This is a genomic window from Leptolyngbya sp. CCNP1308 (genome assembly GCF_034932455.1).
Taxonomy (GTDB): Bacteria; Cyanobacteriota; Cyanobacteriia; order Phormidesmidales; family Phormidesmidaceae; genus Nodosilinea.
This window is the reverse complement of record NZ_JAYGIH010000108.1, coordinates 1-57,671: the sequence shown is the minus strand read 5'-3', so window position 1 is coordinate 57,671 and position 57,671 is coordinate 1. Positions and strand designations below refer to the sequence as shown.

The following is a 57,671-nucleotide window of genomic DNA, read 5'->3' as shown; positions in this document are numbered from 1 at the left end:
ACCGCACAGGTAGAGTCGCGATGGGCTACCAGAGCAACCCGGTGGCCCCGCTGCCGCAGGCCCTCGATTAATAGGTCGATGATGCGTTCAATGCCCCCATAGAGGGTGGGCGGTACGGGGAGTTCGGGGTCAGCGGTGAGGAGGATGTTCATGGGTTTGAGGGAATGAAGTGAAGGGGTGAAGGGGTATCGACATCGGAGCAACTTCCCTATGGAGAGGGTGAAGAACAAAGGCAAACCGTAGGGTGCTGTTAGGCCTAAGATCAATCGGGCCGATGACAGGCTCGCTTCAGCTAGGCCGTAACGCACCGCTGGCGTATCCCATGTCTGAGGCATCTCACGATTCGGCCAACGGCCTTGATCGCAGGGCTGAACTCGTTCTGATCTGTGGACGCCAGAATGGGCCGCAGTCAACGCTGTCTCAGCAGCAGCCAGCAGCGTTTTCGCTTCTAGCTCCCAGCTAAAGCACGACTGGGCTGCATGGCGGGCGGCTGCTTTCGCCGCCTGAAGGTGGGCTGGGTGGCAGGCTAGATCTTCAATGGCGGCGGCCAGGGCTTGTCCGTTTCCTGCTGCCACCAGATGCCCGATCGCCGGGGTCTGCCGAAATACTTCGCGCTGCCCGGCGGTGTCGGTGGCAATCACCGCCAGCCCGGCCTGGAGGTACTGAAACAGCTTGTTGGTCACCGTCAGGTTACGGCTGGGGGGGCGGTCTGCTCTAGGGCTAGACCAACGTCGTTTTCGGCGATACGGGCGGGCAGCTCGCCATTGGGCACGGTGGGATGAATGTGGACGTGGTTGGCCCATCCCAGCGGAATCTGGTGGGCTAGCCAAGCCTGGTTCGCAGGCGCGCAGGTGCCGCGCAGGTGCACATCCACCGGCTGAGTCAGATAGGGCAGCGCCTCAAACAGCAGCTCTAGCCCCCGCCCTGGCCCAATGGTTTGAGAAAACCAGTGCAGTCGCAGGTTGCGATGGGCACGGGCCTGGGGTTGCTCAGTCTTCGTTTGCGGGAAAACGTTGTACACCACTGTCGGCTGGGTGACGCGGTAGTGGGCAGCGATCGCCTCGGCCATGGCCTGGGAGGGGACTAACCGGTAGGAGCATCCCCGCAGCAAAGCCGCTTCTAGCTCAGCAATCCAGGCGGTCGGGCGAGCCTGACGGGCCGAGGGCAACAGGTCTTGGGAAAACCAGTCTTCAAAATCGACGCCGACTGAGTAGCCCTGCCGCATCAGCCGTTGCCCCACCCACAGCCCTGCCTCAGAATGGACGATGGTGAGATCGGCATTAATGGTCTGAGCCAGTCGCAGCAGCCGGCGGCCTCCGTAGCCCAGCAGAGCTGGCGTTTTGATCTTTAGCCGCCGGTAGAGCCGTCGAGCCACTGTCGCCTGGAGGCGCACCCCGATGCGATCGCGCTGCCCTGGACGAAAATCTAACGCCGGGTAAAAGGTCCAGGCTTTCTCGGCCAGGAGTACATTGTCCCGCTCGGCCAGCTCGGCATCAAACCAGACCCCCGCCACCATCACCTCGTGGCCAGCGGCGGCCAGGGTATCGGCCTCTTTTTGGGGCCGGGGCGCGGTGCAGAGGTGACCGCCAATCAAAATCAAGATTCTTGCCATTGGGGGCGCTCCTCCTCAAGGGACAACCCGGCGGCGCGATCGCCCTCCGGCAGCACTCGCCCCAGAGCTAGGCGGCGATAGCCCCACTGGTGCAGAAATAGCTGGACATGGTGGGCTCGCCGCCATCCCACCAGCCGGGCCATCAGCTGAAAGAGTGGCCCTCCCATGGGCTTTTCGGTCGCCCCCCCCAGCCGGTGCACCTGCTTGGCGGCCAGGTTACGCAGCGAGGGCACGGCGGGAAAGACTTCGTAGATAAAGCGCTGCATCAGGTTGGCGCAGACTTGGCGGGTACGATCGCTGTCTTCAGCCGCTAACAAGTGCTGGCTTTGCAGTGCCAAGGCCCGATACTGAGAGGCCCAGGCCGCTACAGTTTTGCGCCCGCTGAGGCTGTTGCGGTTGCCCGAGCGGTAGTAGCTGCGGGCCGCCGAGCAAAAGCGGATGCCCTGGCTCGCCAAGATGACACGGGCGAAGTATTCCCCATCGTCGTTCAGCGAGAGGGATGACTGCCAGGGGCCAGCAGCTTGAATCAGCGATCGCGGCACTAGCCAGGCGGCAGGCGGCATCATCCAGTGGCCCGACCAGGCGCACACCAGCCAGTCTACCGGGGCCAGATTCCGCCAGAGGGGCTCGGGGGTAAAGTTGGCTTCTTGGGGATGGCGGTGAAATCTGCCCCAGGCTCCAGAAATTAGGCAGTCGGGATGCTGCTCTAGCAGCGCCATCTGCTGCTCGATCTTGTTAGGGGCCAGCACATCGTCAGCATCGAGAAACTGAATCACCTCCCCCTGGGCCAGATCCAGCGCCAGGTTGCGGGTGGCGGCGGCACCCTGGTTGCGCTGGGCAATAATGCGCAGCTGGGGATGGTCGAACTGGCTGGCGACGATCAGGCTATCGTCGGTGGAGCCGTCGTCAATCAAAATCACTTCAGTGTTGGGCCAGGTCTGGCCCAGAGCCGACTCCAGCGTTTCTGCTAGCCAGGGGGCGGCATTGTGACAGGGAATCAGAATTGAAACAAGGGGTTTCATACCTATGCAACCCAGGGAAAGGGTGAACTGTATTTACTGTGGTTTCCCTGGGTTAGTGAACAGGTATGCGAACGCTGATGCCAATGTATAAGATCGGGCGATCAGGGTCAGGGTAGAGTTGCCCTAGAGCTTGCAGACACGACTTAGAAGGTTAGCTAGCTATTTTCAGAACGAAAGAATAGGGGTTTGAGCCGATGGACTGGGCGCTGAAACCCACATTCCGTCGATTAACTTTCCAAGTCGTGTTTGTTACCCAGAAGCATTTGCCTGGGGATACGGGGGATGGGTGGGCACTCTGAGCAAAGGACTTAGTCGATTGAGGAGGCCGGGCAATGGATAGGATTGGTATGTGTATCGTTAAGGCGGGCTAGGCCCATGGCTACCTTCAGGCCCGCTGCTCTTACGGTTGCCATTATTCACGATCCCCTGACTATCGGGCCAGATAGCTCGGTGATGGACGCGATCGCCCTGATGAGCGGCGTTCGCACCCTTTGTCCGATTGACCGCGACCACACCTCCGAGGGTAGCCTACACCCAGAGGCTCACTCTAGCTGTGTGGTGGTGGTGGACAACGACCAGGTGGTGGGCCTCTTGACCGAGCGAGATGTAGTCCGCCTCAATGCCCAGCAGCGGCCTCTCGATCAGCTGTCGGTGGCCGAGGCCATGACCCAGCCGGTGATCACCCGCCGTCCATCTGACCTCACCGATCTGATTAGCACGATCGAGCTGCTGCAACGGCACCACCTTCGCCACCTGCCGCTCGTAGACGAGCAAGATCGCCTGGCGGGTCTGGTCACCCACGAGAGTCTACAGCAAGCCTTTAGCCCACTAGAGTACTGCACCCTGACGAAGGTGCTAGAGAAAAAGGTGACGCGCCTGGAGACAGAGCGTGTGGCCCTGCTAGAAAACCGGGCGGCGGAGCTGGAGCGGCAGGTGGCAGAGCGCACCCAAATAGTTCAGGTACAGGCGGAGCGCGATCGCCTGATGGCTGGATTAGCCTCACAAATCTTGGCCTCCCTAGATGTCCAGGTGATTTTAGACACCACAGTGCACCAGGTGCGGCAAATTTTGGGCTGCGATCACGTCAGCATCTGGCGATTTGAGCCCGAGTGGGCCGCCGTGGTGGTGGCGGAGTCTACCGATGCCGACCGCTCTTTTATTGGCGAGCGCATTGCCGACACCTGCTTTCTGAAAAACCAAGCAGAGGCCTATCGCCAGGGGCGCATTCGGGTGGTGCCCGATATTTACGCCACCGAAATGGCTGATTGCCACCGTGACATGCTGACTCGGCTCCAGATCCGGGCCAAAATTTTGATGCCCCTGCTCTGTGGAGACGAGCTATGGGGCCTGCTGAATGTGACCGAAGCACAGCCCCGCGACTGGCAACCAGCGGAAATTGACTTTGTGCGATCGCTCTCTATGCAGTTGGCGATCGCCCTCAATCAAGCCTCCACCCATGAACAGTTGCAGTCCGAATTGCACGAGCGTCAGCAAGCAGAGCGGCAACTGCGCCAGAGTACAGAACGGTTGCAGGAAGCCCAGCGCATTGCTCATATCGGCAACTGGGAACTGGATCTCCAGCACAACACCCTCTACTGGTCAGAGGAAGTATTTCGCCTCTACGAGATCGATCCGCAACAATTTGGGGCCTCCTACGAAGCCTTTCTGGATTTAGTCCATCCCGACGATCGCACCCTCGTTGATGATGCCTATGCAGACCATCTGCGCGATCGCCAGCCTTTCAGCTTGGTCCATCGCCTGCAAATGGCCGATGGTCGAATAAAGTATGTGCGCGAGCAGTGTGAAACCACCTGCAGTGCCGACGGCTCCTCCCTGATCTCGAGGGGTACGGTGCAGGACGTTACACAGCAGCAAGAAGCCGAAATCCGGCGCGATCGCGCCGAAGACTCTCTCCGTCAGGTGATTGAGGGCACTGCCACCTTCACTGGTGAAGCCTTTTTCTCTGCTTTGGTGCGCCACATTTCTGAAGCGCTACGTACTCGGTATGTTTCGGTTTCACAAGCAACGCCAGAAGGGCTTCAACTTCTGGCATTTTTTGCTGATGGTAAACTTCGTCCCCCAGCATTTCTACCCTACGACTTAGTTCCCTGTTGTCATCAGTCACTCCAAACAGGAAGTTGTTGTCATCCTGCAGATATTCACGCGCTCTACCCTGACAATGCCCTGTTTACTGACCTACAGGTAGACAGCTATCTAGGGGTTAGGCTACAGAATGCTGCGGGTGAGCCTATTGGTAATCTCTGCATTTTCCATGATGCTCCCTTAGCTGACCCGCATTGGGCACAAACCCTGCTCTCTATTTTTGCTGCCCGGGCAGGGGCTGAACTCGAGCGACTGTTAACGGCGCAAGCCCTAGAGCAACTGAATGCCGACTTGGAAGAACGAGTTGGCAAACGTACAGAAGAACTGCAAGAATCCCAGCAGTTTCTGCAAACGGTGTTGGATACAGTACCCCTCTCGGTTTTTTGGAAAGATCGAGCCTCCACTTACCTGGGGGCAAACCGGCTCTTTCTCCAGGATGCGGGGCTTAGTTTTTCCTCGGAGTTGGTGGGCAAAACCGATTTTGAGATGCCCTGGGGGGCCACCGAGGCGGAAGCCTATCGAACCGACGATCGCATCGTTATGGAGAACGGCGAGGCGAAACTCGCCATCATCGAACCTCAGCACCAGCAGGATGGGACGACAATCTGGTTGGAAACCAACAAATTACCACTCCGTAATCTGGCGGGGGAGGTGGTGGGTGTTCTGGGAACCTATCAGGATATTACCGAACGTAAAAATGCCGAAATTGCCTTGCAGCGCCAGTTAGCCGCGATCGAAGCCGCAGTCAATGGCATTGCTATTCTTGAAAATGAGCGTTACCTGTATCTCAACTCCTCCCATGTCAAGATGTTTGGCTATGAGCAGGCAGAGGAACTGATTGGCCAAAGTTGGCGGACGTTGTATTCCCCTGAGGAGCTAAAGCGACTCGAGCGGGAAATATTTCCAGTTTTGTTAGCACAAAAATCTTGGCAAGGTGAAGTCACGGCTACTCGTAAGGATGGCACAACCTTTCCAGAGCAGTTGTCGCTGACACTCTCAGCAGATAACCTGCTAATTTGTGTCTGCCAGGATAACAGCGAAAGGGCACAGCTAGACGCTGAACGCAAACAGGCAGAAGCAGCCCTGCGGGAGAGCGAACGGCGCTATGCCATGCTGGCTCAGGCGGTACCTGTGGCCATCTTTCGCTTCGATCTCGAAGGGCACTGCACCTACGTCAACGAGCGCTGGTGCGAAATGACCGGGAAACCGATCGCGTTTGCCCTAGGCGATCGCTGGTTAGAAACCATTCATCCCGACGATCGGGAGCGTAGCCAGATTGCAACCCAGCAATGGTTGCAGGCCGGTGCGGTAATACCGTTTCAACATGAAGCCCGAATTTTGCGGGATGACGGCAGTATTGTCTGGTACTACTGTCAGATGCTGCTCGAAACCGCCACCAACGGAGAAAGGCTTGGGTACGTGGGCACCCTGACTGATATTAGCGATCGCAAGCAGTCGGAAGATGCCCTGCGAGAAAGCGAAGAAAAGTTCCGCCAACTCGCCGAAGTGGTCGATGCCGTCTTTTGGATCTTGCATCTCAATCGCACTGATCGGGTCTACGTCAGCCCCGCTTACGAGCGGATTTGGGGCCGCCCCTGCACCGAACTCTACGTCACCCCCGATGCCTGGGTTGAAATGATCCATGTTGACGACCGGGAGCAAGTGTTAGCGGCTATTCCGAAACAAATCCAGGGCACCTTCGACGAAGAATATCGGATTATTCGCCCCGATGGCACCCAGCGCTGGATTCACGATCGGGCCTTTCCCATCCGCAATGCCCAGGGCCAGATTTATCGTCTGGCCGGTATTGCTGAAGATGTTACTGAGCGCAAACGCAGTGAAGAGATTATTCGCCAACAGGCTGATCGAGAAACTGTCTTGCGGGAAATCACCCAGCGCATTCGGGAATCCCTCGACCTTCAGACCATCTTTAATACTGCCTGTGACGAAATTCGCACCTGCCTCCAGGCCGACCGGGTGGGTATTTTCAAGTTTTACCCTGACTCTGGCTACGACGATGGTGAATTTGTAGCGGAGTCGGTGGTACATGGGTTTCCCTCGGCGGTGGCCATCCGCATCCATGACCACTGCTTTGGCGAAAACTACACCAACCTCTATGCCCAAGGGCGCTACCACGCAGTAGACGACATCTACCACAATGGTCTCACGCCTTGCCATACCGACATTCTGGCCCAGTTTCAGGTGCGGGCCAATTTGGTGATGCCGTTGCTCTGCAACAACGAATTATGGGGGCTGCTGTGCATCCATCAATGCGATGCGCCCCGCCATTGGCACCAGTCTGAAATTGACCTGGGGCACCAATTGGCCAACCAGCTAGCCATTGCTATTCAGCAGGCCATTCTCTATGAGCAACTCCAGACCGAGTTGCAGGAACGCCAGCGGGCGGAGGCCACCATCACCCAGCAACTGCGGCAGCAAACGGCCCTAGAGCTAATTCTGCAGCAGATTCGGCAGTCCTTGGATCTGCCAGAAATTTTGGCGATCGCCACCCAGCAGGTGCAGGAGCTTTTGCACAGCGATCGAGTGATTGTGTTTCAGGTCTGTCACGACGGCCACAGCCACATCGTCGAAGAAGCCGTCGCCCCCGATCTGCCTCGGCTTAAAGCCCTGCATTGGGAGGATGAAACCTGGTCTCAGGACATCCTCGAACACTATTGGCAAGGGCAACCCCGAATTGTGCCCGATGTGATGGATGACGTTTGGACTAACTGTTTGGTGGACTATTCTCATGCCGGGCAAATTCAGTCCAAAATTGTCGCCCCCATTCTCCAAGAACTACGCGACACCGAAGCCCATCGCTGGGCACCTCCTGAAGGCAGCAATAAACTGTGGGGAGTGCTAGTGGTTCATGCCTGCCGTACAAACCGAGTCTGGCATCAAGACGAGGCTCAGCTGTTGCAGCAGATTGCCAACCAGCTAGCGATCGCTATTCAGCAGGCCAGTCTATTTGAACAACTGCAACAGGAATTGCAAGAGCGGCAGCAGGCCCAGGCGCAGCTAACCCTCACGAATGGGGAACTGATGCGGGCCACCCGCCTCAAGGATGAATTTTTGGCCAATATGAGCCACGAACTCCGCACCCCCCTGAACGCGATTCTGGGCATGACAGAGATGCTGCAAGAGGAGGACGTGTTTGGCCCGGTCAATGCCCCACAACTAAAGGCGCTAAAAACCGTGGAGCGCAGCGGTTCGCACCTTCTAGAGCTGATTAACGATGTTCTGGATGTGGCCAAGATTGAAGCCGGTCAGCTGGAGCTAGACTGCCACCCCACGGCGATCGCCCCTCTATGTCAATCTAGTCTCGCCTTTATTAAGCAACCCGCCCTCAAGCAAGGTCTTCGACTCGCCGTTAATCTGCCCCCTAACCTGCCAGCGATCGCCTTGGATGAGCGGCGGATGCGACAGGTGCTGATTAATCTGCTTAGCAATGCGGTGAAATTCACCCCTGAGGGGGGGCAGGTCACTCTTGATGTCAGCCTCCTACCCCCCTCCCAGATCTGCCCAGAGATGTCTTACCTACGCTTTGCGGTGATCGACACCGGCATCGGCATCACCCCTAAAAACATGCAGCGCCTGTTTCAGCCCTTTGTCCAAGTGGATAGTGCCCTCAACCGCCAGTACCAGGGCACCGGGTTGGGCCTGGCCCTGGTCAAGCGCATTGTGGAGCTCCATGGAGGGCAGGTAAGCCTCACCAGTGACGTCGGGGTGGGCAGTTGTTTTACCGTTGATCTTCCCTATGGAGCGGTGATCCCGTTGCCCCCGACTCCACCCCCGCCTTTGGCCGTCGCCTCTGAGACTGCCTCACCGACGGCGGCGATTGCTCCCGCCACCGCACCGCTAATTTTGCTGGCCGAAGACAATGAAGCCAACATTAGCACCTTGGTGAGCTATTTGCAGGCCAAGGGCTATCGGGTTGAAATTGCCTACAACGGCCAGGAAGCTATTGATCAGGCTCAGCAGCGAATCCCCGACCTGATTCTGATGGATATCCAAATGCCAAAGATGGATGGCCTGGAGGCGATCGGCCATCTGCGCCGTGTTCCCAAGCTGGCTAATGTACCCGTGATTGCCCTGACTGCTTTGGCCATGCCCGGCGATCGCGATCGCTGCATAGCGGCGGGTGCTACTGACTATTTGGCTAAGCCAGTCAGCCTGAAGCAACTGATCGAAAGAATCCACATGTTACTCACCGCTTAATCCCTAATTAGGCTACATCTCCTATGGCTGAACCGACCGCAATCAAGCCTGTGATCTTAGTCATTGACGATGAACCCAATAATTTTGACGTAGTTGAAGCCATGCTGATGGGGCAGGGCTATACCCTCCACTACGTCGCCAACGGTCAGGCCGCCCTAGATTGCCTAGACACATTGCAGCCCGACCTGCTCTTGCTCGATGTCATGACGCCCGGGATAGATGGCATAGAGGTGTGCCGGTAAATCAAAGCGCTGCCACAGTGGCGTGGGGTTGGAATCATCATGGTAACGGCCCTTAGCTCTAAGCACTGGCTGAGCTCCTGCTTAGAGCTAAGAGCCAATGACTTTATTAGCAAACCGATTAACCAGGTAGAGTTGGTGGCCCGAGTTTGCTCTATGCTGGGTAAATCCGGCCTGTCTCAAGCTGGAAATTACCGAAAGCGCCCTAATGCAAAACGCTGAAGCGGCGATCGCGGTGATGGAACAACTGCGATCGCGCCAGATTCAAATCAGCCTAGATGACTTTGGCACCGGCTATTCCTCCCTGGGCTACCTGCATCGTTTTCCCATCGACACCTTAAAAATCGATCGCTCCTTTGTGCAGCAGATTCACACCGGCAACCGCAACCACCAGGTGATCAACACCATTATTGCCCTCAGCAGTCAGCTATCGCTGCCCGTGATTGCTGAAGGCATCGAAACCTCAGAACAACTCCAGTATCTACAAGCACTGGGGTGTGAATTTGGCCAGGGCTACCTGTTTGGCAAACCTCAGCCCGCCTCAGAAATTCAGCTATAACGACCTCAGCCCTGTGCTGACCCAGAAGCAGAGCCCTCGGCGGTTCCGACCTGGGTCAAGCTGGGCAAGCTTAACGGTCAGACCTGCCCTGGATATCGCCCTATACCTGGGCCTGAGGGAGTTCTGACGGTGCCGTTTACCCCTTGAGAATATGCTGCCAGCCGTAGCGGAAGTACCCGAATTTGGAGTCGGCAACGTAGTGGTGCAATAGGGCCTGGGGTGCAATCATCTCTGGTTCTGTGGGCATGACCACATAGTCTTCAGCGGGCATTACACAGCAGTCTGATTGGGCCATGACCATGGCGATTAAGGCCTGTTCTTGGTAGTAGTGAGAGCCCACCTGCTCAATCTGGGTGCGGCACCAGTGCTCCAGTTCATCCCAGTCGAGGGCTTCGCTCTGTAGTCCGGTGATGCCAACATTGATGCGTTCTGGGATGGGCACCCCTGTCAACTCCTGCATCAGGTCGAGGGAATAGCCGTAGGCGGTTTCTACATCCACCATGTGGCAGGGGCGCTGAGGGTCTTGCAGCCAGTCCAGCAGCGCCACCGGGGGGTGAAAAAAGAGCATGTCGGAGTCGAGCACAAGTTTCCATCCGGTGGTGCCCGCATGGATATCGGTCAGTTTTCGCAGATTGGGGTATTCCTCGCGGCGCGATCGCAGGGTAGGATACCGATCCCTGGGCAGCACCACATCCAGCCGAGTCTCAATCTCAGTCGCCAGCACAAATCTCACCGTCGGGCACACCTGCCGAATTAGGGCCTGGTAGCGCGGGGCTAGGGTGCCGTCATCGACCACCACCAGCCGCAAATTGAGATCGCTCTGCTGGGCCAGCGAGTAGAAGCAAAATACCGTCTGGTACCAAAATTTGCGGCCGCTCAGGTAGTAGACCTCCAGCGGTTCCCCCTGACGGAGCGGTAGGGGAGGGAGGGTCGCCGCCGCCGACTCCATCTGCCGCTGAGCAGTGGCCAGGTCGGCTATGGTGCCCAGCCCAACGGTGTACCACCGTTGGAAAAACTGCCGGGGTTGGTGAAAAAGCTTATAAAAGGCTATCCCCAGCCCTAGATGCTTGGCCCAACGGCGAATGGAAGGTGTTGACGACGTCATGGATTTACCAAAGTTGAGGGAGGGTAGGGAGGTAGCCTGGCGGCTGTGGGACGAGCGCAGTGAGACCCTGAATCAGTCTTTAGTTGAAACTCGCTTAGGGCAGTTGGGCCTGACCCTCTAATAAGCCACAGGCTCTTTGCCAGTGGATAGCGGCGGTGGTGCTGGTCCAGGGACGCAGGTGGAGATAGCTTTTCAGCCGCCGCAGGGGCAGGGTCCAGGCGGGAATTTTGGGCCAGGGGCGCAGGCCGTGGAGATCGAGCACCTGTACCCATGAGCGACAGGCCGCCCGGTTCATCCGGCATAGGTAGTCGGGGCTGAGGCGGCCAGCGGCAATCAGGTGCAGCAGACTGAGCTGGGGAACGTAGCCAATGGCCCAACCCTGCTCCAGGATCGTCATGATCAAATCGTTGTCGCCGCCAGAGGTGAGGCTGTTGCCGGTGCGATCGAGGGCCAGCCGGCGGGGGTCGTTGGCCAGGCTGTCGCAGTAGGCCGCCATAGCGGCTCGGCGCAGCATGAGCCCTGCCCCAATCGGAGCCCAGGCCGGATACTGACGGTCTGCCGGTGCAGCGGCACTGGCCCAGGTGTGGACTTTTTCCTCATCGCCAAAGTCCTGGAGCCCGAGGGATGCCTCCATCTCCTGAAACCAGAGTGCGGGGGCCTGCTCAAACTCGGGCAGGCATTTGCCGCCGATCGCCCCGAGCTGAGGCGATCGCCCCAGCACCGCCAACCCCTGCTGGAGATAGTTATGGGCCAGCACATTGTCGTCATCCACAAAGACCAAAATCTCAGTTTGGGCCGTGTGGAAGGCTCGCAGCCGGGCCGAGGTCAGCCCCTGGCGCGATTCGACCACAATGTGGGCGCGGGGATGCCAGCTGAGGTCGAGCCAGTCGGCGACGGCAGGAGAACTGGCGTTGTCGATCACCAGCAAATCCCAGTCGGTCAGCGGCAGGGTTTGCTGCTGGAGGGCCGCGATCGCTCGGGTGAGGTAGTCGCGGCGTGGGTTGTAGGTGCAAATGGCAACGGTTAGAGAAAGAGACATAGGTTTAGGGTTTAGAAGCGTTGACAGTGGGTAAAAGGGACGTTTGGGAGGGGTAAAGATTGCTCTTGGGGGCGATCGCATCGGCGGATCGCGGCAGTTCGCCCCGCCGTTTCACCACCCGCGCGGGCACCCCCACTGCATAGGAGTAGGCCGGAATATCCTTTGCCACCACCGCCCCGGCCCCAATCACGCAGCCATCGCCAATGGTGACGCCCCCCAAAATCGTCACCCCGGCCCCAATCCACACATCCGCCCCAATGCGAGTGGGCAGCGGGATATCGGGCTGCGATCGAATGGCCGTGCCCGGATCAGGCACCGTATGGTTCGATGACACAATGCGGCTGTGCATCGCCACCAGCGTGTGCGGGCCAATGTGAACGCCGCCGTGGCCGTAGATCACTACGTAGGGGCCTAAAAACACGTGGTTCTCTAGATGAATCGAGCCGCCGTAGCTGTGCAGCACGACCCCGACCTCCACCTGGCTCGCCCGACCAATGTGCAAGTGACCCCGCTGGCCCTGGGCCAGACCCAGGCGGCAGTCTACCCCCCGGTGAATGACAGCTTTAGCCCCCACCCAGATGCCCAACTGGCGCAGCCAGAACCGTCGCCCCGCCTGCCGCAGCCGCTCCAGCCGAAACGATATCGACAATAGCAACGGCTTACGCGCCATGGCCCACCAGGCTCCACTCAGCGGGGACATGCATGGGGCCAATGATGTCTACCGACGGCATGTTAGGAATAAACCGGGGCGACATGAACTCAAAGGTGAGGGCATCCTGGCGGGAGTCGTAGTTTTGGTGCTCGTCCCCCAGCCAGACCGACAGCTTGTAGGTGCCCGAGTGCAGCGGCAGATCCTTCAGCCACATCATCGCCTCGCCCTCCGACAGCTTTTGAGAAGTAAAGCCCACGCTGTGGAGCTTGGGGTTAGAGCCAAACAGCGGAGTGCCATAGAGGTTCGACACCACGATGCCAATAATCGGCGGATCCAGCGGCCAAGTGGAGTGGAAGCGCACCCGCACCTTCAGATGTCCGGCTTGCAGGGCCGCCTGATCTAGCTCAATCTGGCGAATGTGGGGGGTATCTAGCGATTGATCCACCGTGAACACCGACTGGTCAATCTGGCTGTTGTACAGGTTGAGGGCATCCATGCAGCTGGTGTTGGCCAGCAGCCGACCCCGATCTAAGACCAGGCCGCGATTGCACAGGTTGGCCACCGCACTCATGTTGTGGCTGACAAACATCACCGTGCGCCCGGCGGAGCTGACCGACTGCATCTTGCCCAGGCACTTCTGCTGAAACTTGGCATCTCCCACCGCCAGTACTTCGTCAATCACCAAAATTTCGGGTTCCAGATGGGCCGCCACCGAAAAGGCCAGCCGCACATACATGCCCGAGGAATAGCGCTTGACGGGGGTATCTAAAAATCGCTCCACTTCGGCAAAGGCGACAATTTCGTCGAACTTGCGGCGAATTTCGGCCTTGCTCATGCCCAACACCGCCCCGTTCAAGTAAATGTTCTCCCGCCCGGTCAGCTCGGGGTGAAAGCCGGTGCCCACCTCCAGCAGGCTGGCCACCCGGCCCCGCAGGCGAATGTTGCCCGTAGTCGGCTCGGTGATGCGGCTGAGAATCTTGAGCAGGGTCGATTTGCCGGCCCCATTGCGGCCAATCACACCGATGCGATCGCCCTGCTGAATTGAAAAGTTGATGTCATCCAGTGCCCAAAATCCCTCATCCAGAGATGGGGTGGGGCGGCGTTTGCCCAGCAGCCCCCGGCGCATGCGCCGCACCTGGCGCGCCAGCGTATCTCGCAGGGATTGGTATTGCTCGGGGCTGCGGCCCAGTTTGTAGTATTTGCCGAGATTTTCGACGGTAATGATGGGATGAGTCATGGGGGGAGTAGGGGAGATGGGGAAGGTGGGGGGGAGGGGAGGAAGGGAGATAGGGTAAACCGTAGGGGCGCAAGGCTTGCGCCTGCGGGGAATTAGGGTGAGTGGATGAATAGGCGAAAGTGGAAGGAGCTGTAGCGTGGGTTAGGCCCTTCCTAAACCAGCGAGAAAGCGATATCCCTGGCATAGGCGGTAACCCACCGGAAAAGATTTAGCGATATGAGCGGCTAAATCACATCGGCAAAGGTGCGTTCGTAGGCGCGAAAATAGTGAATGCCGTACCAGAGCATCACCAGCACCAGGCCGACCGAAATGGCGAACCCCGGCAGGTACAGCTGGGTATCGCCGCCTAAAATGGCCCAGCGGAAGCCATCGATTACCCCCACCATAGGGTTGAGGGAGTAGAGCCAGCGCCACTGGTCGGGCACCACCGCGCTGCTAAAGCCGACCGGCGAAATGTAGAGGCCAAACTGCAAAATAAAGGGCACCACGTAGCGAAAATCGCGGTATTTCACGTTGAGGGTGGCCAGCAGCAGCCCGGTTCCCATGGCGGCGGCGAAAGCAATGGCGATAAAGAATGGCAGGGTGATCAGCCGCCAGCTGGGCACAAAGTGGTAGGCCACCATCAGCCCCAGCAAAATAAAGCCTGAGATAAAGAAGTCCACCAGGCTGACAATGACGGCGCTGGTGGGCACCACCAGCCGGGGGAAGTACACCTTAGAAATCAGGTTGGCGTTGGCGATCAGGCTGTTGCTGGATTCTGACAGGGCGTTGGCGAAAAACTGCCAGGGCAGCATGCCCGCAAAGACCAAAATTGGGTAGGGCACGCCGGCGGCGGGCAGCTGGGCAATGCGGCCAAACACCACGGTAAACACCACCATGGTCAAAAAAGGACGAATTAAGGCCCAGACAACGCCGATCGCCGTCTGCTTGTAGCGCACCAAAATGTCGCGCCAGGCCAGAAAGTAAAACAGCTCTCGGTAGCGCCAGACATCTTGCCAGTATTGGCGCTGGGAGCGTCCGGCGGTGATCAGAAGTTCGGGGGAGGGGTGACCCATAGAAATAGCCGCGAGAGGAATCTATTCACACTGTGGAAGGGAAAGGATTGCGATCGCGTTTGCGCTATTGTCTACCTTCAAAAACCATCACAGCCTCCGCCAAAACGCCTACGCAAATCCACGGAAATCCAACAATTCGAGCTGATTTAGAGGCGCCCTTTTGAAGAGAGAAGTAGGCCCAATCTAAGTGCCCTTTTCAAGAGCTTTTCTTTTTTAGGGATTAAATTCAGCCCAGGTCTTATGGCCGATCTCCAGAACGATTGATGTATCCATCAGGGGTGCCGCAGCGATGCTCAAGAATCCATCCTTTGCTCAACGGTGTTTGCGGCAGGTCGCGCTGCCCCTGTGCTCACCCCTACTGGCCCTGGGGAGTGGGCTGCTGACCCCTGGGTTGGCCAACACCATGGGTGAGGTAATCCCAGGCTCCCAGCCCCTGTTCCCCAGTGTCTCTCAGCCGGGGCGACCCGCGCCCCCAGGCCCGCAGGTGTATCCCCTCGACGGCTACCGGCTGACGGTGGGCGACATTGTCTACGTCACTGTCGCCAATGTGCCCGACTACAGCGGTACGTTTCAAGTGCTGCCCGACGGCTCGCTGAACCTGCCGGTGCTGGGCCGAGTAGAAGCCTGGGGGCAGACCCTGCCAGAGGTGGAGCAAGCGATCGCTCAGGCCTATGCCGCCGCCGAGATCTTGGTGGAACCGCGCATTACCGTCAGCCTGTCGCAGCTCAGCCCCCTGCGGGTGGTGGTAATTGGCGAGGTCACTCGCCCCGGCGTCTATGCCCTGGCGCCAGAACAGGGCCGGCTGCCCACGGTGGCGATCGCCCTTGATGCCGCTGGCGGCATTACCCAGCGTACCGATCTGCGATCCATTGAGGTGCGTCGGGTGAGCGCCGACAACCAGCGCGAAGAAACCCTCACCGTCAGCCTGTGGGATTTGCTCACCCAGGGCGATCGCAACCAGGATATTGCCCTGCGGGATGGCGACACCATTGTCGTCCCCCAGGCCGACCCCAGCATTCCCAACGCCCGCGCCCTGGCCAGCTCTACGTTTTCGACCGGGGCCATTCAGGTGAACATCGTGGGCGAAATCGCCCAGCCGGGGGTGATGGAAGTGCCTCCCGATACCTCTGTCTCCGAAGCGCTGCTGCTGGCGGGTAGCTTTACGCGGCGATCGCGCCGGGTGGATGTGCAGCTGCTGCGGCTCAACCTCGATGGCACCGTCACCCAGCGATCGCTGCCGGTGGACTTCGCCAGCGCCATCAACGACGAGACCAACCCCCTGCTGCAAGACCGAGACGTGATTTTGGTGGGCAGAAACTGGTCGGCCGCCCTCGGCGACTCCATTGGCACGGTGCTACAACCCCTGTCCGGCGCGTCTTCACTGCTCAACCTGTTTCTACCCTTCCTCTTACTTAGATAATTTAGCCCTTGGGTGGCATTGCATCTACCATGACCCGCGACCTCGATATTACTTCTCCCGAATCACCCAACTTGCCGTCGCCGCCCGTGATCACCGGTGACCCAGGCTCTACCGTAGGAATCGTTCTGGGCGTTGTGCGCCGCAAGCTCTGGCTGATGCTGGCCTTGGGGCTGGCCGCTGCCGCCGTATCTGTGGTCAAAAATGCCCAGGTGGTGCCGGTGTACCAGAGCAGCTTTCGCCTACTGGTGGAGCCGGTGCGCGAGCAAAAAAACCTCTCCCGCCTCACCGACGATGCGCCCCAGGGGGGCAACCCGCAGGAGCTCGACTACACCACCCAGATCGAAGTGCTGCTCAGCCCCGAAACTCTGTCTCCCATTCTGGAACAGGCAACCGATCGCTACCCCGAGGTCAGCTACGACTCGGTGATTAACCAGCTAGCCGTAAACCGCCTGGGCGAAACCAAAATTTTGGAGGTGAGATACACCCACACCAACCCCGAACAGGTAAAAGCGCTGCTAGACGTCGTGGCCCAGGGCTACCTGGAATACAGCCTGGAGTCGCAGCGATCGCAGCTGTTGCAGGGTCTGGCCTTTGTCGACGAGCGGCTGCCCCGCATCCAAGAGCGGGTGAATGTTTTGCAGCAGAATATTCAAACCCTGCAACAGAGCTATCAGTTCCTCAAACCCGACGACTTTGCCCTGGGACTGTTCGACCAAACGGCCCAGATCACCCAGACCCGCCGAGAAATACAGGACGAATTTATCGCCCAAGAATCGCAGTACAACGCCCTTCTCGAGCAGGCGGGAGCCTCTGCGGCCCTGCGGCAGTCTGATGCTTACGAAACCCTGCGCCAGGAGTACCAAGTTCTACGCCAGCAGCTAGCGGTAGAGTCGGCCCGATTTGGCCCCAACAGTCCTACCATTCAACTCATTCAGCGCCAGCAGGAAAATCTCGCTCCTCTGCTGTTTGAGGAAGCCGAGCGGGTCGTCCAAGACCAAATTGCCCAGGTGATGACCAGCATGGAGACTCTGGCCGCCCGCGACCAGGAACTGGCGGCTACAGAAGCCGCATTGCAGCAGCAAATTCGCGCCGTGCCCGGCGTGGCCCGCAGCTACCAAGAGCTCCAGCGGGAGCTAGACCTGGCTGCTAACAGCCTGATCCGATTCCAAGAGACCAAAGAGGTCTTGCAGATTCAGGCCTCGCAAAACGAAATTCCCTGGGAATTGATCACCCCTCCTACAGAGGCCCGCCGCAAACCGGGCACCAGCCCCGTCAAGGCCATGGTGACGGGTTTCATCATGGGGGCCATCCTGGGGCTGGCTCTCGGCTATCTGCTCGAAAAACTGGCCAACACCTACTACACCCTCGACGACCTCAAAAAGCGAGTACCCTTGCCGATTCTGGGCGCGATTCCCCTTTACCCAGAGCTTGTAGATGCCGCGCCAGAAGCCCATGTGGTCGATCTGCGATCGCCTCCTCTGGCGACCACCGTAGCGGCCGATGCCGATGCTCTCAAAGCCCAGCTTAAGACCTTAATTAGCCCTAAACTGAACAACTGGCAGAACTACGTTCAAATGGAAAATGGGGGCGGCCCGAACCCAGGATTGGCCGGGAACTCCGACCAGACTCGCCCATCCGCCCCACCCGCGACCACCGCTGCCGCCGATCACTGGCTAATGGAATACGACAGCTACGGGTTTTTAGAAGCCTTTAGATCGCTCCATGCCAACCTGGAAACCTTTGGGCTGCGATCGCTGGTGGTCACCTCAGCCCTGCCTAGCGAAGGCGCGACCACAGTGGCGGTACACCTGGTGCAGGCGGCGGCGGCCATGGGGCGCAAAGTCTTACTGGTCGATGGGCAGTTTCGCCGAGGGGGCACCCGCCTCAGCTCGCTGCTCGGCATCACAGTAGAGCCTGGACTGAGCGACTACATCAACGAACAGGCCACCCTCAACAACATTACCCAGCGGCTTTCCTGGGAATCGAACCTATTTGCCATCAGCTCTGGTACCGAGGCTATGGACCCGACTAGGCTGCTGTCGTCTTCCCGAATGAAAGAGCTGATGACGCGGTTGGAGAAAAACTTTGACCTGGTGGTCTATACAATGCCGCCTCTGATGGGCCTGGCAGATGTGAGCCTGGTGGCGGCTAAGACCGACGGGGTGCTGCTGGTCACGTCGCTGGGTCGCCGCCACATTGTCAACGCCCTCGATCGCACCCTGGAACGAATGCAGGTAGCCCGCGTGCCGATGATAGGGCTCGTAGTCAACCAGGTGAAAAACTACGCCGTAGACTTCTATGCCCGCTCGGCCTAGAAGTCTGCCAAATCAAAGGTGACAGGTTAGAGGGGTTCAGGGTATGCAGTTCACGAAGTTCTGAGCAGAGGCATGATCCCAAATCACAAATGAATACCCCCAACTTGTAGGGGCATAGCATGCTACGCCCCTACAGGGTTCCTAATTGTGGAATCGGAGTTGCCAAAGCAGATTTGATATGAATCAACCATTCAACGTCTCTCGTGCGGGCAAACGCCGTTTGCTCCACCCAAGTTCATACCTCAATTCAACAACGCCCGGTTCACGGTTATGCCTGAAAACCTGAATCCTAAGCTGTTAGAGCTTGTGCGGATGGGCGCTGGGCAATCAATTGCTCAGCGAGGGTTCATCAACCTCTGCCTGGCCTTGCTGTCCCAACCCCAAATACCCGAGCCCTGCTAGCGCTATCAACGTAAAAATCTGGCCCCCGCTGGCCCCGTGCCAAAATTGAAAAGCGGCGGCATTGCTGACCACGGCCGCCATAATGGCCACGCGAATAGCGCTGAGCAGGGCGGCGATCGCTATCGACCACCCCGCTAAGCGCCCTAGAGTGTGGCCCAGGTGCTGGCCCCCAGTCGCCACGGTTAGCAGCACCGACACTTGCAGCAGCAGCCCCAGCAGCGCCGCTCCGGTGCAGGCAAATTCCACATCCACGGTGCCGCCGGGCAGCTGAATCAAGCTGTTCTGCTGCACGACATCAAAGCCCACATAGTGGAGAACAAAGGCGGCGATCGCGGCGGTAGCGGTGCGAATTTGCGCGTCCAAAATTGTTTCCAGCAGCAGCGGCATGGCCCTGGGCGGCACCGATAGCGCCAGCACCAGCGCCCAGCTTTGCCTCCAGGGCAGCCAGCGCCAGCCCTGCACCAGAGTGAACCACCCCGCCCAGGCAAACAGCGGAAACAGCCGCACAAAGGCCGTTTCCGCATCCCCCAACGGCCATGATTTCACGATCAGGCCACCAACTAGGGTGAGACCCAGCAGCAGGGAGGGTCGCGATCGCGGCAATCGATCGGGCCAGTGTTGTTGCCCATGGGCTGCGATCGCGACCCAAAATAACCCGCTAAAGACGAGTTGGTCGAGGCTGCCCGTCACTTGAACTATTAGAACTAAATGCAGTCCTGCCAGCCCTACCCCGACTATTCGCAGAGCGCTGAGTCTTGACCAGGCCAAATTTGGTAGCCGTCGAATTGCCATGGGGGTTACCGAACGCGGTGCTTCATACGCTTGGGCTTACGACCAAGCAGGTGGCCCATGCGTCGCCCAAAGGCCGTCGCCGGGTTTATCGGCTGATCGACCGCAGCGGTCTTGAGAATACCCTTCCCCCGTCTGGCCCAGCGACTGATCAGCCAGGCGTAGAGAAACATCAGGCTGCCTAAAATGCTTTCGGCAATCAGTTTAAGGCTGTTCTTAGTTAGGTTTTGTTTGACATTGGCGCGGGCCTGGTCCGCTTGGTCCGCCGCCCGATCCTTAGCCTGGTTTAGATTATTGAGAATTTGTGCTCTGGCGTCTTCGGGGCTGACGGGCGCGTTGGGCAGTTGCCCCTGCTCGTTGGGGGTCGGCACCAGGCTTTGCAGCTGCTGGGGAGTAGCCTGCTCCAGCTGGGTGCGAGTTGCCTCTATCTGCTGACGCTGCTGGTTTGCCTGGGTGCTAATTTGCTCGTTATTAAATCGGTGAATGCGCAGGGTGTTAGCTGCCGTGAGGGGAACCAGCAAAAACAACGTCACGCTAAAGAGCAGCGTCAGCCAGGAGAGCACTTTGAGAATGGGCCATTCCACCTCCTGGCGATCGATCGCATCCCCCCCAAATACCAAAACCAGAGCCAGCAGCGGCACCGGCACCAGTTTGATCAGATCGCCAGCAAACTGGTACTCCCACACCGGGTCCATAAAGTCTGCCGGAATCAGCACGTAGAGAAAATCTACAAACGACACCACCAGCAGCCCATAGCCCGCCACCCGAGCCAGCCGTAGCAGGTGGCCCAGAGCAATGGGAGGGGTCGCCTCAGCGCTAGGGGCATGGTCAGAGTCATTGCTCGCCGCAGTGGGCCGCCGCAATGGGTCAAGCCTGGAAGCAGAAACCATAGGGACATCCTTTCTGATGAATAGATAAGTTCACCGTAGGTCGGGGCTGTTTGCGTTCCCGTTTGTGTTGCGCGGTGCTGCGCCCAGTCACCGAATTTCTGCGCTGGTTTGACGGTTTAATACCAATCGTCCATGCCGCTGACGCGGCACCCCCAACGATAAAAATCTATTTTTAGAGCAAATCCCGAATGAATACCCCCGATTTGTAGGGGCGTAGCATGCTACGCCCCTACGGGGTTCCTGATGATGAATCGGGGTTTACCAAATCGGATTGCGTATCAGTAAGTCAAACCCAGCGCAACTGCGATCGCAATCATCCTTACCCAACAGTAGAGACAGGTTTGGTTGTTGCCTTCACAAGGTTCTTGCATGCTTGCACCCGGCATCCCTCGAAGTCTTAGAAAACCGCTTCTCGGCCAGCGTCGCCAGCGGTTTTGGCGGCAGCTGTTGGTCAGCAGCCTCTGTCTGCTGTTGCTCTACGGCCCCGTCAACCTGGCGATCGCCCAGCTGCTGTGGCCCCAGCCCGACGGCATTTTAGTGCTGGGGGGGCACCCCCACCGCGAAGCCGTCGCCGCTCGCCTGGCCCTGCTGCATCCTCATCTGCATGTTTGGTCCTCCTCTGGGTTGGGGCCTGAGCTGGCCTACCCGATCTTTCATGCTCTCAGCATTAGCCGCGATCGCATTACCCTCGATTACCAGGCGGTTGATACGGTCACCAACTTCACCACCTTGGTGAAGACCTTTCGGCAGCAGCACGTGCATCACCTCTACCTAGTCACCTCCGACTACCACATGGCCCGCGCCCGGGCGATCGCCACCGTTATCCTCGGCAGCCACCGCATCGCCTTTACTCCCGTCCCGGTTCCCTCCTTCACCCCGCCTGAATCTCCCCTCCGCATCGGCCGAGACATTCTGCGGTCTTTGCTCTGGCTCACTACCGGCTGGAGCGGTGCCAACCTCCGCAATGTTTGAACATCCCCCTAACCCCACCGCGTCCAGGTTTTCCCCTGTTTTTATCTTCCGGGAATTTGCTTCGCTTCTACCTCCCCAAGTTCTTTACTCTTACTCAACATGTCTCTATCCGTTGGCACCATTGAAACCTACGTTCCTAATTCCACCGAGTTTACTCAAACCCAATACAGTGATTTGGGAACCCAAGATCGCGACTCATTAACCCTCTCAGACAGTGACCTCTGGCTGGTGGATAGTACAACTCTCACCGCTCTAAACACAGACAATTCCAGTATTTATGACGTGACCAGCCTCTACAGCGATGGAGAGGGCTACCTTGCCCCCATGTCATCCACCAATATGGAGTCCACCACAGGCAAGATTACCGTCTACAGCAGCGACCCCAGCACCGACAACATTTTGTATACTGGCGACTCTTCCCTCCAAATGAGCGATGGCACTCCCCTACTTGAAGTCCAGGGAGATACCCAAAGTGGCTCTACCCTACTATCAAGCATTGGAGATCTGAGGGCAGGAACAACGGATGGTGAATTTACGCTAACCGGATCAGATCCCATGGCCTTTAGCTCAAACTCCCTAGGTTCACTCTCATTGCCAGCTGGTGACAATACTGCTGAGGGCAATACTGCTATCGAGGTCAACAGTATTTTGGGCAGTAATATTGCGACCTCCACTGACATTACAGACGTCCCCTTTGAAATGCACAGTGCGTTAGGCCTACTAGTGATTGGGGCTATTACTGTCGTACGCCATGGTAATTTGTGGCGTCGCTGTTAACTGATAGCTATGCGTTAGAAATAGGAACTTAGAATCTCGGTCAAGATTCACTATTCAATGCTTTAGGAGTTGGCATAAAAATGTCGATTTGAAATAGGTTCTACTGTAATTATTGGCTGCTTTTGCGATCGCGTCACACTTCCCAACGCAAACCCCAACGCAAACCCGGCGTTATTAATCTCAAGAATAACCAGCTAACTTCTCCGATAGCTAAGGCTTTTTCTATTCTTTTTAGCGGTCTTAATCATGTTTCAGCTCTTACGCCGTCATTTTGGGGCTTCCTCAAATGCCAATGCCGAACATCGCCCCATTCGGTTATCGATTGTTACCCAGTTCTTCCCCCCCGATTTTGCCGCCACCGGGCAGTATATGGATGAACTGGCTACCCATCTGGGGCAGCAGGGCTTTGAGGTGCATGTCTTCACCGGTCAGCCCAGCTATGCCTTTGACGTGGCCGAAGCCCCCGCCGAAGAACAAAAGGGCTCCGTCCACATCACCCGGTCTAATTTTTTGCGCAACCGCTCTCGCCAGATGACGGGGCGCACCCTCAGCAGTCTGGCGTTCTGTTTGCACACCGCCTGGCATTTGCTCAAAGCGCGCCATCGCGGCGATATCACGCTGTTTGTCAGCGAGCCACCCTACGTGCAGGTGGTTGGCTTTCTGCTGAACCTGCTGTTTGGCACTCCCTACGCTGCTTTGGTGTATGACCTGTATCCTGACGTGATCACCGGCCTGGGCATGCTGCCTGCTCACCACCCCATCGTGCGCCTGTGGGATGCCGTGAACCGTCAGGTGTGGCAGCGGGCCGAGGCTGTGATTGTGCCCTGCGAAACCATGAAAGCCCGCATCGTCGCTAAGCACCCGCATTTGGGCGATCGCATCACCGTCATTCACAACTGGTCAGACCCCGACTGGGTCAAACCCCTGGCCAAGGCCAACAACGCCTTTGCCCAAGCGCAGGGGCTGACAGAGACCTTCACCGTGCTCTACTCGGGCAACATGGGCCGCTGCCACGACATGGAAACAATCATTGGGGCTGCTCAAGGTTTGAGGGATGAGCCGGTCCAGTTTCTGTTCGTTGGCGGTGGCCCCAAGCGCGACGCCACCCAGCAGCGGGTGGCCGAACTGGGGCTCACCAACTGTCGATTTTTGCCCTACCAGGACAAGGCCCTGCTGCCCCAGTCGCTGACCGCCTGCGACCTGCACCTGGTCAGCATTGACACCGCGATGGAAGGGCTAGTAGCCCCCAGCAAATTTTACTCGGCGCTGTCGTCGGGCAGACCGGTGGCGATTATCTGTGAACCGCATTCCTACCTGCGGGGGCTGGTGTCGCAGTCTCACTGTGGAGCGGCCTTTAACAATGGCGACAGTCAGGGGTTGGCCAGCTTCATTCGCTATCTCCTAAAAGACCGCGAAGTCACCCAACAGCTGGGGCTATCGGGCCATCGGTTTATTCGCGAGCATTTTACCGCCAAGGCGATTAGCCGTCAGTACTACCGGCTGATCCAGCGGGCGGTGGTGAAAAATGCCGACCTCTACAGTGCGATCGCTCACAGCGAGTTTGAACTCTACTACCAGCCTATTGTGAACCTGGGCAATGGCCGCATCGACACCCTCGAAGCCCTGGTGCGTTGGCACCATCCCCAGCGGGGACTACTGCAACCCGAAGACTTTCTCCCCGCCGCCGAAGCTACGGCCCTAATTATTCCGCTGGGGTGGTGGGTGCTCGATCAGGCTTGCCAGCAGCTGTCCGCCTGGCAGCAGCAGTTTCCCGAGCGCAACTGCCGCGTCAGCATCAATCTCTCGACCCAGCAATTTCTGCACCCCGACCTCTTTACCCAGCTCGATCAGGCCCTGGCTACCCACCAGCTCCGGGGCAAAGACCTGGTGCTAGAGCTTAAAGACGACACCGTAATGGTCGATACGGCGGCTACCACCGGCCTGTTTATGCAGCTCCAAGAGCGAGGCATTCAGATCTGCATCGATGGCATTGGCACCCACTACGCCTCCCTCAGCTTTTTGCACCGCTTTCCGGTCAGCAGCCTCAAAATTGATGCCCGCACCATCAACCGCCTCGATATCGACGCCAAACTGGCGGAATGGCTCAAAAGCCTAATCGTCATGACCCACGACCTGAGCATTGACCTAGTAGCCATGGGCATCGAAACAGCTTTTCAGCATCGGCGCATCCGCGAAATGGGCATGACCTACGGCCAGGGCCATGGCTTTGCCAAACCTGAACCCGCCATCGTAATGACCCGCCTGCTGGCCCACAGCAACCCGTTTTCTTTTCTGCTTGAGCCTCTACCCACATCCTCTGCCATGACTCACGCCGAAGACGCTCCTTTAGTGCTGGTAGTAGACGACGATCGCTCCCTCCGCAGACTGCTGACTCTAGCGGTTTCGCAGGCCGGTTACCGGACTATGGAAGCGGCTAACGGGGGTGAAGCCCTAGCCCTTTACCAACAGCACCATCCCGATTTGGTCTTGCTAGATGCCATGATGCCAGAGGTGAACGGCTTTACCTGCTGTCGACAGCTTCGCACGCTACAGGCTTCCGAGGCCCACAGCCCAGCAGATTCATTTGCCCTCACTGTGCTAACCCAGCAGAGACAGCCCTTACCCATTCTGATGATCACCGCCCTAGACGATGACAACTCGGTGGAACAGGCCTTTGCCGCAGGAGCCACCGACTACCTGACTAAGCCCATTAACTGGTCGATTCTCAAGCAGCGGCTCAGACAAATACTCAGCGTCAATAACGATTAAGCGGCTTCAAAACGTTCACAGTCATAAATATTGCTGCTGTCTATCAAAACAAAAGTACTATTGCGGTAGTTGTAGCTGACCGTATATTCGCCAGAGTCTCGGCCCTTGGCAGATTCGCAGCAACATTGGCTGCATCGGCCGACTATTCAGCTTGAACCAAAATGAGAGCGGGATTGAGGTTGAAATCACCTAAGATCGCTTTGCTGCTTAGTACGCAGTAGTGGCCATGCCTCCGCATTTGGTGGGTGGTAGACAATTCGACCCACCAAATGCGGGCACAGCTGACTCAACGCGTTCTCATGGGTAGCTGCGCCAGGGTTTTGGTGTCCTATGATCAGCCAGTTTAGCGGGAGCAGGAGCTGGCGGGCATCGGCATCGGCAACTGCTAGTGGATTGAACTCTGTGCCGATCGCTCTGACCCAGAAACGGGCGTTGTGTTAATGGCCTCTCTGTCATAGGCGATCGCTACCGTGATTGGCGGCCAATGGGGGAGGGCGATTCTCCTGCGGAAAGGCTTCGCCAACGCTGGGCCGCTTTCCTGACCGATTTGGCGAGCTACTTTGGGCCAGAAGCCCATTCGCTAGATATCTACAATGAGCTGGACTCGCCCAGTAAACCCTGGACTAGCGGAGGACACACCACCTTCATGCCACCGGGGGGTTAAACCACTTATGGCAAAGCCCTGACAGCCCCGATCGGGTGCCTCAATCTCGGCACCGATATCGCTGCATTAGGGTCCCATTGAGGCAGGGTTCACGCCCGTTTTTCACGACCTGTTAGCTCTGGCAGTGAGGACAATCCATAAAATCTAGGGTAATTGCACTGCAACCAGTTTACCCATCATCGCCTAACAGACCAGTGCCAGCGACATCCGGGCAGCGATCGCAGCAGGGCAGCGGCCTAGGTCTGTTTATCTGCCAAGAGTACATTCGCCTGCTGGGGGGACAGCTCCAGTGCCAGAGTCAACCCGGTCTCGGCAGCTGTTTTGAGTTCACAGTCACGGTACCGGGCAATGCCCAGGCACTAGTTGCGATCGCCCCTGCCTCCACCAGTTCACTTAACATCCCGCCAATTCTACCGCTCCAGGCCGAGCACCTGGCAATGATGTCCCAGGAGTGGTGCGACCAGTTACGGCAAGCGGTAACCCTGGGAGATGATGGTGCGGTTTTAGCTTTGCTCCAGATGCTCCCCCCCGAGGGAGCTGAGCTGAGTCATTGGCTGCGACGCTGGGCCACAGATTATCAATTCGACTATTCAGCGGCAGCAGGATGGGTGCACAACGGCCCGAGAGTCTGTCTCTGGCCCTGCCTCCTAAAATTCAATACTCCGGACAGTTTTGATATCCAACGGTAGAATGCGGGACTCAGGCCTTTCCCGTAGCGGTCTAGCTCACGAGAAATCAAGGGTTGCTGTGCATGCCGCCTATGAGTACCTGGTGCGATCGCCTTGATATCCACATCGCCATTCCCCTAGGGCAGCGGCCTCACCGCCGATGACCTGCTGGGTGAGGAGGGAATCGAGCCGTCGCTGGAGGGATTGCTGTATGGCGTAGAAGGAGCTGGTCAACCGCTTGCGGTACAGGGTCATCAAAAAGCCCAGGGCTTTGCGCTGTTCCTTTTGGGCCAGGCGGTAGAAGTGGCGCACGTAGTCGCTCACCTGGCGGTAGAGGTCGGCTTCGCGGGTGGGTTCCAGGGTGATGGCGTTGTCGCACACTTCGCGGCGGGGCACATCTTTTTCCAGCAGGCCGAGGCGGTAGTACTCCCGCAGGGTATCCCGCGTGTGGCGGAACATCATGTCTTTGAGGGGAGTGTTGGTAGCCAGGAATTGCAGGGAGGCGGCGATAAAGGCCTCGTCTTGCAGGTAAGGGCGCTCATTGATGATCTTGATGCGACCTCTCCAGACATCTTCAACTTGACTGGCCAGCATGCGGTCTTGCTGGTGGAGGTGCTGCTGGAGCCGGGGGCAACGGGGGCTGGAGGGGGTGTCGATTTACCTCTCGACGGATGGTTCTGGAGGGGTGCCAACGCAAGCGTTGAAGACGGTGCTGCGGAGTAGGGGGCTGGTGGCGGCGGCGTTTGATGCGGATGTGGCAGGGGAGACCATGGCCTGGCAGGTGGCGCAGCAGGTGCCAGGAATTGAGCGGCTGACGCCGAACCAAGGCAAGGACTGGAATGAGGTGTTGGTCAATCCAGAGGGGGGCGGCAATGGGTGGCAGCAAAGTCGCCCGGAGTTGGGGCAACTCTGGCGATGGCATAGGGCAGCAGTGGCGCTGGGGAGACCAGAAGGGTATTTGAGCCGGATAACCGAGGTAGCGAGGGAAGTGGCGAAAGGACAGTCACTTTCGGAGAAGGCGATCGCAGCTATGCAGCGAGACTTGGAGTGCGTTGCAACGTTGACCTCGAAGAGCAAAATCTTCACTTCATCCAAAATACGTCTGGCGTCTACCGTAGATTTAGACAGGTAACGGCTACAAGCTAGGTTGAGGCTTGACTGCCAGGGTTACTCAACCATCTCGGTCACAGGGGTCTTCACGGGGAACAATATGCCAGGAGGTGATTGTTGCTCCCTCCCCTTGCAACGATGTTGATGTTGCCTGAACCGCAGGATAAGTTAGTACGCTCTGTACTCAAGGTCTAAGGTTGGGAGATCTGGCTCTAACTACCACCGCCAGAGCGATTCGTCACCGTCACTTTCCACTCGAAACAAGGTCACCGGGAAAAGCGCTACAAAGGTGAGTCGAGCATCGTGCCAAGGCAGATGGGGAAGCAGGGCGACTTAGATTCGGCTAATCTGATTCATGGGAAGATTGAGGCTAAGAGTGGGGTTAGGTCCTATCTCGCCTCCTCGCTCCTCAACTTGTCAAATCCTTTCCAAGCCAAGCTCCTCGCTCTCTTTATCCCTGTAACTTAAGAATCTATTTACACGTTATTTAGAATGTTTACATGAAAATCCTACTCATTGAAGACGATGAAAGGATTGCCGAGCTACTTAGACATACCTTAACAGTTCAACATTACCTGGTTGAGGTCGCAGTAGATGGGCAAGAAGGCTGGGATTTGGCAGAAGCGTTTGAATACGATCTGATCTTGCTAGACCTGATGCTGCCTAAGTTAGACGGCATTCACTTCTGCCAGCGACTACGCCATGAGGACGATCGCCGCTCACAGGTATTAAACCACAACACACCTGTCCTTCTCATGACCGCCGAGGATGCTAGCAGTAGTCGAGTTGCGGGGTTAGATGCTGGGGCAGACGACTACATTGTGAAGCCCTTTGATTTGGACGAACTGTTGGCACGGGTGCGGGCGTTGCTACGGCGCAGCAGTGTTGAGCGATCGCCCCTTCTGCAATGGGGACAGGTGCAGCTAGACCCGAGTGCTTGTCAAGCGAGTTATAACGGTCAGCCATTTCATCTCAGTTCTAAGGAATATAGTTTGCTAGAGCTTTTTCTGCGACACCCTCAACGTATTTTTAGTCACGGAATGTTAATCGAGCAGCTTTGGGCGCTAGAAAACACACCGACTGAGAATGCAGTTCGGGCACAAATCAAAGGGTTACGCAAGCGGCTCAAGGAAGTTGGAGTTGAGGACTGGCTTGAAACGGTCTACGGGTTGGGGTATCGATTAAAAGAATTAGGGGGAATGAGGGAAGAAACAGAAGTTGAGAGGCGTGAGGTCGTTTTACCTTATCAATCCTCGCTTTTACAACGTCAGCCTTCACCCATCAACACCTTTTGGGAAGAATATCGACCACAGTACTGTGAGCGTCTTGCGATCATCGAACAAGCGATCGCGGCCTTACAGGCTCATACTCTAACAGAGGAACTTCGACAGCAGGCGCAACGGGAAGCGCATACGTTAAAGGGTTCTTTAGGATTGTTCGATTTAGATGATGCATCTAAGCTATCCCGCCAGATTGAGGAACTTCTGAAGATTGAGCGATTAAATGGCGGACAACAGGCACAACTGGTTGAACTGGCATCAAAGTTGCGTCAAGCAATAGAGCAATCACCGCATGAGACACAATCAAAGCTAGCTGCTGAAGTAACTAGTTCCAAACCCTCATTCCAAAGGTCTGTATTGCCTCAGCGATCGCAATTACTGATTGTGGATGACGATGCTCAACTCCTGAATATTGTGCAAGCGATGTTGCAACCCTGGGGCTTTCAGATTGCCCTACTCAGTAGCGCTCAGCAGTTTTGGGGCATTTTGAAGGAGGTAAAGCCTGATTTGCTGATGTTGGACATTGAAATGGAAGTTAACGGCATCGATTTATGCCAGGAGATTCGCAACGACTCGCAGTGGGATAATTTACCCATTCTAATGATTTCTGCCAATAACAATGACGAAACGATACAACGGGTATTTATGGCGGGAGCAGATGATTATGTCAGCAAACCGATTCGAGCCGCAGAGCTGGTGGCGAGGGTAATTCGTCGATTAGAACATGCAGTGGTACTGAAAAAAATACGGGGTTTGGAGACATAAACCGTCATGGTGAATAAGATGCATCGGGTTAACCCCTATATAATTGCAGTGCTATCAGTCTTTGCAGCGACGGTACTGACGCAGCTACTTTATCCCCTCTTATCATCTGTTGCATTCACTCTGTTTTATGCGGCGATCGCAATTACGACTTGGGTTGGTGGCGCAAAACCAGGATTGTTCACGGTATTTCTCTCCCTCCTGGTCAGCGACTACTTTTTCCGGCATCCAGACCATTCACTTGTAATTACTGAGCCGGATGATCTAGCACGATTGAGTTTGATTGCATCCGTTTCCCTTCTGATCAATTATTTCATTTCAGAATTAAGAGGTGCTCGATATCAGATTAAGCAATTAAGCGATCGCCGCCTGCAAAAAAGTGAAGAACAACTGCGACTTGCATTACAAGCTGCTCATATGGGGATGTGGGATTGGAACATGATAACAGGAGAAATTACCTGGACTCCAGAACATGAGCAATTATTGGGAATGGCTACCGGTACTTTTGATGGCCGTTATGAAACATTTGATGCTCGGTTACACCCAGATGATCGTGAAGGATTAAATCAAACTGTTCAAGCCGCTATTTATGGACACAGTAGCTATAAGCATGAATACCGTATTATTTGGGCAGACGGTAGCACTCATTGGGTAGAGGGCAGAGGGCAAACTTTTTATGACGGAACGGGTAAACCAATCCGTATGACTGGAACGTTAATGGATATTGATGATCGTAAGCGAATGGAGATTGCATTAAAGCAAAGTGAACAGCAGTTTCGCGCTATTTTTGAAGCTGAACCAGAATGCGTCAAGATTGTCACGGCTGATGGCATTTTGCAAACTATGAACCCTGCTGGGCTGGCAATGCTTGAAGCCGATTATCTAGAACAGGTGCAGGGGCATTGTGTTTGTCCTTTGATTGAACCCACTCACCAAAAAGCATTCTTGGAATTTACGCAGGAGGTTGCCCAAGGAAAAACCGCGACTTTTGAATTTGAAATCACTGGACTGCAAGGAACTCGACGCCGGTTGGAGTCTCATGCAGTGCCCTTACAATCTCCCGATGATGCAAATTCTCTGGTTTTATCAGTGACACGAGACATCACCGAACGCAAACGAGCCGAAGAGGCATTGCGTCTGAGTGAGGAACGCTATCGCTCTCTAGTGGAGGCAACAACGGACAGTGTTTGGCTTACTGATGCCCAGGGCAATGTACTTAAAACTGCACCTCTTTGGACTAATTTGACCGGACAACTGCTCGATGAGAACTCTGAATGGGATTATCTCAAGACAATTCATCCAGATGATCGCGATCGCATGGTTCAAGTCTACAGCCATTGTCTTGCCACAGGTGAGCCCTACGAGATTGAGTATCGCGTGCTATCTCAATCGGGTGAATGTTATTGGTTGGCAGCAAAAGCAGTACCCGTGTATGACTACGATGGCAGCATTCGGGAATGGATCGGCACATTTAATAACATTACTGAGCGCCGCACTGCTGAAACTATCCTACTTCAATCTAAGTTAGAACTGGAACAACGAGTCGCCGAACGAACAGCTGAACTTCAGCGGACTAACAATCTCTTGAACAACTTTTTTAGTGCCGCATCTTTAGCCAGGATTGGCTTATGCATTCACGATCAAAACCTGCGATTTGTGCAGATTAACGAAGCGCTTGCCGCCATCAATGGATATTCTGTAGCCGATCACCTGGGCAAGACAACAACAGAGCTACTGCCAGAACTGGCTGCTACTGTTAACCCTCTTCATGAGCAAGTTCTAACGACAGGGCAACCAATTATTGACCTGGAAATTACGACTGAATTACCCAATCAACCTGGAGTAATGCGGTATTGGTTAGCATCTTACTTCCCGATTTCGAGCAGCGGTAGTGATGCTCAAACGGTTGGAGTGGGGGTTATTGTTACTGAAATTAGCGATCGCAAGCGAGCCGAAGCAGTTTTGGTAGAAGCCGATCGGCGGTGGCGCTCCTTATTAGACAATGTGCAACTTGTTGTTGTTGGCTTGAATCAAAACGGCAATATTGAATACGTCAATCCCTTTTTTTTACAGCTAACTGGTTATGCAGAGGAGGAAGTATTAGGGCAACACTGGTTTGATCAGTTTTTGACTCCTGGCCAAAAACCTTCTGTTCAGGTCTGCTTCCAGGAATTACTGGAAAAAGATTTTCATCCCCATTACCAAAACTCGATTGTAACGAAGCTGGGTGAGGAGCGGATAATTGCCTGGAGTAATACTTTACTGCGGAATGCTGAAGGAAAGCCTATTGGCACAATCAGCATCGGCGAAGACATTACTGAGCGCCATAAGCTTGAGCAAATGAAGGCTGAGTTTATCTCAATCGTCAGCCATGAGTTGAGAACGCCGCTAACGTCGATTAATGGTGCTTTGGAATTACTATCAACAGGGTTAATTCAGCCTGAATCAGACCGGGGGCAGGAAACGATTGGCATCGCCGCTGCGGAAGCTGATCGCCTAACTCGTCTAGTCAACGACATTCTCGATTTAGAACGACTGGAGTCAGGCAAAATTCGTCTTGAGCGTCAACCGTGGGATCTAGCTCAATTGATGACTCGCGCTGTAGACTTTATGCAACTGACTGCAAGCCAAATGGATATTACTTTGTTGGTTGAGCCGTTGCCTGTCACTCTGGATATTGATGGCGATCGCATTCTCCAAGTTCTGACCAACCTATTAAGCAACGCAGTTAAATTTTCGCCAAACCACAGCACAGTTTGGCTAACTGCTGAAACTTTGGAAGAGATTACTGTAGAGGCACACGAGGGCGTGATTGTGGGAATTTCCTCAGCACACCTTTCTACCTCTTGTGTTCGCATTACTGTTCGTGACCAGGGAAGAGGTATTCCTGCCAATAATCTGGAAAGTATTTTTGAGCGATTCCAGCAAGTGGATGCCTCTGACTCCCGTAAAAAAGGAGGGACGGGTTTAGGATTAGCTATTTGCCGTAGTATTGTACAACAGCACGATGGAACAATTTGGGCAGAGAGCCTTTTAGAGCAAGGGAGTCGCTTCCACTTCACGCTACCCTTGACAACACAAGCCTAAGAAAGCCATGCCAAAGCGGATTCTGCTGATCGATGACGACGATGGAGCACGAAGAATTATTCAGTTCAGCCTGGAAGCAGCAGCTGGATGGGAGGTGCTTACGGCAGCTTCTGGTGTTAATGGACTAAGTCTCGCCCAGACGGAGCCGCTCGACGCAGTTCTACTCGACGTGATGATGCCTGATCTGGATGGACCTGCTACATTTCAGCGATTGCAGGAAAATCCAGCAACGCGATCAATCCCGGTCATTATGCTAACCGCCAAGGCAAGCCCTACAGAACACCAGCCCTTGCTAGAGCTAGGGATTGCAGGCATTATCACCAAACCGTTCAAAATCCCTGCTCTGATTGCCCAGGTTCGAGCAATCCTAAATTGGCAGGGCTAAGCCAAGTTCGATCGCGCTATCACAAAATTTTCACACTTTCGCTTTAACTTCAAATCATCGGCCAGAAAACTGCAAGGTAGCCATTGGCTCAAGCGGTTAGTTTGGTCGGTGTATTCGTTCACCAGTGTTGCAACAGTTCTGTGTCTCAACCTTCTGCGTCCACAGCAAGCCCTCTAGATCCTGCACAGCCTCAGCAGGTGTTGCTGCCTGGCTGTACCTGTTGCACCCAAACTGATTGTTTCGCTTACCCAACATCCCGCCCTGATGAAGGAGTGCCAGATGTGGCTCGAAGACCCCCAAACTATGATGCATTTCAAAGAGTTGCTGTAGAGGTATTCAAAAACCGAAATCTAAGCGCGATCGGATCACTCAAAAAATTCCTGACTGCCTTACCTAGCCCCAGCTACATCAAAGAAGCCTTACTACAGTCAATCTACCAATTAGCCGAGCAAGAGCCAGAGACTGCTCGATGGGTCTTACGGCACCGTCAGCATCTGGAACCCGAACTCAACTTGATGGATGTGGCACAGCAAATTGCAACTGAACGATTGCAAAGTCAAGGGCTGTTACTCCTTCAAGATTTCAACGTTGCAGCGGATGGAAAACTGGAAGCAAGTGAATCAACCAAGCCAGCATTTCTAGAAACAGTTTCGATAGGCGAACGCCTGTTACTCGAAGAAGTTCTCTTTATACGATAAACAGTTTGTCAAAATCATCTGGGTTAAAAGCTGGTCAATTAACTGACAGATTTATACGTTAAATACCTTATTAACAACCAAGATTAAATCATTCTCTTCATGACCCTTCACCATTTGGATGGATGTCGCAATGCTAATTACCCCATACCAAACTCCTTTCGAAAAGCTCATTCACAGCAATCATTTTGCTTCTGTCTTGGAATACAACTAGCGCTTGAGCGCTCCACCTAAGTAAAAATACTACTCAAACATCTCCCTAACCCTCAAAGTCAGGAACTGACACAGTGACAAACTAAGGACTTGATCAACTAAAAAAAGGCGACATTGTACTTACCGCAACAGCAAGCAGACAAGAAGTATTAAGAATCTTTTTGCGATGTGGGATTAAGACGAAGGTTGCGGCAGATTGGGTTAAGCAGGTCGGGTAACTACGATAAAAACGAGACAAAACAATGTACACTCCAACAATTGAGTGTGAAATAGCAAGACTAGAAGCACTTTATCAATACAAAATTCTTGATACTGATCCTGAAGTTGAGTTTGATAATTTAACCCAGCTTGCTGCCCAAATTTGCCAAACCCCAATCGCCCTGCTTAGCTTGGTTGATAATAACCGCCAATGGTTCAAATCCAAAATAGGACTGACTGCATCAGAAACCCATCGTAGTTTGTCTTTTTGCGCCCATGCCATCTTGCAATCAGAACCATTCATTATTGAAGATGCTGCCTTAGATCAAAGATTTGTAGCGAACCTATTGGTGACGGGTGAACCTCACATTCGATTTTATGCAGGTTTTCCCCTCGTCACACCAGCCGGTTATCGAATTGGAACGCTTTGCGTTATTGACCGCATTCCTCGGCAGATTTCAGCAGAACAGCTTGAAGCACTGCGAGCGCTCAGTCATCAAGCTGTTAACCAATTAGAGCTACGACTCAACAATAAAACTTTACATCAACAAAAGTATTTGCCAGAAGTAGCTATGTCTCAATTAGCCGCGATCATAGCATCGTCCGAAGATGCCATTATTAGCAAAACCCTAGACGGCATTGTTACAAGCTGGAATGCTTCAGCAGAGAGAATTTTTGGCTACTCCGCCCAAGAAATGATTGGGTCTTCAATTTCGCGATTGATTCCAAGCAATCGTCTAGATGAGGAACTCAGAATCCTTGAAAGAATTAGGCAGGGGAAGCACATCGAGCATTTTGAAACGATACGGAGGCGGAAAGATGGAAAGCTGATTGATATTTCTCTTAGCATTTCTCCAATTCGAGACACCAGAGAAACTATCATTGGTGTATCTAAAATTGCCCGTGATATTACTCCTCAAAAGCGGTCAGAAAAAGCGCTCCAGCGATCGCTCAAGGAACTGGCAAACATTAAGTTTTCACTCGATCAATCCTCAATCGTTGCAATTACCGACGCCAAAGGAATTATTACCTACGTCAACGATAAGTTCTGCAAAATTTCACAATATTCCGAAGCAGAGCTGATTGGTCAAAACCATCGCATCATTAACTCTGGCTACCATCCCAAAGCGTTCTTTCAAGAGATGTGGAAGACGATCAGCGACGGGCAAGTTTGGCAAGGTGAAATTCAGAATCAGGCTAAAGACGGGACGTTTTATTGGGTAGATACCACCATCGTTCCATTCTTAGATAGTGCAGATAAACCCTATCAATATGTCGCGATCCGTCATGACATTACAGAGCGTAAGCAAGCAGAAACGGCTTTGCAGCAGTCGCTAAAAGACTTGGCAGACATCAAGTTTTCTCTGGATCAGTCCTCAATCGTCGCAATTACGGATGCTCAAGGAACAATCACCTACGTCAACGACAAGTTTTGTGAGATTTCCCAATACTCTGAAGCTGAGTTGATTGGACAGAACCACCACATCATCAACTCTGGCTACCACCCCAAAGCGTTCTTTCAAAAGATGTGGAAGACGATCGCTCAAGGTCAGGTCTGGCGAGGCGAGATTAAAAATCGGGCTAAGGACGGGACGTTTTATTGGGTAGATACTACCATCGTTCCGTTCCTCAATAATGGGATTAAACCCTATCAATACGTTGCCATTCGTAATGACATTACGGAGCGCAAGCAGCTGGAGGAAATGCTGAGACAGCAATCAGAACGAGAACGTCTGATTGCCGAAATGGCTCAACGCATCCATCGATCGCTTCAGCCTGAGGAAATTCTTAACACTACGGTGTCTGAGGTGCGCCAATTTCTGCAATGCGATCGCGTGCTAATTTATCAGCTAGAGCCGGGTGGTAGTGGTAGTGTCGTCGTTGAATCAGTTGGCTCAGATTGGCGGCCTATAACTGGGACGGTCATTTACGATAGCCACTTTGCCGAAACCTACATTCATCTTTATCAGCAGGGACGAGTTCAGGCGGTTGCCGATATCTATACCGCAAACCTGAGTCCCTGCCATCGAGAGTTGTTAGAAGAATTTCAGGTGCGAGCAAATTTAGCAGTTCCAATTGTCAATGAAGAAAACCTGTGGGGCTTGCTCGTTGCTCAGCAGTGTAGTGGATCTCGGCATTGGCAACTCGATGAAATTGAATTGCTCAAACAACTGGCAACTCAGGCCGCGATCGCCATCAGTCAATCTGAGTTATACCAGCAAGCTCAGACTGAAATTCTTCATCGTCAGCAGACAGAAGCCGTATTGCAACAGCAGGTTGAGCGCGAGCGTTTAATTAGTGAGATAGCTCAGCGCATCCACCAGTCATTGGATCTCCATCAAATCCTCAGCACCACTGTTTCAGAAGTTCGACAGTTTCTGCAAGCCGATCGGGTATTAACTTATCGGGTCAATCCCAATGGCACCGGAACCGTAACAAACGAGGCTGTAGCCCCCGGATGCTTACCGATTCTAGATCAGCCATTACCAGAAGAGATTTTTCCTTTAAGCTGCCATCAACTGTATCAACAGGGACGGGTTCGCGCTATTACCGACATCCAAAAAGATGAAGTATCTACTTGTCTGGTGGAAACGCTGCAACAGCTTGGCGTGAAATCGAAGCTGGTTGTCCCTATTCTGCATAAAGGAGAATTATGGGGACTAATGATTGCTCACCAATGTACACAACCTCGTGAGTGGCAATCCTGGGAGATCGAGTTACTCAAACAACTCTCAACTCATGTTGGTATTGCGATCTCGCAAGCTAATCTTCTCAATCAGACTTTCCAGCAAGTTCAATACGAGGCAACTATTAACCGCATTAGTCGTTTGCTCCATACCCTTGACGATGTGACGACCGTTCGGCAAGCGGCACTCAATGAAATTATTCAAGCTCTAGGAGGAGCTGGCGGTCGCCTGTACATCACCGCAAACTCAACCGGGCAACCCGCTCAACTCTATACCTCAGGCGACCAACCTGCCCTACCTCAGCTAGAGGAAAGTCAGTTGTGGCAACAGGCTATGAAAACGCCTGTTGCTCACCCTACTGATCAGCCAAGCGTAGATTCGCATTTATATTATGTCTACAGCATTCTTGAGCTTTATCAAGACCCTCAGTTACATCCTTTGGCTTCCGCATTTGCAGCAAGCTCTATTCACACAATGCTGATTGTGCCACTTCATTATCAGCAACAATATATTGGGTGTTTGAGCATTTTTCGCCGTCGGCTTGACGCAGCAGCAGGGTGGTGCGATCGGTCTAGTGAAGCTATCTACAGCGTTGGTTCTTACCCATCCCTAGAAACATTAAGGCAGACTCGGAAAATTGTGCACCAAAGCTGGGGCCAGGAGGAAATTAAGCTTGCATTAGCGTTGGCAACTCACCTCTACATGGCAGTTATGCAAAAGCGGGTAGCAGATACCATGCGACATCAAGCCTCTCACGATCGCTTAACCCAATTGCCGAACCGCCTACTATTTGATGAACACCTCACTTCTGCACTAGAACGGGCTTCTCAACAGGGAGACATGCTCGCAGTCATGTTTCTTGATGTAGATCGGTTTAAATCCATCAACGACACCTTAGGACATGCGATCGGCGATCAATTACTGCAGCAGGTAGCAGCACGAATTGCTGGATGCCTTAAGCGAAGCGATACACTCTCTCGGTGGGGTGGCGATGAGTTCACGCTAATCTTTCCCCATCTTCGTTCGACAGAAGACATTACTAAAATTGCTCAAAGAATTCTCAACGTGCTTGAAGTTCCATTTGAGTTTAATCAGCAAGAGCTGCACATTACCGCGAGTATTGGCATTGCCCTTGCGCCCTACGATGGTAAAGATGCTGAAACGCTGCTCAAGAATGCAGATATTGCCATGTACCGGGCTAAGCAAGAAGGAAAAAACTGCTTTCAGCTCTATGCTTCTGATATGAACATCCAGACATTGGATTACCTGGTATTGGTCAATGACCTCTACAAAGCTTTAGACCGAGGTGAGTTCTTGTTACATTACCAACCTCAGGTTAACTTGAAAACAGGACAAATTGTGGCATTAGAGGCACTGGTGCGCTGGCAGCACCCTCAACGCGGGATGGTGCCCCCCGATCAATTTATTGCGATCGCTGAGGAAACCGGGCAGATTAACGCGATCGGCGAGTGGGTACTTCGGACTGCCTGTGCCCAAAACCGAGCCTGGCAGATAGCAGGGTTACCACTAGTGCGCGTGGCAGTCAATCTCTCCGGGCGGCAGTTCCAATCTAACCTAGCTCGATTGATTGATCAGGTTCTATCAGATACGGGGCTTGATCCGCGCTACTTAGAAGTTGAAATCACTGAGACGATCGCCATGCAGAATCTAACACTGACGATTTCTGTACTTCAGGAGTTACAGGAGATGGGTGTTGCTATCTCAATGGATGATTTTGGAACCGGCTATTCATCGCTCGCCACACTCAAGCAGTTTCCACTGCATACACTTAAGATTGACCGAGAGTTTGTTAAAGACCTTACGATCAATTCTAAAGATGCTGCTGTGATTCAAGCAATAGTAGCGTTAGGACATGGAATGGGCTTAGAAGTGGTCGCCGAAGGTGTAGAAACACTAGAGCAGTGGAATGTCTTGCAATCGATCAACTGTGACGTGGTGCAGGGATACTTCTTTAGTAAGCCTGTAGCGCCTAAAGAGGTTGTACAGCTTATCTCTTCTAAATAACAGTCATTTGGCCTCGAATTTCATAGTTTTATTAACAAGCTTTACAGTCAAGTTACAGGGTAAACGCATACTCCGATATTCTCGCAGTAAGACCCGCTTTGGAGTACCTTATTGCGAAAATATCGGCATTTTACAGGCTGCTGATCGTTGAACTCCTGATTCCTTCGTTGGCCCTGAATTAGTATGCGTTTGCCCTGGTCAAGTTACTGATTGAACAAGCTTTTAGCCTTGCTCATGTTAAAAGATATTGCCCAAAAAAAGCAATTAAGCACGCTCACAAAATTTTCACTATTGCCTCCTAAAGTAAGCATAGTCCAACTAGCTATATGTTGCAAAAGCGTTCTGCAGCGAGTAAGGAAGAATTTAGTGAAAAGAATTTTGGTTATTGAAGATGAGCCCGCAATTCGTCTAGGTATGGTTCGATTACTTCTTTTGCATAAATTTAACGTTGTTGAAGCGGCAGACGGAGAGATGGGATTGTTACTAAGTAAAACGATACATCCTGATTTAATTCTGTGTGATATTAACCTGCCAGTAGTTAATGGCTTTGAGATTCTAAGGCAAGTGCGAGGAAATTCCGCAACAACCTTTACTCCTTTTGTTGTTACTACAAGCCAAACCGATCAAAAGATTTATCAACGTAGCTTAGAGCTAGGCGCGAATCACTTTTTCAATAAGCCGATTAGTTTTGACAAATTACTAACAGTAGTGAACCATCACCTGGGTATTTCTAATAGTTAAGGCTACAGATAGCTCCTAACTAAACCTGCTGTATTTGAGTAGTCACATTTAGCCTTTCTGCTCGGAGCTTTAATGCTATGTCATCCTGTCCTTGCTGTTCTCACCAACTCGTTCGTCAGATTTCTCGTCAAAGACTCTATTGGTTCTGCTTATCCTGCCGTCAGGAAATGCCTAATTTCTCTCAGTTAAATTCAGGTGTCAAAGCTCTAACTTCAGTTTCTGGTGAATTTAAAAAACACTCGCCCCAGAAAATGTACTTCGACGACAGCATAGACACATCATATCAGCCTTATGAATCTCTTAAACCTGTCTTTGCCTTTTGTTCTGTGGAATCACTATTAGCTGCAAATGCTAGTAGTGTAATTCTGTCATGAAGATGTCTCAATCCTCAAAAATATACCTTCTACTACAGTCTTTCTCCCGTAACGTCGGAGTGGTTGTAGCTCTTGCAGGTACTGTAGCTATTCTAGGCTGGCTGCTAAACATTCCAGTACTAAAAAGCGTTCTGCCAGAATTACCAACGATGAAGGTCAACGCTGCTCTCAATCTCATTTTGGGAGGAACAACGCTATGGTTGTGGCACTGGCAATCCCGTATCAAACAACCCTACTTGAGAAAGAGATTACGGTTTCTTACCCTCAGTTTTAGCCTGTTGATCATTCTAATTGCTCTGTTGACGCTGATTCAATATATTTTTCCAATTAATTTTGGAATTGATGAACTGTTTCTACGGCAGCCAGAGCCCATCAGTAGTGATGCAATTCCGGGTCGCATGGCTCCTAATACGGCTCTAGCCTCGTTACTGACAGGAGCAGCACTACTGAGCTTGCAGCAAAAGCCTGGGAGCTTGATAACCCAAGCCTTGGCAGTTGGATCATGGTTTATCAGTTTTCTGGGCTTAATCGGCCTTTTTTACGGTAGCGTTCGCTTCTATACGGCTGGTTCCTTAACTGGAATGGCAATCCACGCCGCGATCGCTCTTCTCCTGCTCAACACAGGCATTCTTTGCACCAATCCTACTCAAGGGTTAATAGCACTTTTAACTGGGTGTAGCACAGGCAGCCGAATAGCAAGAAGGTTATTGCCGCTAGCGGTTATCATTCCTTTTCTTGTAGGGTTTCTTTGTTCATTGGGTTATCGTTTGCAGCTCTACAGCGCTGAAGTTGAATTTGCTTTATCCAGCACGTTAAACATTATTTTATTGTCAGGATTAGTCATTTGGAATGCTCGCGTCTTAAATAAGATTGACGACCGCCGTCTCCAGGCAGAGTTGTCAGTAGAGCAATACGCTCAAGAATTTGAGGATTTATATAACAATGCGCCCTGTGGTTATCACTCTTTGGATAGTGATGGCACGTTTATCCGGATCAACGATACAGAATTAAAGTGGCTAGGATACAGCCGTGAGGAAGTACTGCACCGCAAAAAATTTTCTGACCTCGTGACGCCTGTTAACTTAGAGCGTTTCCATCAGTGTTTCTCCGCCTTTAAGGAACGTGGTTGGGTCAATAATTTAGAGTTTGAAATAATCCACAAAAATGGTTCAACTTTATTTATAAGTTTAAATGCTACTGCTATCTATGATGCAGACGGCAATTATTTGATGAGCCGAACGACTCTATTCGATATTACCAATCGTAAACAGGAAGAAATTACGCTGCAATCGGCACTAACGCTTCAGAAAGCCATCCTTGACAGTGCAAACTACAGCATTATTTCAACTGATGTAAATGGCACAATTCTCACTTTCAATATCACAGCAGAGCGATGGCTAGGCTACTCTTCTGAAGAGATTATTGGCAAAGTTACCCCTGCCATTATTCACGATCAAGATGAGGTTGCACAACAAGCAGTTGAACTTTCACAAGAACTGGGTCGTGAGATCGAACCAGGGTTTGAAGTTTTTGTGGCAAGAGCCCAACTAGGGCGGATTGAGGAACGGGAGTGGACTTACATTACTAAAAATGGCGACCGTTTCCCTGTGTTATTGTCGATCACTGTGTTGCGCGATTCGACTGGCACGATAACAGGCTTCTTGGGTATCGGTAGTGATATCACAAAGCGCAAAAGAACTGAGCAATCCTTACAAAACACATTAAGAGAATTAGAATTTCAAAAATCTGCTCTGGATCAAGCTGCGATCGTTGCAACTACCGATCATCGCGGCATCATTGCCGATGTCAATGATAATTTCTGTGCAATTTCTCAATACAATCGAGAAGAACTGATTGGGCAAACCCATCGCTTAATCAAATCTGACTACCATCCACCTGCTTTCTTTAAGCAGCTCTGGTTAACGATTGCCAGTGGGCATGTATGGCGAGGAGAAGTTCAAAACCGGGCAAAAGATGGTTCACTCTATTGGGTCGATACAACGATTGTGCCATTCTTGGATGTAAATGGTAAACCCTTTAAATACCTGGCCATCCGTTTTGACATTACCCAAACCAAACAAGCAGAAGCTGAATTGCGACAAATGAGCGCTGCACTAGAAAATGCAGTCGCAGGAGTAGCAAGGATCGATCTACAAGGGCGCTACACTGCTGTCAACCAGGTTTATGCGGCGATAGCAGGTTACCAGCCTGAAGAACTGCTAGGGATGGAGTGGCAACAAACGGTTCACCCTGATGATGTTGAACGAATGATCGATGCATATCATCAAATGCTGCGGGACGGCAGAGTTGAAGTTGAAGCCAGAGGGATTCAAAAAGACGGTCATCTTTTCTATAAACAGCTTGTGATGATCACGATTCACAATGAGCAACAGGAGTTTATTGGACATCACTGCTTCATGAAAGATATTACTGATCGCAAGCGGCTCGAAGACGAACGCGATCGGCTATTGCGGCAGGAAATCCAGCAAAGAGAAGAACTTACTCTCAAGAACCTTGCATTGGGGCAAGCTAAGCGAGATGCAGAATTTGCCAATCGAGCTAAGAGCGAGTTTTTAGCCATAATGAGCCACGAGATCCGCACCCCAATGAACGCTGTTATTGGCATGACTGGGCTGCTGCTCGATACAAAGCTTGACGCTAAGCAGCGAGACTTCATTGAAACGATTCGCTATAGCGGAGATGCCCTATTGAGCATTATCAACGACATTCTTGATTTTTCTAAAATTGAATCGGGTAAGCTGGACTTAGAAATGCACCCTTTGAATTTGAGGCATTGCATTGAAGGGGCAATTGATTTGCTAACAGCAAAAGCAGCTGAGAAAGGCATTGAGCTAGGCTACTTAATTACGCCTCAAACGCCTAGCGTCATTTTGGGTGATGTGACTCGCTTGCGTCAGATTCTAGTTAATTTGCTCAGTAACGCGATTAAGTTTACCGAAGCTGGGGAAGTGATTGTTTCAGTGACGGCATCCCCCATCCTTTCTTCAAGCAAAATTCTTAACCCAGAAGAATCTACCTACGAGATTCAAGTTTCTGTTCAAGATACAGGTATTGGAATTCCTGCCGATCGCCTCGATCGATTGTTCCAATCTTTCAGCCAGGTTGACGCTTCAACCACTCGTCACTATGGTGGCACAGGACTGGGACTAGCGATCAGCAGACGATTGAGCGAAATGATGGGAGGAACAATGTGGGTTCACAGTGTAAGCAGTGTTGGTGGAACACCATCCTCCCAATGGCAAGCCTCTACCCACTACTATCCGCCTTCAGGCTCAACATTCTTTTTTACAATCGCCGCTCAGGCTGTAACTGATTTAGAGCCATTGGAAGCTAGGCTATTGCCAGACCTTGCTGGAAAGCGGTTGTTGATTGTCGATGATAATCCTACCAACTGCCAAATTCTTACCTTGCAGGCTGAAACGTGGGACATGATAATTTGTGCGGCTCAGTCAGGTTTCGAAGCGATGAGTTGGCTTGAACAGGGAGAAACATTTGACGTTGCTATTTTGGATATGCAAATGCCCGCAATGGATGGGTTAACGCTGGCAGCAGCCATTCATCAGCATCCCAACGGTTACCGGTTACCGCTGGTCATGCTCACCTCAATGGGTAAGCCAGAAACCCATTCTGACGCGCTCACCACTCATTTCACCGATTGTCTTAGCAAGCCTATTAAGCAATCTCAACTGTACGAGGTTCTGACCCATGCCTTGCGGATGCAACCGATCAAGCCTCATCAACAGCCCACTCATTCCATTCAGTCTAGTCACCCCGAGACCAAACTAGCGGAGACCCTGCCATTGCGGATTTTGCTAGCGGAAGATCATCTGGTGAACCAAAAAGTAGCCCTGCTGATGCTGGAGCGAATGGGGTATCGAGCAGATGTTGCGGCAAATGGTTTAGAAGTGCTGCAAGCACTTCATCGACAGCCCTATGATGTAGTGCTGATGGATGTACAGATGCCAGAGATGGACGGGCTGGCTACTAGCCGTCAAATTTGTCAGGAGTGGCAAGCTGATTTACGGCCATACATCATTGCAATTACTGCAAACGCTATGCAAGGCGATCGTGAGGAATGCCTTGCTGCCGGTATGGATGACTATGTCAGCAAGCCAATTCAGCCAAAAGAATTGGAAGCGGTCCTTCGTAGATGCAAACTCAAGAAGAACGGGGACACTTCTAAAAGCTTCGATCCACACTCTGTTTCTAATACTTCAGTTGCTCAAATGGAACCAATTCCTGTTCTAGATCTCCAAACCTTTCAAGCTTTGTGGAAAATGGTAGGTGGAAAGCAAGCTGCTTTAACAGCCCTAGTTAACTGCTACCTAACAGAATCTCCCAAGTTAATCCAAGCGATCGCTGACGCTGTAAGTAATGCTGATGCCGATGCCCTTAGACAGGCTGCTCATTCCTTAAAATCCAGCAGCGCATCGCTGGGGGCAACTCGCCTGGCACAACTGGGTAAAGCATTAGAGACCTACGGGCGCAACGGAGATCTGGCAACAGAAGAAGACGTCGAACAGCTTCAGGTTGAATACGACCTAGTTAAAGCAGCTCTACAAGAATTGAACTAGGGAAAAGATGAACACGGTCTTGGCTTCAAACAAACCTTCTCTAATTTTGGTTGTTGACAATGAGCCTTTTGCGCGGATACAGCTTCGGCTTTCCCTGGAGCAAGAGGGGTACCAAATTGTAGAAGCAGAGGATGGTAGAGAAGCACTGACGGTATTTAAACAACAACAGCCAGATATTGTCTTGCTGGATGCTTTGATGCCTGGAATGGACGGTTTTGAATGCTGCACCCAATTACAACGTCTTCCAAACGGTCAAACTACACCAGTTCTGATGATTACCGGCTTAGACGATCAAGAATCAGTTGATCGTGCTTTTGCTGTTGGGGCAGTAGACTACGTTACTAAACCAGTTCACTGGGCAGTATTACGGCAGCGTGTTAGACGGCTTATTCAACAATCCCAACTTCAGCAACAGCAGGCTCAACTTCAACAGCAGCTAGAAGTGGCTAATCGTGACTTACAGCGACTTGCTTCTACTGATGGACTAACTCAAGTTGCAAACCGTCGCTGTTTTGATGAAGCTCTGCAGCAGGAACATCGATGAATGAGACGATCGAAGTTTTGCGCACCTGGTGCCGACCCTGCCTCTCTTTCCCTCATTCTGTGCGATATCGATCACTTTAAACTCTACAACGATACTTATGGACACCAGGCGGGTGATTATTGTCTTCAGCAAGTCGCGCAGACCCTCTCAAGCGTGGTGAACCGTCCGATGGATTTAGTTGCTCGCTACGGTGGTGAAGAATTTGTGATTCTACTACCTGAAACGGATGCAATTGGAGCGGTTCATGTTGCAGAACAAATTTGTAATCAGGTGCGATCGTTAGCAATTCCTCATCACCGCTCATTACAAAAATGCGTCACCATCAGTGCTGGTATAGCCACTTTAAATCCTTGCATAGAGTCTCGGATAGCAAAACTTATTTTAATGGCAGACCAAGCGCTTTATCAAGCAAAAGAAGAAGGGCGCGATCGCTTTTGCACCTACGTAGAGCAGGGAAGCCTGAGCCAATTTTTCGTTTGAAGCTTACTGATTTGTTGCCCTTAGAGCCGTTAGCGACACCTAATTAGTACTCAAAAAAAATGAAGGAGAGATCTTAAGGTGAGAAGCATGATGAGTTGGAAAGGCTATTTACGCAAATTGTTAATTCGTGCTCCTTCTAACAAAAGAAAGCTTGTTGCGATCGCCTTTCTCACCATTGCGGGCCTTCTGGGCAATTACTTTAGCTTGCCTCTGTTTTTTGGCGTTGATTTTCTCTTTGGCAGTATTGCCACATTGATTATTGTTTATTATTTTGGTGTATTTTGGGGCGGCTTGGCAAGTCTAATTGCTGGTAGCTACACTTACATCCTTTGGCACCACCCTTATGCCGCTATTATTTTGATAGCTGAAGCTCTGTTTGTAGGGTTTTTATGTCAGCGTAGGCATCCAAATATCCTGTTATTTTCTGGGCTTTACTGGTTTCTTATCGGTATGCCTCTAGTTTGGCTTTTCTACGGTCAGATTTTACACGTAGATGCCAATCAGGTCACACTTGTCATGTTCAAGCAGGCTGTCAACGGTATCTTTAATGCTCTAGTTGCTAGCTTCATTGTTTCTTATCTTCCGTTTCATCGGTGGATAGGCCGCTCAAGATATCCCTTTGCCCTCTCTCTCAAACAAACAGTTTTTCACCTACTCATTGCTTTTGTCTTTATTCCATTACTGCTTCTGGTGGTGCTAGACGGTAGGTATTTTGTCAATCAGATTGAGACAACAGTAAATGCTGAATTGCAAACAAATGCTACAGACTTAAGCAGTGTAGTGTCTAGATGGCATCAGCGACATGTTGAGGCTTTAAGTCAATTAGCAGAACGAGCGATCTTCCCTGTAGTTAATACTGCCAATTTAACAATACAGACATCTGAACAACTGCAGCAAGATCTGAATTTGACCCAACTATTGTTTCCAGACTTTGACAATATTTATATTGCCGATGCTTCTGGAAGTATTTTGCTTGCTTCTTCGCCTTTAACTGCAATACAGCAGCGGCTAGTCGAGGAAGACATTAAGCAAGAATCCTTAATTGCAACTGCGCGTGAGAGGTTACAACCCTGGACTACCCCTATCCATCATGACGGGTTACTAGAAGAAGCTCATATTAGCATCAGCATTCCGATTCTAAAACAAAGTCAATTTTGGGGAATTGTCTACGGTTCTTTGCCATTAAATCGCATCAGCAACTTCTATATTTTTCAAAATGATAAACAGCAAATACAACTTACATTAATCGATCAAAATAATCGAGTCATTGCCAGTAATCAACCCAACCTTTCACCCTGGGGTGAGTTTGAAAAAGCTAGGGACGGAAGTATTCGCACCTTAGAAGGATCACTGCAACAGTGGATTCCAAATGAAGGGAATACCGCCATGATTCGGTGGAAAAACTCGCTCTACATTCAACAATTCACGATTGGGGAAAGCTTAGGCTGGAAACTTCGGTTGGAAATTCCAGCGTTTCCTTACGTGGATAACTTGCAAAGCCGCTACAGAGTTGATCTAGGAATTATACTAGGCATCACGGTTTTGGCATTTTTGTTTGCAACAATCGTTAGCCGTCGTCTTGTCAAGCCTTTAGCTCATCTAACCTATGCCACAACTGATCTACCTAATAAACTTTTAGCAGAAGATGTATTTAAATGGAACCATAGCCCTGTTGCTGAAATTAATGATCTAGCAAATAACTTTAAGTTGATGGCGATCGCACTCAACCAGAAGTTTAGAGAGATCAGACTTGTCAATGCCACATTAGAACGACGAATTAAAGTACGAACGCAGGAACTATCTAAAACCAACCAAGAGCTGAAAATTGAAATTAGTGAGCGGAAAAAAGCTGAGTTAATGCTGCAAAAGCAAGTTGAACGAGCATTATTATTGAATCAAATCACAGATGAGATTCGTCAAAGCTTAGATAGCCGACAAATTTTTGAGATTGCAGCGACTCAAATTGGTCGTGCCTTCAAGGTGAGTCGCTGTGTTATTCACACCTATCTTTCTGATCCAATTCCTCACATTCCTTTTGTTACAGAATACCTAGAGCCGGGCTGCCAATCAATTTTTGACCTAGAACTTCCAGTTGTTGGTAATCCTCTTATTGAAGAAATGTTGGCAACGGATATGGCGATCGCTGCTGACAACGTTTACATCGATCCGCTATTAAAGCCTATTGCTCCACTTTGGTCTAGTATTCAACTGAAATCAATATTAATCATTCGTACCTCTTATCAAGGTGAACCGAACGGTGCGATCGGATTGCACCAGTGTAATGGGTCTCGACAGTGGAGAATAGATGAAATTGAATTGTTAGAGGCAGTCGCCGCCCAAATGGGAATTGCTCTGGCCCAAGCTGCACTGTTAGAGCAGGAAAAACGACAACAAGAACAATTGCGAGAGAAAAATATTACTTTACAACTTGCCAAACAAGTATCGGAGACAGCAAACCAGGCAAAGAGTGAGTTTTTGGCAAACATGAGTCATGAAATTCGTACACCAATGAATGCGGTTATTGGTATGACTCGGCTCCTAGCTAACACTGACTTAGATGCTCAACAGCTAGACTTTGTGGAAACAATTCGCAGCAGTGGTGATGCATTGCTAGTCATCATTAACGATATTCTTGATTTCTCAAAGATTGAGTCTGGCAAGCTTGATATTGAAGAACATGTATTCAATCTACAAACCTGTGTCGAAGAAGCGGTCGAGCTATTAGCTCCGAAGGCCGCAGAAAAGGGCTTGGAACTTTCCTATTTAATTCATCCGACTGTTCCAATTAGTGTGATAGGCGATGATGCACGACTTCGACAAATTCTAGTTAACTTACTGGGTAATGCAGTCAAATTTACTAATCAAGGGGAAGTGAATGTTGTCGTTACTGCTCAACCGCTGCAAGAATTATCACTAACTCCATCAAAAAAAGAACATAATCTGTACGAAATTAAATTTGCAATTCAGGATACAGGTATTGGCATCCCAAAAAATCGATTAGATCGGCTTTTTAAGTCTTTTAGCCAGGTTGAGAGCTCCATAAATCGGCAATACGGTGGAACAGGCTTAGGACTCGCGATCAGTAAGAAATTAAGCGAAATGATGGGAGGAGAAATCTGGGTCGAAAGTAAAGTTGGGCAAGGTTCAACATTCTATTTCACAATTGTCACCAGATTAAACTCCAATCCAACTCCAGTTTTGCTTCCATCGGATTACTTGTCTGGAAAACGTCTGCTAATTGTGGATGCTAACGCTACAAATCGTCAGATGTTAACGCTCCAAACTAATGCTTGGGGGATGATTGTAGAAGTTGCACAATCAGCTAGTCAAGCCCTAGCTTTAATTCAGCAATCTGATCCATTTTCTCTAGCTATCCTTAATATGGATACACTAGAGATGGATTGGTTAACGCTAGCCAGAAAAATTCGTGCATATCCTGCTGGAAGTCAGCTACCCCTATTTATCCTAACCTCTCTTGATAGCTCTACCCCAGATATAGAGCCTACACTGCATTCACTAATCTTCTTGACAAAGCCAATTAAGCAATCTCAGCTTTACAATGCTTTGATGAGCATTCTGGTTAAACAACCAGATCAGATTCAACCTGAAATCCTTCAACAGACTAGATTAGATTCTTGTATGATTCCGCAAATTCCATTGCAAATTCTTGTAGTGGAGGACAATCAGGTCAATCAAAAAATAGCGGTACTGACATTACAGGAGTTAGGGTATAGTGCAGACGTGACTGCAAACGGTGTAGAAGCATTACACGCTCTTCGTCAGCAAGCTTATGATGTTGTGCTAATGGATGTGCAAATGCCTGTTATGGATGGGCTAACAGCAACTCATTGTATTCACCACGAATGGAAGGAATCGCAACGCCCCCGAATTATTGCGATGACCGCAAATGCGCTAGAGAGTGATCGAGAAAAATGTTTGGCCGCAGGAATGGATGACTATATCAGCAAACCGATTTGCTTAAGTGAATTGGTTAATGCACTGAACAAGTGCCAAGCTAAAAAACAGTAAATGGTGGCACTGTTAGCTAAGGGATAATAGCTAGACTGTAAGGACTGTAAAAGCAGAGAGCTATTTACCTACACTTTCTCCTTGCTATTAGAGCAAATCTGAGCGCTGGTGCTATTTGGCGTCACCGTATAGTACCCTGCGCCAGTCATTATTCAGGAGCAGTGAGCCAGAGTATGGGCATAGCCGTATTGCAGCTGGACTTTAATCTCAATCTAGCGTTTGCCTTATTTACAACACAGTAGCGGGCACTAAATTACATTACCCACAGTCAGGATCTTCGGCATAGTTCTCAAACACCTCCGAGATCAGGCTGATCGCATCAAGCGAAAGACTCTGGAGTCATAGAGTTTCCGGCAACTCAATTGCCGTCGTCAACTGCTCATCCAGCCACCAAGACCACCATTCTTTCCGGTGCAAGAGTTGCACCTCCTTAGCCTGCTGAATCTCTAACCAGGGCGTTTGATTTAGTGCAGCTGTTGACGCGCCGCAATCCAGGTGATCGCTACATAGCAGCGCGTCAAGAATCGAGCCATGATGCCCCTATTCCGTCACTAGCTCACTTAAACCAATAGCAACAAGACCAGGAATCCTCCCCAATACCTTACCCCCAAAGCGTCTAGTCAAAGAACTCTTCATTCCAGTTCAGCGACCCTGAAAATAACGACTACTTGGTAAGGCGAACAGCGCTTGACTGAGAGCAAACATGGCAGCGGCATAGGCGGCAGCGAGGCAATTAGCCCATTACTTGAAGAAATGTATTGCAGGCATCCGCAAATTCACCTAAGCGTTCCTCAGGTGATAGGAGTGCTGGCTTCATTTAACTTCAACAAACTCCTCTGCTTTTTTCTTTGATTGACTAAGTGTTAAAAAATAGCGGTTTACTTCGGTCAGCCGAATTCGATAAAAAGCCATACTTGTTCATGGATAAAATGCCTGAGATCCATGATCCCGAAATAAACAAGGTAGAGGTTGTCAAAATGCGATCGCTGAAAAGTAAGTCACAGCATTCCTCTTTTGAGATTAACACCTCTGGCGTTGTTTAAGTGAGTCGCAAAACTTTATCTTGGTGAGAACTGCTGTGTCTTTCTGTTAAGGAGGTAAGGATCTTCCCAAATTAAAAAATACCTGTCAAATCTGTCATTAAACTACAAAGCGAACGGCACTTTTAGAACTAATTCAAAACCCTCCGGATTCTAAAATATTGCGTATTCATGCCATGGTGCCGACTGAGGCTAAAGCGATAAAACAAGGATGTTGAAACAAAGCCATTTTTTTGAGGATTATCCCTATGAGTCTTGAGCCCACCGAATTTATGTCTAAAATGGTGTCGCGCATTGACTTTACTGCTGACGACCGCAAAGTGCTTCAGTCTACGGCTGACTGGGGTTTAGAAATTGCCCCCGAAATGGCCGACTATTTCTATGAATATCTAGGTCGCGATCCCGAGATGAGCGCCATCCTCAACGAGTCTGAGGGCCGCATTCACCGCCTACGCGAAACCTTTGTGGCCTGGTTCCATGAAATGTTTACCGGCATGGATGACTGGGGCAATGCCTACGCCGAACGCCGCTGGCGCATTGGTCTGATTCACGTGCGCATTGGCATTGGCCCTCAGCACGTGGTGCCCGCTATGGCGGTAGTTGTACACGAGGCTGGCAAGCGCGCCATGACGGATGGCAAAGATCAGCAGCTGCGCGATGCCCTGAGCAAAATTTGCATGGTCGATCTGGCCTTTATTGAGCAAGCCTATATCGAAGTTTCTTCGGCAGCGGTGCTGAGAGAAACTGGCTGGTCTGAGGGCCTCTTTAAACGGCTCATTGCCACGGGCGCTAGCGCAATGTAGCGCTAGCTCGCTAATCACTTCAGATTTTCGACCTTTTTTACTGATTCATTTTCCCCTAACAACAGAGAAAACTAACCATGGCTATTAGCACCGAAAAGCTCACCCACATTTTGCAGAGCTTTGTTACCTCAACCACCGATATCCAAGGGGCTGCAGTGGTCACCCCCGACGGCTTGCCCCTCGCTGCTAGCCTGCCCGGCGGCATGGATGAAGAGCGGGTTTCAGCTATGTCAGCCGCCATGCTTTCCCTGGGCGATCGCATTGGTAGTGAACTGGCCCGAGGCGGCATTGACCGCATTTTTGTCGAAGGCGATAAGGGCTACGGCATTCTCACCAGCTGCGGTGAAGACGCGGTGTTTCTGGTGCTAGCCGACAAAGCCGCTAAACAGGGCCTGCTGATGCTTGAAATCAAGCGCACCCTAGCCGATCTGAAAGCTGTTTTGATGTAGCGCCCAATGACGGAGAGCACACCCCCTTCCAAAAGGGGGTAGGGGGGATCTCTCACCATTGCTAGCCCCCCGACTTGCTCTGAACGCTCGTATTTGTGGTGTGCCCTACGACGTTTGATCTTATTCTTCATTGCCTCCGCCCATCCATGGAAATCATGCGTTTAGTGGTCACCGGCCCCGTGGGGGCCGGTAAGTCGACCTTTATTCGATCGGTTAGCGAAATCGAGGTGGTTGATACCGATCGCCGCGCCACCGACGATGCCCTGCTGATCAAAAAGCGCACCACCGTTGCCTTTGACTTTGGCCGCCTTCAGTTTGGCCCCGACATGGCACTGCACCTCTACGGCACCCCCGGACAGTCGCGCTTCGACTTCATGTGGGACATTTTGATTCAAAAGGCCCACGCCTACATTTTGCTGGTGGCGGCTCACCGGCCCCACGAGTTTCGCGAGGCCCGCCGCATCATGATGTTTATGAAACAGCGATCGCCGGTGCCGATGATCATCGGCCTCACCCACACCGACTGCCCCGGTGCCTGGGATGCCGCCAACATTGCCCTGGCCCTGGGCTACCCTAACCCCGCCCGTCGCCCACCCGTAGTGGCCGTCAACGCCAACGAAACTGCTTCCGTCGCCCAGGCCGTGATTGCCTTGGTGCAGCATACCTGGGCTGGCAGTTTAACCCCCACCGCTTAGCCCCTCGCCCAAAAGTTTTGCTGGGTACTGTTCAGGATTTACAGAGACGGCGTTGAATCTGTCGGTACGAAACAGTCACTCCCCTGGCCTAACCCCATATCTGCCCCACCCCCTTATCTCCTTACTTCCCATCCACTCGCCCACAGAAAGGGATAACCCCTATGACTGTCACCGGATACCTCGCCGACTTCTCCCTGCCAGAACTGTTTCAGCTGCTGGAACAGGGCAACAAAACCGGCCTGCTCACCATCTGCACCCTGGCTGACACCACGGCGGTTGATCGCTACAATCACCACATCTGGCTTAGCCAGGGGCAAATTGTCGCCGCTGGCAACAGCCTTGACCACCAGGGCCTGATGCGGCTGATTGCCCAACGAGGTTGGATGGGCGATCGCGCAGCCTCACGGCTGGCCCAAAGCTGCCCGGTCAACACTCCCCTAGGATTGTGCCTCAAAAATCAAGGGGTGATCAACGTTGAGCAGCTCAAGCTGTTGTTCTACACCCAGGTGATGCGCCAGGTGTGCGCTCTATTTGCCCTCCCCGATGGCTGGTTTCAGTTTGACCCCAAGGCCCCGCTGCCTGTAGCCGAAATGACCGGCCTGATCGCCACTGCCACCGATGTCACCCTGTCCGGGCTGCGCGCCCTCAAAGACTGGGCTGCCCTCGATGAAAAACTGCCCGCTCCCTCCTCGGCCCTGGTCAGCGTCGTCGAAGGCAAGCCCAACCTGCGCCTCAACCCCAACGAATGGCAGGTATGGGAGTTTACCAACGGCACCATGGCCCTTAGAGATGTCGCCCAGCACCTCAACCTATCGGTGGCCAAGACCCAGCAGATCGCCTTTCGCCTGATTGTCACCGGCCTCGCCGAAGAAATGCCGCTGATGGAAGCGCCACCCCCATCGACCTTTGACCTGCTAGAGGCCGACCCAGAACCCCATACCATCCCCAGCTATGCCCCTGTAGCCGCTGGGGTGGGTGCGCCCCCGGTCAGCCAATCGTTTTTGCAAAACCTCGTCGGCTTTCTCAAAGGCAAGATGTAGCCATGAGCCAAGATGCCCTCCGCCTGCTGCAAAGATTTCTCGGCCTGCTCAAGCTGGCCGACCTGCTGACTAGCCCCCCCGGCCTCGCCCTCACGCTGTGGCTGTGGCTCTACCTCACTCTGCCCTACGACACCGCCCTAAGTCTGTGGCTAGTTACCTTATTGCCCCTGCTAATGGCGAGCAACGAAACCGCGAAAGAGTAGGTCTTGAATTTTGAATTTCATGCCCTAATTCCCCCATCCCCTATATCCCCTACCCTCATGAACCCCACCACCCTCCAAACCTTCACTTGGGATGACTCCCTCAGCACTGGTGTACCGATGATCGATGCTCATCACAAAGAGCTGATCGCCGCCGTCAATGATCTGGGGCAAGCGATCTCACACCACAAAGGCAGCACCGCGATCAAAAAGTTGTTTGTTTTTCTCAAGTTTTACGCCGAGTGGCACTTTGAGCACGAAGAAGCCTGCGCCGCCAAGCATAAGTGCCCCATCGCGGAGGTCAACCAGCAGGCCCACACCACCTTCATCACCACCTTTGGCCACCTGCACGATCAGTACAAAGCCAGCGATGCCAGCGAGATCGTGGCCATAGAAATCTATCAGCAGTTGTCCGACTGGCTGATCAGCCATATTCTCAAAATTGACACCCACATCGGTCGCTGCATTCGCAGTGCTCCGCAGGGCAGTTAAGAGTGTTCCATCTAAATAAACGTTTCTTTGAGGTCGTAAACTCGGCCCGTTAAGCCTGTTATCATTAAACTCTGGATAAATTAAGTAATTAGCTGGAACACTCTTAGTAGACGGATGACGTTGTTCTTGAGTGATCCAAGAACAACGTGCAGCAGGGGTTTGCCAAAGCAGCCAAGGCTCAGCCCAACCTCAGGCAGAGCCAGAAGTTGAGGCGGTACCACCAGGGTGAACCTGAGGATGATTGTGCGTTGATGCGGGAGGACATCCGGCAGTATTTGGAGGTGAAAGACCAGTATCCCGAGGCGATTGTGCTTGTGCAGTCGCCGGATCAGCGGTTCTATGAGGCGTTTTTCGACGGGGCTCGGCCCCTGATCAAGCATCTGGAGATGATTGGCACCAGAATGAAGTCTGGGGCGAAGGAACTCGGACGGGTACGAGTAGCAGGGTTCTCGGTGCAGAGTTTGCACAAGTATTTGGACAGGCTGCCCCAGCAGGGGGAGGTGGTGATTGCGGAGGGGAAGGGGGCGATCTCGGTACATCCTCACCAGCTGCCAGCCCTTGTTGTGGAGGAACTACCGCTGCCTAAATCTGTGGGTTAACTCTCCAGCCATTGAAGAGCCTGAATTTCAGGTGCAGAGCTTGTTCGATGTAGAGCCTTTTCGGACAGGGCACCCCACGGATCAAGGGCCATGGCCTACCTCCAACCCGCTGTGGCAGCAGGAGCAGGCGGCAGTGGTGCCCCCACAGGATTCACCCTCCCACAGTCCACCCCAGCCCAAACCTAAGCCTGTTCAGGAACCAACGCTGCAAGAGGCTGATGATGAGGTGCGGGGGGCCAAATTTAGAGGATGTGGCGGTGCATTTGGGGCTGGATTGCGATCGCCACGATAAGCACAAATGGCGCAACAGCGACCACATCATCAGCATTAGCGGGCCGTTGTTTATGGATTGGTTAGCGGATCAGGGGGGACGGGGAGCAGTCGACCTGGTGATGCAGGTGCAGGGGTCAGAGTTTAAGCAGGCGGTGGAATGGTTGTCGAGACTAGATTTTTCTCAGCGACCGGCACAGGTGACCAGCTCTGCCCAGGGGATAGAGCCGGAGCCTCGGGCGTTAGAGGGTGTTTGAAAAGTTAGGGCTTGAGTAAAAAAGCTCACTCCGTGTAGGTTGCAGATGAATGTCAGCAACGCCGGAGTGAGACGATGAGTAAAGACTACCCCAGCAACCTAACCCGAGACCAGTACGAGCTTCTGAGTGATTTACTGCCTGCCGCCAAGCCTGGTGGACGACCCCGCAGCGTGGAGTTGTGGGAGATTCTCAACGCCATCATGTATGTACTGGTCGAGGGGGTGCAATGGCGGGCCTTACCGGGAGACTTGCCGCCGTGGCAGACGGTGTACACCTACTTTCGAAACTGGCGTAAGGATGGCACCTGGATCGCCCTTCATGACCATCTGCGGGAATGGGTGCGCATCGAGCAAGATCGCTGTGCCCAACCCTCCGAGGCCGTCATCGATAGCCAAAGCGTGAAAAGTGCGGCCTTCGTGCATGAAGCGGTGGGCTACGATGCGGGCAAAACGATTAAAGGTCGTAAACGGTTCATGACCGTCGATACGCTGGGACTGGTGTTGCGAGTGCTCGTCTCCGCTGCCAGTGTACCTGAGCGGGAGGGCGGCAAGCAGGTGTTAGCCCGAGTGAAGGATATGGGAGCGTCCATTGCCAGACTAAATCTGATTTGGGCGGATGGGGGCTTTGATGGCCCTGCCTTCATGATGTGGGTGATGGATACCTGTCGCTGGATTGTCGAGGTCGTCTTACGACCGCAGCAGACCCAAGGATTTGTCCTGCTGAAGAAACGCTGGGTCGTCGAGCGTACCTTCGGATGGTTGATGGGGTGCCGACGCTTGGTGCGAGACTACGAACGGCTACCGGAAACATCAGAAACCCTCATCTACCTTGCCATGATACGGATCATGGTCAGGCGATTGGCATGATTTTTGACCCCATCGGACTTTTCAAACACCCTCTTAGAGATGCCGGAGAACTCATTACGCCGATGGGATGCAGTGCGGGAGTACTTGGTGGAGGGACGTAAGCTACCAGCAGTGCTGGTGGATCGGCTCAACGAGCGGGGGTTAGTCTATGCCGATGAGTACCAGAATGCCGTGTTTGTGCGGCATAGTCTACAACCTCAATCCTGGCAGCGGGTAAAGGTTGTGGGGGCCAGCCTACGGGGTACTTGGGGCAAGAGAACCATTTCCATGGGTTAGCGCCAGGCTCGGCTAGAGACCAGGGATGGTTTTGGATTGGCACAGGACAGGGGCCAGTGCAGCGAGTGCTCCTGGTGGAGTCACCGATTGATGCAATGTCACTGGCGGTGCTGGATCGGGCACAGCGAGGACCGGAGGGGGTGTCAATTTACCTCTCGACGGATGGCTCAGGAGGGGTACCAAGCGCGGAACTCAAGATCGTGCTGCGAAGTGGGGGATTTGTGGCCGCAGCATTTGATGTCGATAGGGCAGGGGAGGTGATGGCCTGGCGGGTGGCGCAGCAGGTGCCGGGGATTGAACGGCTGACGCCGAACCAGGGGAAGGACTGGAATGAGGTGTTGGTCAATCCAGAGGGGAGCGGCAATAGATGGCAACAGAGCTGCCCGGAGTTGGATCAACTTTGGCGATGGCATGGGACGGCAACTGCGCTGGGTAGGCCAGAGGGGCAGGGCTGATTCATTGTAAGAAGCGAAAAATCTGCTCAACCTGGTTGGCCAACTCCCGTAGAGCGGACGACACTGAATTAAATCCATTGAGCCGGAGCACGTTAATCGTCATGGACCGAAACACCGAGGCAATGAGCAAGGCATTCGGGTCTCGTCCATAGGTCTCATCCTCATTGAGGACGACATCTTTCGGCCAATGCAAGCGATTTTCAATACTCCAATGCCCTCGCACCATGGTGTTCCACAGTGCGGCTGTGGTGGCGACGGAGCTGAGATAGTAAGCTCGATGAATGGAGCATTTGACTGAAGTATAGCTATAGCCACTTAGGTTAGGACGCTGCTTGCTTGAGGACGGCCTCAATGGCAGCCCGCAAGCCATGTTCATGGGGAAGGGCTTTCCGAATCCGGCTTTTCAACCACCCCCAGCACTTTTCAATGCGATTGAGGTCAGGAGAATACGGTGGAAGATAAACCACTTCACAACCTGCCGATTCAATCAACTCGGCAATGCGTCCACCATGGTGAA

Annotated in this window: 43 protein-coding genes and 1 pseudogene (1 of these 44 running past the window's edge); 31 read left to right on the top strand and 13 right to left on the bottom strand. The window is 52.6% G+C overall.

The genetic code is table 11. The features are described 5' to 3' along the window. The 3 genes in view from VB780_RS27950 to VB780_RS27940 are tightly spaced (at most 2 nt apart) and all read right to left on the bottom strand, a layout consistent with a single transcriptional unit that may run on beyond the window. A protein-coding gene (locus VB780_RS27950) for a glycosyltransferase (RefSeq protein WP_323354470.1) crosses the window boundary here: on the bottom strand, positions 1-683 show its 5' end (the start). It extends 904 nt beyond the left edge of the window; the window shows 683 of its 1,587 coding nt (coding positions 1-683); it begins with the start codon at positions 681-683; the stop codon falls past the left edge of the window. Between the two features lie 2 nt (positions 684-685). Next, positions 686-1,612, bottom strand: coding sequence for a glycosyltransferase (locus VB780_RS27945; RefSeq protein ID WP_323354469.1), 927 nt, complete (start codon positions 1,610-1,612; stop codon positions 686-688). Next, positions 1,597-2,634 (bottom strand): glycosyltransferase family A protein, encoded by a 1,038-nt coding sequence (locus tag VB780_RS27940; RefSeq protein ID WP_323354468.1) that lies wholly within the window; start codon positions 2,632-2,634, stop codon positions 1,597-1,599. The genes VB780_RS27945 and VB780_RS27940 overlap by 16 nt, the downstream gene beginning before the upstream one ends. Before the next feature lie 375 nt (positions 2,635-3,009). Here VB780_RS27940 and VB780_RS27935 point away from each other — a divergent pair, with 375 nt between their 5' ends. The 3 genes and pseudogenes from VB780_RS27935 to VB780_RS27925 form a co-directional block, all read left to right on the top strand. Beyond that, on the top strand, positions 3,010-8,955 hold the full coding sequence (locus VB780_RS27935; protein ID WP_323354467.1) for a GAF domain-containing protein: 5,946 nt from the start codon (positions 3,010-3,012) through the stop codon (positions 8,953-8,955). Between the two features lie 23 nt (positions 8,956-8,978). Continuing rightward, positions 8,979-9,197 (top strand): response regulator, encoded by a 219-nt coding sequence (locus VB780_RS27930; RefSeq protein WP_323354466.1) that lies wholly within the window; start codon positions 8,979-8,981, stop codon positions 9,195-9,197. Positions 9,198-9,372: 175 nt separating this feature from the next. Then, positions 9,373-9,753, top strand: a pseudogene (locus tag VB780_RS27925) (EAL domain-containing protein); the annotation flags it as partial. Between the two features lie 136 nt (positions 9,754-9,889). Here VB780_RS27925 and VB780_RS27920 read toward each other — a convergent pair. The 5 genes from VB780_RS27920 to VB780_RS27900 all read right to left on the bottom strand — a co-directional run bounded on the left by VB780_RS27920 (position 9,890) and on the right by VB780_RS27900 (position 14,841). Further along, positions 9,890-10,858 carry a hypothetical protein gene (locus tag VB780_RS27920; protein WP_323354464.1) on the bottom strand — a complete coding sequence of 323 codons (969 nt, stop codon included), beginning with the start codon at positions 10,856-10,858 and terminating at the stop codon, positions 9,890-9,892. A gap of 94 nt (positions 10,859-10,952) precedes the next feature. Beyond that, positions 10,953-11,897 (bottom strand): glycosyltransferase, encoded by a 945-nt coding sequence (locus tag VB780_RS27915; protein WP_323354463.1) that lies wholly within the window; start codon positions 11,895-11,897, stop codon positions 10,953-10,955. Between the two features lie 4 nt (positions 11,898-11,901). Further along, positions 11,902-12,567 carry an acyltransferase gene (locus VB780_RS27910; protein ID WP_323354462.1) on the bottom strand — a complete coding sequence of 222 codons (666 nt, stop codon included), beginning with the start codon at positions 12,565-12,567 and terminating at the stop codon, positions 11,902-11,904. After that, entirely contained in the window at positions 12,557-13,786 is a 1,230-nt protein-coding gene (locus VB780_RS27905) for an ABC transporter ATP-binding protein (RefSeq protein ID WP_323354461.1), read from the bottom strand. The genes VB780_RS27910 and VB780_RS27905 overlap by 11 nt, the downstream gene beginning before the upstream one ends. A gap of 224 nt (positions 13,787-14,010) precedes the next feature. Next, positions 14,011-14,841: an ABC transporter permease gene (locus VB780_RS27900; protein ID WP_323354460.1), complete on the bottom strand. Its 831-nt coding sequence runs from the start codon at positions 14,839-14,841 to the stop codon at positions 14,011-14,013. A 289-nt stretch (positions 14,842-15,130) separates the two neighbouring features. Between VB780_RS27900 and VB780_RS27895 the strand changes: the two genes are divergently transcribed. Continuing rightward, complete coding sequence (locus VB780_RS27895) at positions 15,131-16,261, top strand: polysaccharide biosynthesis/export family protein (RefSeq protein WP_323354459.1); 1,131 nt, start codon at positions 15,131-15,133, stop codon at positions 16,259-16,261. An 8-nt stretch (positions 16,262-16,269) separates the two neighbouring features. Continuing rightward, positions 16,270-18,576, top strand: coding sequence for a hypothetical protein (locus tag VB780_RS27890; protein WP_323354458.1), 2,307 nt, complete (start codon positions 16,270-16,272; stop codon positions 18,574-18,576). Between the two features lie 327 nt (positions 18,577-18,903). On the opposite strand, the gene VB780_RS27885 is transcribed toward VB780_RS27890, so the two are convergent. Together VB780_RS27885 and VB780_RS27880 are read right to left on the bottom strand one after the other, a co-directional pair. Then, positions 18,904-19,770, bottom strand: a complete 867-nt coding sequence (locus VB780_RS27885; RefSeq protein WP_323354457.1) for an archaeosortase/exosortase family protein — start codon at positions 19,768-19,770, stop codon at positions 18,904-18,906. Positions 19,771-19,775: 5 nt separating this feature from the next. Then, positions 19,776-20,657 (bottom strand): HpsJ family protein, encoded by an 882-nt coding sequence (locus VB780_RS27880; RefSeq protein WP_323354456.1) that lies wholly within the window; start codon positions 20,655-20,657, stop codon positions 19,776-19,778. A 369-nt stretch (positions 20,658-21,026) separates the two neighbouring features. On the opposite strand from VB780_RS27880, the gene VB780_RS27875 reads away from it, so the two are divergent. The 4 genes from VB780_RS27875 (at position 21,027) to VB780_RS27860 (ending at position 26,528) form a co-directional block, all read left to right on the top strand. After that, complete coding sequence (locus VB780_RS27875) at positions 21,027-21,629, top strand: YdcF family protein (protein WP_323354455.1); 603 nt, start codon at positions 21,027-21,029, stop codon at positions 21,627-21,629. A gap of 99 nt (positions 21,630-21,728) precedes the next feature. Then, complete coding sequence (locus VB780_RS27870) at positions 21,729-22,406, top strand: hypothetical protein (RefSeq protein ID WP_323354454.1); 678 nt, start codon at positions 21,729-21,731, stop codon at positions 22,404-22,406. Positions 22,407-22,652: 246 nt separating this feature from the next. Then, positions 22,653-25,175, top strand: coding sequence for an EAL domain-containing protein (locus VB780_RS27865; RefSeq protein ID WP_323354453.1), 2,523 nt, complete (start codon positions 22,653-22,655; stop codon positions 25,173-25,175). A gap of 858 nt (positions 25,176-26,033) precedes the next feature. Beyond that, entirely contained in the window at positions 26,034-26,528 is a 495-nt protein-coding gene (locus tag VB780_RS27860) for an ATP-binding protein (protein ID WP_323354452.1), read from the top strand. A gap of 69 nt (positions 26,529-26,597) precedes the next feature. On the opposite strand, the gene VB780_RS27855 is transcribed toward VB780_RS27860, so the two are convergent. After that, entirely contained in the window at positions 26,598-27,101 is a 504-nt protein-coding gene (locus tag VB780_RS27855) for a hypothetical protein (protein ID WP_323354451.1), read from the bottom strand. On the opposite strand from VB780_RS27855, the gene VB780_RS27850 reads away from it, so the two are divergent. From VB780_RS27850 to VB780_RS27745, 22 genes are all read left to right on the top strand, one after another. After that, complete coding sequence (locus VB780_RS27850; protein ID WP_323354450.1) at positions 27,100-27,639, top strand: toprim domain-containing protein; 540 nt, start codon at positions 27,100-27,102, stop codon at positions 27,637-27,639. The genes VB780_RS27855 and VB780_RS27850 overlap by 2 nt on opposite strands. A gap of 478 nt (positions 27,640-28,117) precedes the next feature. After that, the gene (locus tag VB780_RS27845; RefSeq protein WP_323354449.1) at positions 28,118-29,662 is read left to right on the top strand and encodes a response regulator; all 1,545 of its coding nucleotides are present in this window, start codon (positions 28,118-28,120) and stop codon (positions 29,660-29,662) included. A 6-nt stretch (positions 29,663-29,668) separates the two neighbouring features. Further along, positions 29,669-32,746, top strand: a complete 3,078-nt coding sequence (locus VB780_RS27840) for a PAS domain S-box protein (protein WP_323354448.1) — start codon at positions 29,669-29,671, stop codon at positions 32,744-32,746. Between the two features lie 7 nt (positions 32,747-32,753). Beyond that, positions 32,754-33,131, top strand: a complete 378-nt coding sequence (locus VB780_RS27835; RefSeq protein WP_323354447.1) for a response regulator — start codon at positions 32,754-32,756, stop codon at positions 33,129-33,131. A gap of 140 nt (positions 33,132-33,271) precedes the next feature. Beyond that, positions 33,272-33,829: a hypothetical protein gene (locus VB780_RS27830; protein ID WP_323354446.1), complete on the top strand. Its 558-nt coding sequence runs from the start codon at positions 33,272-33,274 to the stop codon at positions 33,827-33,829. Between the two features lie 452 nt (positions 33,830-34,281). Continuing rightward, complete coding sequence (locus VB780_RS27825; RefSeq protein WP_323354445.1) at positions 34,282-38,949, top strand: EAL domain-containing protein; 4,668 nt, start codon at positions 34,282-34,284, stop codon at positions 38,947-38,949. A 210-nt stretch (positions 38,950-39,159) separates the two neighbouring features. Next, entirely contained in the window at positions 39,160-39,690 is a 531-nt protein-coding gene (locus tag VB780_RS27820; protein WP_323354444.1) for a response regulator, read from the top strand. A 370-nt stretch (positions 39,691-40,060) separates the two neighbouring features. Then, a complete protein-coding gene (locus VB780_RS27815; RefSeq protein ID WP_323354443.1) occupies positions 40,061-44,659 on the top strand; it encodes a PAS domain S-box protein in 4,599 nt (1,532 codons plus the stop codon). A gap of 7 nt (positions 44,660-44,666) precedes the next feature. Further along, complete coding sequence (locus VB780_RS27810; protein WP_323354442.1) at positions 44,667-45,203, top strand: response regulator; 537 nt, start codon at positions 44,667-44,669, stop codon at positions 45,201-45,203. Then, positions 45,204-45,683, top strand: a complete 480-nt coding sequence (locus VB780_RS27805; RefSeq protein ID WP_323354441.1) for a GGDEF domain-containing protein — start codon at positions 45,204-45,206, stop codon at positions 45,681-45,683. Between the two features lie 87 nt (positions 45,684-45,770). Further along, positions 45,771-49,712, top strand: coding sequence for a response regulator (locus VB780_RS27800; protein WP_323354440.1), 3,942 nt, complete (start codon positions 45,771-45,773; stop codon positions 49,710-49,712). A gap of 1,288 nt (positions 49,713-51,000) precedes the next feature. Further along, the gene (locus VB780_RS27795) at positions 51,001-51,555 is read left to right on the top strand and encodes a protoglobin domain-containing protein (RefSeq protein ID WP_323354439.1); all 555 of its coding nucleotides are present in this window, start codon (positions 51,001-51,003) and stop codon (positions 51,553-51,555) included. A gap of 77 nt (positions 51,556-51,632) precedes the next feature. Beyond that, positions 51,633-52,004: a roadblock/LC7 domain-containing protein gene (locus VB780_RS27790; protein WP_323354438.1), complete on the top strand. Its 372-nt coding sequence runs from the start codon at positions 51,633-51,635 to the stop codon at positions 52,002-52,004. A 146-nt stretch (positions 52,005-52,150) separates the two neighbouring features. After that, positions 52,151-52,699, top strand: coding sequence for a GTP-binding protein (locus tag VB780_RS27785; RefSeq protein WP_323354437.1), 549 nt, complete (start codon positions 52,151-52,153; stop codon positions 52,697-52,699). 161 nt (positions 52,700-52,860) lie between these two features. After that, positions 52,861-53,739 carry a DUF4388 domain-containing protein gene (locus VB780_RS27780; protein WP_323354436.1) on the top strand — a complete coding sequence of 293 codons (879 nt, stop codon included), beginning with the start codon at positions 52,861-52,863 and terminating at the stop codon, positions 53,737-53,739. Positions 53,740-53,741: 2 nt separating this feature from the next. Then, complete coding sequence (locus VB780_RS27775) at positions 53,742-53,942, top strand: hypothetical protein (protein WP_323354435.1); 201 nt, start codon at positions 53,742-53,744, stop codon at positions 53,940-53,942. A 57-nt stretch (positions 53,943-53,999) separates the two neighbouring features. Beyond that, complete coding sequence (locus tag VB780_RS27770) at positions 54,000-54,431, top strand: hemerythrin family protein (protein ID WP_323354434.1); 432 nt, start codon at positions 54,000-54,002, stop codon at positions 54,429-54,431. A gap of 251 nt (positions 54,432-54,682) precedes the next feature. After that, positions 54,683-55,030, top strand: a complete 348-nt coding sequence (locus VB780_RS27765) for a hypothetical protein (RefSeq protein WP_323354433.1) — start codon at positions 54,683-54,685, stop codon at positions 55,028-55,030. Between the two features lie 218 nt (positions 55,031-55,248). Continuing rightward, positions 55,249-55,557: a hypothetical protein gene (locus VB780_RS27760; protein ID WP_323354432.1), complete on the top strand. Its 309-nt coding sequence runs from the start codon at positions 55,249-55,251 to the stop codon at positions 55,555-55,557. A 74-nt stretch (positions 55,558-55,631) separates the two neighbouring features. Beyond that, positions 55,632-56,423, top strand: a complete 792-nt coding sequence (locus VB780_RS27755; protein WP_323354431.1) for an IS5 family transposase — start codon at positions 55,632-55,634, stop codon at positions 56,421-56,423. A gap of 3 nt (positions 56,424-56,426) precedes the next feature. Further along, a complete protein-coding gene (locus VB780_RS27750; protein ID WP_323354430.1) occupies positions 56,427-56,699 on the top strand; it encodes a DUF3991 domain-containing protein in 273 nt (90 codons plus the stop codon). 56 nt (positions 56,700-56,755) lie between these two features. Next, the gene (locus tag VB780_RS27745; protein WP_323354429.1) at positions 56,756-57,154 is read left to right on the top strand and encodes a toprim domain-containing protein; all 399 of its coding nucleotides are present in this window, start codon (positions 56,756-56,758) and stop codon (positions 57,152-57,154) included. A 1-nt stretch (position 57,155) separates the two neighbouring features. Here the strand turns inward: VB780_RS27745 and VB780_RS31525 are convergent, their stop codons facing one another. Then, positions 57,156-57,524, bottom strand: a complete 369-nt coding sequence (locus tag VB780_RS31525; RefSeq protein WP_416349270.1) for an ISAs1 family transposase — start codon at positions 57,522-57,524, stop codon at positions 57,156-57,158. Beyond that, positions 57,475-57,671, bottom strand: a 197-nt coding sequence (locus VB780_RS27740; RefSeq protein ID WP_323354428.1) for a transposase, incomplete at its 5' end; no start/stop codon positions are given. The genes VB780_RS31525 and VB780_RS27740, both read right to left, overlap by 50 nt.

Coding starts and splice junctions, on each gene's coding strand:
- VB780_RS27800 (WP_323354440.1), top strand. CDS start 45,771: ATGATGAGTTGGAAAGGCTATTTACGCAAATTGTTAATTCGTGCTCCT.
- VB780_RS27815 (WP_323354443.1), top strand. CDS start 40,061: ATGAAGATGTCTCAATCCTCAAAAATATACCTTCTACTACAGTCTTTC.
- VB780_RS27775 (WP_323354435.1), top strand. CDS start 53,742: ATGAGCCAAGATGCCCTCCGCCTGCTGCAAAGATTTCTCGGCCTGCTC.
- VB780_RS27870 (WP_323354454.1), top strand. CDS start 21,729: ATGTCTCTATCCGTTGGCACCATTGAAACCTACGTTCCTAATTCCACC.
- VB780_RS27850 (WP_323354450.1), top strand. CDS start 27,100: ATGCGGTCTTGCTGGTGGAGGTGCTGCTGGAGCCGGGGGCAACGGGGG.
- VB780_RS27840 (WP_323354448.1), top strand. CDS start 29,669: ATGGTGAATAAGATGCATCGGGTTAACCCCTATATAATTGCAGTGCTA.
- VB780_RS27835 (WP_323354447.1), top strand. CDS start 32,754: ATGCCAAAGCGGATTCTGCTGATCGATGACGACGATGGAGCACGAAGA.
- VB780_RS27905 (WP_323354461.1), bottom strand. CDS start 13,786: ATGACTCATCCCATCATTACCGTCGAAAATCTCGGCAAATACTACAAA.
- VB780_RS27805 (WP_323354441.1), top strand. CDS start 45,204: ATGAGACGATCGAAGTTTTGCGCACCTGGTGCCGACCCTGCCTCTCTT.
- VB780_RS27865 (WP_323354453.1), top strand. CDS start 22,653: ATGTTTCAGCTCTTACGCCGTCATTTTGGGGCTTCCTCAAATGCCAAT.
- VB780_RS27785 (WP_323354437.1), top strand. CDS start 52,151: ATGGAAATCATGCGTTTAGTGGTCACCGGCCCCGTGGGGGCCGGTAAG.
- VB780_RS27825 (WP_323354445.1), top strand. CDS start 34,282: ATGTACACTCCAACAATTGAGTGTGAAATAGCAAGACTAGAAGCACTT.
- VB780_RS27885 (WP_323354457.1), bottom strand. CDS start 19,770: ATGGCAATTCGACGGCTACCAAATTTGGCCTGGTCAAGACTCAGCGCT.
- VB780_RS27845 (WP_323354449.1), top strand. CDS start 28,118: ATGAAAATCCTACTCATTGAAGACGATGAAAGGATTGCCGAGCTACTT.
- VB780_RS27880 (WP_323354456.1), bottom strand. CDS start 20,657: ATGGTTTCTGCTTCCAGGCTTGACCCATTGCGGCGGCCCACTGCGGCG.
- VB780_RS27765 (WP_323354433.1), top strand. CDS start 54,683: ATGCGGGAGGACATCCGGCAGTATTTGGAGGTGAAAGACCAGTATCCC.
- VB780_RS27790 (WP_323354438.1), top strand. CDS start 51,633: ATGGCTATTAGCACCGAAAAGCTCACCCACATTTTGCAGAGCTTTGTT.
- VB780_RS27935 (WP_323354467.1), top strand. CDS start 3,010: ATGGCTACCTTCAGGCCCGCTGCTCTTACGGTTGCCATTATTCACGAT.
- VB780_RS27760 (WP_323354432.1), top strand. CDS start 55,249: ATGATGAGGTGCGGGGGGCCAAATTTAGAGGATGTGGCGGTGCATTTG.
- VB780_RS27930 (WP_323354466.1), top strand. CDS start 8,979: ATGGCTGAACCGACCGCAATCAAGCCTGTGATCTTAGTCATTGACGAT.
- VB780_RS27780 (WP_323354436.1), top strand. CDS start 52,861: ATGACTGTCACCGGATACCTCGCCGACTTCTCCCTGCCAGAACTGTTT.
- VB780_RS27795 (WP_323354439.1), top strand. CDS start 51,001: ATGAGTCTTGAGCCCACCGAATTTATGTCTAAAATGGTGTCGCGCATT.
- VB780_RS27770 (WP_323354434.1), top strand. CDS start 54,000: ATGAACCCCACCACCCTCCAAACCTTCACTTGGGATGACTCCCTCAGC.
- VB780_RS27910 (WP_323354462.1), bottom strand. CDS start 12,567: ATGGCGCGTAAGCCGTTGCTATTGTCGATATCGTTTCGGCTGGAGCGG.
- VB780_RS27855 (WP_323354451.1), bottom strand. CDS start 27,101: ATGCTGGCCAGTCAAGTTGAAGATGTCTGGAGAGGTCGCATCAAGATC.
- VB780_RS31525 (WP_416349270.1), bottom strand. CDS start 57,524: ATGGCTTGCGGGCTGCCATTGAGGCCGTCCTCAAGCAAGCAGCGTCCT.
- VB780_RS27940 (WP_323354468.1), bottom strand. CDS start 2,634: ATGAAACCCCTTGTTTCAATTCTGATTCCCTGTCACAATGCCGCCCCC.
- VB780_RS27755 (WP_323354431.1), top strand. CDS start 55,632: ATGAGTAAAGACTACCCCAGCAACCTAACCCGAGACCAGTACGAGCTT.
- VB780_RS27920 (WP_323354464.1), bottom strand. CDS start 10,858: ATGACGTCGTCAACACCTTCCATTCGCCGTTGGGCCAAGCATCTAGGG.
- VB780_RS27945 (WP_323354469.1), bottom strand. CDS start 1,612: ATGGCAAGAATCTTGATTTTGATTGGCGGTCACCTCTGCACCGCGCCC.
- VB780_RS27810 (WP_323354442.1), top strand. CDS start 44,667: ATGAACACGGTCTTGGCTTCAAACAAACCTTCTCTAATTTTGGTTGTT.
- VB780_RS27915 (WP_323354463.1), bottom strand. CDS start 11,897: ATGTCTCTTTCTCTAACCGTTGCCATTTGCACCTACAACCCACGCCGC.
- VB780_RS27900 (WP_323354460.1), bottom strand. CDS start 14,841: ATGGGTCACCCCTCCCCCGAACTTCTGATCACCGCCGGACGCTCCCAG.
- VB780_RS27875 (WP_323354455.1), top strand. CDS start 21,027: ATGCTTGCACCCGGCATCCCTCGAAGTCTTAGAAAACCGCTTCTCGGC.
- VB780_RS27895 (WP_323354459.1), top strand. CDS start 15,131: ATGCTCAAGAATCCATCCTTTGCTCAACGGTGTTTGCGGCAGGTCGCG.